Origin of the sequence: Specibacter sp. NPDC057265, from assembly GCF_042668835.1 — a bacterium.
Classification (GTDB): Bacteria; Actinomycetota; Actinomycetes; order Actinomycetales; family Micrococcaceae; genus Specibacter.
Map to the genome: position 1 here is coordinate 1 of NZ_JBHUYE010000013.1, position 57,671 is coordinate 57,671.

The 57,671-nt window shown below is 60.0% G+C and carries 43 protein-coding genes (1 of these 43 running past the window's edge); 17 read left to right on the top strand and 26 right to left on the bottom strand.

Going from position 1 to position 57,671, the window contains the following annotated elements; translation table 11 throughout:
* Window positions 1-513 precede the first annotated feature (513 nt).
* The 4 genes from ACFUCV_RS10375 to rfbB form a co-directional block, all read right to left on the bottom strand.
* On the bottom strand, window positions 514-2,577 hold the full coding sequence (locus ACFUCV_RS10375; protein ID WP_380815282.1) for an acyltransferase family protein: 2,064 nt from the start codon (window positions 2,575-2,577) through the stop codon (window positions 514-516).
* Window positions 2,578-2,784: 207 nt separating this feature from the next.
* The gene (gene galE, locus ACFUCV_RS10380; RefSeq protein WP_380815285.1) at window positions 2,785-3,798 is read right to left on the bottom strand and encodes a UDP-glucose 4-epimerase GalE; all 1,014 of its coding nucleotides are present in this window, start codon (window positions 3,796-3,798) and stop codon (window positions 2,785-2,787) included.
* A gap of 1 nt (window position 3,799) precedes the next feature.
* Window positions 3,800-5,221 carry a sugar nucleotide-binding protein gene (locus ACFUCV_RS10385; RefSeq protein ID WP_380815287.1) on the bottom strand — a complete coding sequence of 474 codons (1,422 nt, stop codon included), beginning with the start codon at window positions 5,219-5,221 and terminating at the stop codon, window positions 3,800-3,802.
* Between the two features lie 3 nt (window positions 5,222-5,224).
* Window positions 5,225-6,223, bottom strand: a complete 999-nt coding sequence (gene rfbB, locus ACFUCV_RS10390; protein ID WP_380815290.1) for a dTDP-glucose 4,6-dehydratase — start codon at window positions 6,221-6,223, stop codon at window positions 5,225-5,227.
* A gap of 638 nt (window positions 6,224-6,861) precedes the next feature.
* Here rfbB and ACFUCV_RS10395 point away from each other — a divergent pair.
* Window positions 6,862-8,223 carry a GH25 family lysozyme gene (locus ACFUCV_RS10395; RefSeq protein ID WP_380815292.1) on the top strand — a complete coding sequence of 454 codons (1,362 nt, stop codon included), beginning with the start codon at window positions 6,862-6,864 and terminating at the stop codon, window positions 8,221-8,223.
* Here the strand turns inward: ACFUCV_RS10395 and ACFUCV_RS10400 are convergent.
* Complete coding sequence (locus ACFUCV_RS10400) at window positions 8,220-8,978, bottom strand: glycosyltransferase (protein WP_380815294.1); 759 nt, start codon at window positions 8,976-8,978, stop codon at window positions 8,220-8,222. The two genes, ACFUCV_RS10395 and ACFUCV_RS10400, sit on opposite strands and share 4 nt — an antisense overlap.
* A 152-nt stretch (window positions 8,979-9,130) precedes the next feature.
* On the opposite strand from ACFUCV_RS10400, the gene ACFUCV_RS10405 reads away from it, so the two are divergent.
* From ACFUCV_RS10405 to ACFUCV_RS10435, 7 genes are all read left to right on the top strand, one after another.
* Complete coding sequence (locus tag ACFUCV_RS10405) at window positions 9,131-10,363, top strand: polysaccharide biosynthesis protein (RefSeq protein WP_380815296.1); 1,233 nt, start codon at window positions 9,131-9,133, stop codon at window positions 10,361-10,363.
* Window positions 10,356-11,282, top strand: coding sequence for a glycosyltransferase (locus tag ACFUCV_RS10410; RefSeq protein ID WP_380815298.1), 927 nt, complete (start codon window positions 10,356-10,358; stop codon window positions 11,280-11,282). The genes ACFUCV_RS10405 and ACFUCV_RS10410 overlap by 8 nt, the downstream gene beginning before the upstream one ends.
* A gap of 62 nt (window positions 11,283-11,344) precedes the next feature.
* Window positions 11,345-12,103 (top strand): glycosyltransferase family 2 protein, encoded by a 759-nt coding sequence (locus ACFUCV_RS10415; RefSeq protein WP_380815300.1) that lies wholly within the window; start codon window positions 11,345-11,347, stop codon window positions 12,101-12,103.
* Between the two features lie 3 nt (window positions 12,104-12,106).
* Entirely contained in the window at window positions 12,107-12,493 is a 387-nt protein-coding gene (locus tag ACFUCV_RS10420; protein WP_380815302.1) for a DUF2304 domain-containing protein, read from the top strand.
* Entirely contained in the window at window positions 12,493-13,380 is an 888-nt protein-coding gene (locus ACFUCV_RS10425) for a glycosyltransferase family 2 protein (RefSeq protein WP_380815304.1), read from the top strand. Before ACFUCV_RS10420 ends, ACFUCV_RS10425 begins: the two co-directional genes overlap by 1 nt.
* A 20-nt stretch (window positions 13,381-13,400) precedes the next feature.
* Window positions 13,401-14,495, top strand: a complete 1,095-nt coding sequence (locus tag ACFUCV_RS10430; RefSeq protein WP_380815306.1) for an NAD-dependent epimerase/dehydratase family protein — start codon at window positions 13,401-13,403, stop codon at window positions 14,493-14,495.
* A gap of 12 nt (window positions 14,496-14,507) precedes the next feature.
* Window positions 14,508-15,422: a glycosyltransferase gene (locus ACFUCV_RS10435; RefSeq protein ID WP_380815308.1), complete on the top strand. Its 915-nt coding sequence runs from the start codon at window positions 14,508-14,510 to the stop codon at window positions 15,420-15,422.
* Here the strand turns inward: ACFUCV_RS10435 and ACFUCV_RS10440 are convergent.
* Complete coding sequence (locus tag ACFUCV_RS10440; protein ID WP_380815310.1) at window positions 15,342-16,934, bottom strand: DUF2142 domain-containing protein; 1,593 nt, start codon at window positions 16,932-16,934, stop codon at window positions 15,342-15,344. The two genes, ACFUCV_RS10435 and ACFUCV_RS10440, sit on opposite strands and share 81 nt — an antisense overlap.
* 245 nt (window positions 16,935-17,179) lie before the next feature.
* Here ACFUCV_RS10440 and ACFUCV_RS10445 point away from each other — a divergent pair, with 245 nt between their 5' ends.
* Entirely contained in the window at window positions 17,180-17,587 is a 408-nt protein-coding gene (locus ACFUCV_RS10445; RefSeq protein ID WP_380815312.1) for a GtrA family protein, read from the top strand.
* Between the two features lie 28 nt (window positions 17,588-17,615).
* Here the strand turns inward: ACFUCV_RS10445 and ACFUCV_RS10450 are convergent, their stop codons facing one another.
* A complete protein-coding gene (locus tag ACFUCV_RS10450; protein WP_380815314.1) occupies window positions 17,616-18,728 on the bottom strand; it encodes an acyltransferase family protein in 1,113 nt (370 codons plus the stop codon).
* Between the two features lie 93 nt (window positions 18,729-18,821).
* On the opposite strand from ACFUCV_RS10450, the gene rfbA reads away from it, so the two are divergent.
* Window positions 18,822-19,685 (top strand): glucose-1-phosphate thymidylyltransferase RfbA, encoded by an 864-nt coding sequence (gene rfbA, locus ACFUCV_RS10455; RefSeq protein ID WP_380815418.1) that lies wholly within the window; start codon window positions 18,822-18,824, stop codon window positions 19,683-19,685.
* A gap of 99 nt (window positions 19,686-19,784) precedes the next feature.
* Here rfbA and ACFUCV_RS10460 read toward each other — a convergent pair whose 3' ends face one another.
* Both ACFUCV_RS10460 and ACFUCV_RS10465 read right to left on the bottom strand, forming a co-directional pair.
* Entirely contained in the window at window positions 19,785-21,419 is a 1,635-nt protein-coding gene (locus ACFUCV_RS10460) for a DUF2142 domain-containing protein (RefSeq protein WP_380815316.1), read from the bottom strand.
* Window positions 21,420-21,441: 22 nt separating this feature from the next.
* Window positions 21,442-22,512 (bottom strand): substrate-binding domain-containing protein, encoded by a 1,071-nt coding sequence (locus tag ACFUCV_RS10465; protein ID WP_380815318.1) that lies wholly within the window; start codon window positions 22,510-22,512, stop codon window positions 21,442-21,444.
* Window positions 22,513-22,724: 212 nt separating this feature from the next.
* On the opposite strand from ACFUCV_RS10465, the gene ACFUCV_RS10470 reads away from it, so the two are divergent.
* Together ACFUCV_RS10470 and ACFUCV_RS10475 are read left to right on the top strand one after the other, a co-directional pair.
* Window positions 22,725-24,695 (top strand): DUF6541 family protein, encoded by a 1,971-nt coding sequence (locus tag ACFUCV_RS10470; RefSeq protein ID WP_380815320.1) that lies wholly within the window; start codon window positions 22,725-22,727, stop codon window positions 24,693-24,695.
* 78 nt (window positions 24,696-24,773) lie between these two features.
* Window positions 24,774-26,096, top strand: a complete 1,323-nt coding sequence (locus ACFUCV_RS10475; protein ID WP_380815323.1) for a hypothetical protein — start codon at window positions 24,774-24,776, stop codon at window positions 26,094-26,096.
* 24 nt (window positions 26,097-26,120) lie between these two features.
* On the opposite strand, the gene ACFUCV_RS10480 is transcribed toward ACFUCV_RS10475, so the two are convergent.
* From ACFUCV_RS10480 to glf, 4 genes are read right to left on the bottom strand one after another with little or no spacing between them, the layout of a single operon-like run.
* The gene (locus ACFUCV_RS10480; RefSeq protein WP_380815326.1) at window positions 26,121-26,915 is read right to left on the bottom strand and encodes an ABC transporter ATP-binding protein; all 795 of its coding nucleotides are present in this window, start codon (window positions 26,913-26,915) and stop codon (window positions 26,121-26,123) included.
* Window position 26,916: 1 nt separating this feature from the next.
* Window positions 26,917-27,786: an ABC transporter permease gene (locus ACFUCV_RS10485; RefSeq protein ID WP_380815329.1), complete on the bottom strand. Its 870-nt coding sequence runs from the start codon at window positions 27,784-27,786 to the stop codon at window positions 26,917-26,919.
* Entirely contained in the window at window positions 27,787-29,805 is a 2,019-nt protein-coding gene (locus tag ACFUCV_RS10490) for a glycosyltransferase (RefSeq protein WP_380815331.1), read from the bottom strand. It lies immediately after the preceding gene.
* On the bottom strand, window positions 29,802-30,986 hold the full coding sequence (gene glf / locus ACFUCV_RS10495; RefSeq protein ID WP_380815333.1) for a UDP-galactopyranose mutase: 1,185 nt from the start codon (window positions 30,984-30,986) through the stop codon (window positions 29,802-29,804). Before glf ends, ACFUCV_RS10490 begins: the two co-directional genes overlap by 4 nt.
* 241 nt (window positions 30,987-31,227) lie before the next feature.
* Here glf and ACFUCV_RS10500 point away from each other — a divergent pair, with 241 nt between their 5' ends.
* A complete protein-coding gene (locus ACFUCV_RS10500; protein WP_380815335.1) occupies window positions 31,228-35,295 on the top strand; it encodes an FtsK/SpoIIIE domain-containing protein in 4,068 nt (1,355 codons plus the stop codon).
* A gap of 42 nt (window positions 35,296-35,337) precedes the next feature.
* Here the strand turns inward: ACFUCV_RS10500 and ACFUCV_RS10505 are convergent, their stop codons facing one another.
* Complete coding sequence (locus ACFUCV_RS10505) at window positions 35,338-35,796, bottom strand: hypothetical protein (protein WP_380815337.1); 459 nt, start codon at window positions 35,794-35,796, stop codon at window positions 35,338-35,340.
* A 235-nt stretch (window positions 35,797-36,031) separates the two neighbouring features.
* Between ACFUCV_RS10505 and ACFUCV_RS10510 the strand changes: the two genes are divergently transcribed.
* Window positions 36,032-36,280 (top strand): WhiB family transcriptional regulator, encoded by a 249-nt coding sequence (locus tag ACFUCV_RS10510; protein ID WP_038469266.1) that lies wholly within the window; start codon window positions 36,032-36,034, stop codon window positions 36,278-36,280.
* Between the two features lie 82 nt (window positions 36,281-36,362).
* Here ACFUCV_RS10510 and ACFUCV_RS10515 read toward each other — a convergent pair whose 3' ends face one another.
* The 4 genes from ACFUCV_RS10515 to ACFUCV_RS10530 all read right to left on the bottom strand — a co-directional run bounded on the left by ACFUCV_RS10515 (window position 36,363) and on the right by ACFUCV_RS10530 (window position 45,019).
* Window positions 36,363-37,838, bottom strand: a complete 1,476-nt coding sequence (locus ACFUCV_RS10515; RefSeq protein ID WP_380815339.1) for a sensor histidine kinase — start codon at window positions 37,836-37,838, stop codon at window positions 36,363-36,365.
* Window positions 37,839-37,909: 71 nt separating this feature from the next.
* Window positions 37,910-42,796 carry an NAD-glutamate dehydrogenase gene (locus ACFUCV_RS10520; RefSeq protein WP_380815341.1) on the bottom strand — a complete coding sequence of 1,629 codons (4,887 nt, stop codon included), beginning with the start codon at window positions 42,794-42,796 and terminating at the stop codon, window positions 37,910-37,912.
* Window positions 42,797-42,854: 58 nt separating this feature from the next.
* Complete coding sequence (locus ACFUCV_RS10525; RefSeq protein ID WP_380815343.1) at window positions 42,855-44,381, bottom strand: CpaE family protein; 1,527 nt, start codon at window positions 44,379-44,381, stop codon at window positions 42,855-42,857.
* A complete protein-coding gene (locus tag ACFUCV_RS10530; RefSeq protein ID WP_380815345.1) occupies window positions 44,378-45,019 on the bottom strand; it encodes a hypothetical protein in 642 nt (213 codons plus the stop codon). The genes ACFUCV_RS10525 and ACFUCV_RS10530 overlap by 4 nt, the downstream gene beginning before the upstream one ends.
* Window positions 45,020-45,276: 257 nt before the next feature.
* On the opposite strand from ACFUCV_RS10530, the gene ACFUCV_RS10535 reads away from it, so the two are divergent.
* Entirely contained in the window at window positions 45,277-45,495 is a 219-nt protein-coding gene (locus ACFUCV_RS10535) for a helix-turn-helix domain-containing protein (RefSeq protein ID WP_380815348.1), read from the top strand.
* 33 nt (window positions 45,496-45,528) lie between these two features.
* On the opposite strand, the gene ACFUCV_RS10540 is transcribed toward ACFUCV_RS10535, so the two are convergent.
* Window positions 45,529-46,089, bottom strand: a complete 561-nt coding sequence (locus ACFUCV_RS10540; protein ID WP_380815352.1) for a hypothetical protein — start codon at window positions 46,087-46,089, stop codon at window positions 45,529-45,531.
* 141 nt (window positions 46,090-46,230) lie between these two features.
* Here ACFUCV_RS10540 and ACFUCV_RS10545 point away from each other — a divergent pair, with 141 nt between their 5' ends.
* Window positions 46,231-47,010, top strand: coding sequence for a LysM peptidoglycan-binding domain-containing protein (locus ACFUCV_RS10545; protein WP_380815354.1), 780 nt, complete (start codon window positions 46,231-46,233; stop codon window positions 47,008-47,010).
* A gap of 71 nt (window positions 47,011-47,081) precedes the next feature.
* Window positions 47,082-47,663, top strand: coding sequence for an Rv3235 family protein (locus ACFUCV_RS10550; protein ID WP_380815356.1), 582 nt, complete (start codon window positions 47,082-47,084; stop codon window positions 47,661-47,663).
* 77 nt (window positions 47,664-47,740) lie between these two features.
* Here ACFUCV_RS10550 and secA read toward each other — a convergent pair whose 3' ends face one another.
* The 7 genes from secA to mtrA all read right to left on the bottom strand — a co-directional run.
* Window positions 47,741-50,518: a preprotein translocase subunit SecA gene (gene secA, locus ACFUCV_RS10555; RefSeq protein ID WP_380815358.1), complete on the bottom strand. Its 2,778-nt coding sequence runs from the start codon at window positions 50,516-50,518 to the stop codon at window positions 47,741-47,743.
* Between the two features lie 112 nt (window positions 50,519-50,630).
* The gene (locus ACFUCV_RS10560) at window positions 50,631-51,842 is read right to left on the bottom strand and encodes a winged helix-turn-helix domain-containing protein (RefSeq protein ID WP_380815360.1); all 1,212 of its coding nucleotides are present in this window, start codon (window positions 51,840-51,842) and stop codon (window positions 50,631-50,633) included.
* A 46-nt stretch (window positions 51,843-51,888) separates the two neighbouring features.
* Window positions 51,889-52,584, bottom strand: coding sequence for a ribosome hibernation-promoting factor, HPF/YfiA family (gene hpf / locus ACFUCV_RS10565; RefSeq protein WP_380815362.1), 696 nt, complete (start codon window positions 52,582-52,584; stop codon window positions 51,889-51,891).
* A 127-nt stretch (window positions 52,585-52,711) separates the two neighbouring features.
* Window positions 52,712-53,632, bottom strand: a complete 921-nt coding sequence (locus ACFUCV_RS10570) for a ComF family protein (protein WP_380815364.1) — start codon at window positions 53,630-53,632, stop codon at window positions 52,712-52,714.
* Window positions 53,633-53,738: 106 nt separating this feature from the next.
* A complete protein-coding gene (locus ACFUCV_RS10575; RefSeq protein WP_380815366.1) occupies window positions 53,739-55,502 on the bottom strand; it encodes an LpqB family beta-propeller domain-containing protein in 1,764 nt (587 codons plus the stop codon).
* Complete coding sequence (gene mtrB / locus ACFUCV_RS10580; protein WP_380815368.1) at window positions 55,499-57,463, bottom strand: MtrAB system histidine kinase MtrB; 1,965 nt, start codon at window positions 57,461-57,463, stop codon at window positions 55,499-55,501. The genes ACFUCV_RS10575 and mtrB overlap by 4 nt, the downstream gene beginning before the upstream one ends.
* A 34-nt stretch (window positions 57,464-57,497) precedes the next feature.
* Window positions 57,498-57,671 carry the 3' portion of an MtrAB system response regulator MtrA gene (gene mtrA, locus ACFUCV_RS10585; protein ID WP_380815371.1) on the bottom strand. 501 nt of this gene lie beyond the right edge of the window, so 174 of the gene's 675 nt are visible here — the last part of the coding sequence; its start codon lies beyond the right edge, outside the window; it ends in the stop codon at window positions 57,498-57,500.

Sequence of the window (57,671 nt, forward strand, 5' to 3'; positions counted from 1 at the left end):
GGAACGCTACGGGTGGCCCCTAAGGACAATAATCCCGCTTTCCCATGGTGGCCCCCAACCGCAATATTGCTGGCCCCCAAAAAGAAAAATATTCATGATGCTCATGAATGTTTTTACTTTGCATTCTGGAAATACGGGCGCACTTGGCTTGGAATCGCGTTTCAGTTGTAGGATCCAGCCAAAGATTTCAGAGTGGCCGAGAGCTTCATTAGTTTGCTTGGCCGCGTTGCTCAGCCCCTCCTCTTGTGGCCGCTCATGGCTGTGGCGACGGCATCGCTGCACTTCTTGCTGTGTCTGGCCCGCGGTACAAGTTTCGTTCGAAGTGGCGGGCTCCCCCGGGTGAGGACCACAGTCGCTGATATGCCTTGACGCGAGTCACGGTTCTTTGAATGCGCCCAAACAAGCCATCCCACTGGCGGTATGCCAGGACCTCACGGGATTTCAGATCCTTTAACATCCAAATCAAGGCAGTAAGAGTCCGTTCAAAAATTATGCCCAGTCAGATCCGCCCGCCTACCATCCCGTTGCTGCGAGGAATTCTCGTTCAAATATGGGTCGCAAAGTTTTCATGTAGGTCGCCGTGACGTGATTGTCGTCCTTGTAGACAACTACGTTCCCAATGACCGCAGGGCAGGAGGTTTCACTGCAAAAGCTGCTGGTCAAGTCAATGAATGAAGTCTTGCCGAGCACCGGCGGAGGCGGGTCTGTGGGAGAGACAGCGGGATATATTTCGTTCGTCGGGGTACTGCACTGAGCGTAATCATTTGGATTATTCTCCAAACATTCCGGTACCGACTGCATAAACCGGGGCGTGTCACGAAACGCCAAGACTTGGATGCCAGCAGCATTTAGGGCAGCCGCTTCCTCCACCCAGGAGGAATCCAGTTGTTCTGCCACCTCCGGCAAAGCGCTGGTTCGGGTACTCGTCGTGACCACCAGATCCGGCTTTAGATCAAGTACCTCCTTGAATTTTTCTTGGTTGAAAGCCACGCAGGCTTCCGTCAATCCAGCAGCTGGGTCTAGGCCCAAGGGACAGTAACCCATGGTCATGGATGTAACGTTCCAGTTGTAATCCTCAGCCATTTCAAGGATAGGCGTGTTGAGTACATGCGCGTGGGAACTCCCCAATATCACGACGCTTTTTTCACCCCCGTCATTGCCATTCGTGCACAGATTGATGTTCTCTTCCTCATCGGCAATACATGGTTCAGGAAAAACCGGCCAATCGGCGTGAATGTTAGCGAACAAGGGAAGCAAGGGGGCATCCGGGTTTGAATTGTCCACATATCCTGGCCACAGCGATGCAGCACCCGGATTATTTTTGCTGGCATTGGCCAAAAGAGATTCATTCAAATTATTTATGTGCGCCTGCCATGCCGTGACGGGAACCGCGACGCTGACAATGCATGCAAGAATAACAATCAGGGATCGACTCGACTTCTCCGCAAACCATGCATGGCGTCGCAACGGATCATCAACGTATTTAGTCAGCGCCCACGCCGCAATTATTGACAGCAGGATAATCGCCAGTCCTGCTTTAGGCCCTGCTTGATCCCTTCCGGAAGTAACCAAAAAAATCACTAAAACGGGCCAATGGAAAAGGTATAAGGCATAGGAGCTGTCACCCAGCTTGACCAGTGGTTTAGCACTCAAGAGCCGGTCTACACCAAATTTACTTCCGGTCTGTCCTGCGGCAATGACGCATGCCGCCGCGAGCGTGGGCCACAGGGCCATGTATCCAGGGAATTGTTGCCCTACCTGCAGGATGAGGCCGCAACTGATCATCGCGACGACGCCCAGCCAGCCTAGGAAAAGGCGTACCATCCGACCCAACCGCAAGGACGGCAATATAAGCGCGACAATTGAACCCAACGCGAATTCCCACAGCCTGGCTCGCGTATCAAAGTAAGCAAACAACTGGTTGTTTTGCGTAGTGATGATGGAAAAAACAAGCGAAATCAAAAAAATTCCACAAAACATCCAAATAAGCAGCCGCTTGGCCTTCAGTCTAAAAACTTGCGACAAAAACGCTGTCACCGCAAATATTATGGGCCACAGGATAAATATTTGTCCTTGTATTGACAAGGACCAAAAGTGTTGCAAAGGGCTTGCGGAGCTGTGGTCCGCAGCATAATAGTCTACAGCTTCTGCGGCAAGGTGCCAGTTTTGATAATAAAAAAGTGAAGCCCACGTCTGATCAAAGAGACTCATCCATGTGGATTCCGGGAGAAAAAAGTATGCGGCTCCCAATGTAATCAACAACGTAACAGCAATCATTGGGAGAAGGCGCTTAAACAGCCTGGTCCAATATTTTAGAAGTTCAAGAGGCCGGCCTGACTCCATTTTTCTGGCAAATTGGCCTGTGAGCAAGAATGCTGAAATCAACAGGAATACATCCACACCGCCAGAGATACGGCCGAACCAGACATGATAGCTAACCACCATAAGGACGGCCAAAGCCCGCAGACCCTGGACCTCCGAGCGGTACTTCCGCGGCTGCAGCGCATCACCCGCCCGTTTACTTGCCGTCGATCCTCTTCCCGCCTTGTTCGGCTGTTGGACAGTGACTTCAGTCATGGTTCGGTACCTCTAATAATATTTATGGCCTTTGCAACATTTACCCCCGCATTCAACCGTACCGCGTCATGCTGAGGTCTCCCTTTGAAAAGGGGCACCAGAGGCAAAGCTCACAACGCGCGCTGCACTGGTCGTTGGAGCCGGAGCGTGTTTTAGTCACGGGGAAGGGCTCCCACCTCCATAGGCGGGAACCCTTCCAGAAATAATTTAGCTGCCGTAGCCCGAAGGGTTATTCACTTGCCAGCGCCAGTGGTCCTCGCACATTTGACTCAAGCTCCGATGCACGGACCAACCGAGATCTGCCAATGCTGCGGAGGGGTCGGCATAGCTGACGGCAGTGTCACCCGGGCGACGTGGAGCAAACTCGAAAGGAACCGGCTTGCCGGCCGCTTCTCCGAACGCTTGGATAACCTCCAGAACCGACGAGCCCTTGCCAGAACCCAAGTTCCAACGGTAGACGCCTTGGTGAGAGGGCAAGTAATCGAGTGCAGCCAAGTGGCCAGCAGCAAGGTCCATTACATGAATGTAGTCGCGTATTCCCGTTCCATCGTGTGTTGGATAATCGTTGCCAAAGACCATCACTTTTTCACGACGGCCGACGGCCACTTGAGCTACGAAAGGAAGCAAGTTATTGGGCACACCCGTCGGGTCCTCCCCAATACGGCCCGATTCGTGGGCCCCCACAGGATTGAAGTATCTCAACAAAGCGATGCGCCAAGAGGGATCCGCTGCGCCCAAATCGGATAAAATATCCTCAATTTGTTCTTTCGTACGTCCATATGGGTTAGTTGCGTCCAGTGGCATTTTTTCCACCATCGGAACCTCTTCAGTAGCACCATAAACCGTCGCTGAAGAACTAAATACGAGTGTGCGCACACCATGGTTGTTCATGGAGGCAAGCAGATTTAACGTACCAACAACATTGTTCTGGTAGTAGCGGAGCGGCTCCACCACGGACTCCCCTACGGCTTTCAGGCCTGCAAAATGGATTACAGAATCAAATTCAGAGCTTGCGAACAGCTCATCCACGCTGGGCGCGTCAAGCAAATCCAGTTCCACGAATTGAGCTTTTTTCCCGGTCAACTCGTGGACCCGGCGCAAAGATTCGGCGGAGGAATTTGCCAAGTTGTCCAAAACAATCACTTCATGACCTGCCTCAAGTAGGCAGAGGACAGTGTGTGACCCAATATATCCGGCTCCGCCGGTGACAAGTACCTTCATGTTAAGCGTCTGCTCCTTTCTCCAAATAGTCAGCCAAGCGCTTGTCGGCAGTTGCTGGCTTGAAGCCTGTTGCTTTGATTTTGCCAAGCTCCAAGGTGCTTTCCAGAGGCCTGGGAGCTGCTTGTTTTCCCTCAAAGTACTTTGCCGTGCTCACACCTGTAACGGAGTCACGAGGGTGACCAGTGAGTTCGTACACATCAGCTGCAATGTCTGCCCAAGACTGGGGCTCCCCATCGTTGCTGAGGTTGTAAACACCGTACGCGACTTTAGAATCAAGAAGGTGCTTAATTCCTGCCGCGATGTCTTCCGCGAAGGACAAGCGACCTATTTGGTCATTTACCACTGCGGGAGCCACTCCACGAGCCGCCAATGACGCCATCGTCTTGACGAAGTTGTTGCCTTTCCCGATGACCCAGCTGGTCCGCACGATATAGTGCTTCGGAATCAGGGAAACCACTGCATCGCCTGCTGCCTTGCTTTGACCATAGACACCCAAAGGGGACAACGCCTCGTCTTCGCGGTGGGGCCCCATGGTGCCGTCGAAGACGTAGTCGCTGGAGACATGTACCAGAGTAATCCCATGGGCGGACGCCACTTTAGCCAGTTTGGCCACAGCTGTGACATTTATGGCCCAAGCAGCATTTCTGCCCGCAGGCTTTTCTGCGTCGTCGACGGCAGTGTAGGCCGCCGCATTAATGATGGACGAGTAATTCTTCCAATTCCGATCCGCATAGGCTGTATCGCTTCCGAGGTCAAAATCAGCACGGGCCGCAAATTCCACACTTGTATCATCGGAATAAATAGCACGCAGCGCCTTGCCCAGCTGTCCGTCGGCCCCCAAAATGAGAGTCTTTTTAGGAGGCATGGGACTTACCTCGGCGAGACGAGGATGCGTTTTGTCTTTGTCAGACAACTCGGCATCAGCCAAAGGAATCGGCCAAGCGATTGCAGCTGTTTCGTCTGCCAAGTTCAAGAACGTGTACTGTCCCTGCGCATCTGCGGACCAGTGGTCGTTGACCAAATATGTGTAGGCCGTGTCATTTTCAAGCGTCTGGAATGCGTTACCCACGCCCCGGGGAATGAATATGGCCTGCGAGGGATCCAACTCCGCGGTGAATACGGCGCCAAAAGATTCGCCCTCGCGCAGGTCCACCCAAGCACCAAAAATTCTGCCCGTAGCAACCGAGATGAACTTGTCCCACGGCTCGGCGTGGATACCCCGAGTGGTTCCTGCCTTCTCATTGAATGAGATGTTGTTCTGGACCGGGGAGAAGTCAGGCAGACCTAAGGCCATCATCTTTTCGCGCTGCCAGTTTTCCTTGAACCAGCCACGGTTATCGCCATGCACCGGAAGGTCATAGAGCACAACACCAGGAATGGGGGTTGTGGTCGTTTTGAGCCGTTTGGAGAACTCCATCATCATGATCTACTGGCCCTGTTCCCTGTACTTTGCTTCAGTGGCAGCCTTCTGCGGACGCCACCAGGACTCATTGTCCCGGTACCATTTGATGGTCTCTTCGATACCGGCGTCGAAATTGGCAAACGCAGGCGTCCAGCCGAGTTCGGTACGCAACTTCTCGGATTCAATGGCGTAGCGCAGGTCATGACCTGGGCGGTCGACGACGTGGTCATAGGCATCAGCGGGCAAGCCCATATGTGTGAGGATCTGCTCCACCACATCCTTGTTGTTCTTTTCCCCGTCAGCACCAATTAAGTACGTCTCACCAATCCGCCCCTTTTCAAGGATCGCCAACACGGCAGAGGAGTGGTCATCGGCATGGATCCAGTCGCGCACATTCTCGCCCTTGCCATACAACTTCGGGCGAATGCCATCAATGACATTTGTGATTTGACGCGGAATGAACTTTTCCACGTGCTGGAACGGACCATAGTTGTTGGAGCAATTACTGATGGTTGCCTGCAGACCGAAGGAACGCACCCAAGCGCGCACCAGCAGGTCCGAGCCAGCCTTCGTCGATGAGTACGGGCTGGAAGGAGCATAAGGCGTTTCTTCCGTGAACCGCTGCGGATCATCCAACTCCAGGTCTCCATACACCTCATCAGTGGAGATATGGTGAAAACGCTTGTTGTGCTGGCGCGCAGCCTCGATCAACGTATAGGTACCGATGATGTTGGTGTCCAAAAACGGACGTGGATCATGCAACGAGTTGTCGTTGTGGGACTCAGCCGCATAATGCACGACCGCATCGGCACCTGCCACCAAGGTGTCCACCAGCCCAGCATCACAGATATCACCCTGCACAAACGTGAACCGCTCCGGCGGCAGACCATCAAGAGAGGCCAAATTACCGGCGTAGGTCAACTTATCCAACACCGTGACGGACATATCGGTATTTTCCAAGACGTAGTGGACAAAGTTGGACCCAATGAAGCCGGCTCCGCCGGTCACAAGAAGATTTCGCATGAATCCAGCATACGGGAACGCCAGTCGTGACTTCCGGAACGTGGGGCCATGTGCTCGGCGCTAACAATGGCGCCTCGGCGTCACTATGTGAGGCCGCCCTAGTACCATTGAAATATGAGCTAACCCTCCATGCAGCTTCCACGTAAGGACTGCAACGCGATTTGGGTGAATTGTCCGCTGGCAGGAATCCGCCACATTAAGCACGCAAGGAAACTATGAAGATCCGCCCCCTAGCCACTCATGTGGCGACTCTGGCTATTGCTGCCCTTGCTCTGGGCGGGCTAGGTGCAGGTCCGAGCGCAGCCTCCCCCACAGCGGAAGCCACCGCTTCGCCGACCACGTCAGCCCCCACACCATCGCCAACGTCGGCCATCACCACTTCACCGGAGGCACCACCGAGTGCCACGCCTCAGCCCGCCGTGCCGGATCCGGTTCCGGTTCCGGTTCCGGTTCAATCGGAGCCAGCTACAGCGCTCGCTACGGTGGTCGCGCAACGCCCCAGCGACGGTGGCGCTGTCATGGGCCAAGCCGGGCAACAAGGGCCCTCGTCGGCAGCGCGCCCGCTCGCTGCGCGCGGCGCGGAACCATTTGTTAGGGATCAGCCTGCCGGGACGGAAGGCCAACCTCTAGGACTGGATGTGAGCGGTTGGCAGCAAAACGTCAATTGGACCGCCGTCAAGAACAATGGTGCCAAATTCGCCTACGTTAAAACGTCTGAGGGTCCTTGGACGCTCAATGACTACTTTTCCCAACAATACAATGGTGCCGCCAATGCCGGTCTGTTGCGCGGCGGATACCACTTCGCCCGCCCCAATGTATCGAGCGGATCTTCCCAGGCGCGCGTCATGTTGGCCTCGGGTGGAGGATGGACCGCTGACGGAAAAACGCTCCCACCAGCCCTCGACATAGAAGACAATCCATACGTCGCCAGTGACGGCACTAACAAATGCTACGGAATGACACCGTCGGCCTTGGTCGCCTGGGCAAAGGATTTCACCAGCACCATCAAATCCTCCACCGGTAAAGACGCCGTCATCTACAGCAGCTACTACTTCTGGCAAGAGTGCCTTGGCGGAAGCAACGCCTTTGCCAATTCGAACCCGTTATGGATTGCGGCCTACTACGCGTCCAGTCCGTGGATGCCCGGCAAATGGCCGGCGTACACTTTCTGGCAATACGCCAACAATTTTGCCGATGCCGGGCAAAGCATCCCTGCCACCTTCCCCGGTGACCAGAACGTCTTCAACGGCACCATGGACCAGTTGCGGACCTTGGCAGGGGTTAAAACTGTTGCCCCGAAACCTCCTGCTTCGCCGCAGGCGGTCGTTGGCCTCATCCCGGGTGCCAAAGTACTGAGTGGGAAATGGGCAGGGGACGGAAAGTCGTACGTCGGCTGGTACAAGGACTCTCAGTGGTGCCTAGAAATACCCGGAAATAAGCGCACATGCTTTTTCTTTGGCAGTCCAGGCGACAAACCCGTTGTCGGCGACTGGAACGGCGACGGGATAGATTCCATCGGCATCGTGCGTAATGGTTCATGGCAACTAAGCAATAGCGTGACCAAGAGAACCGTCGACATTGTGCAATCCTACGGCGTTGGTTCTGACACTCCCATCACGGGCGACTGGAACGGCGACGGTAAAACAACCATTGGTATTTTCCGCAATGGAAGCTGGCAGGTCACCAACTCACAGGGCCCAGGCCCCCGGGTGGACGTGGCGGCCAACTTTGGTGTTGCCTCCGACATCCCCGTGGTTGGGGACTGGAATGCTGACGGTTGGGACACCTTCGGTGTTTGGCGCAGGGGCAGCTACTGGCTGACCGACAGCCAACTGTTCCCGCCCGTTCACTACGCCTTCGGATTTGGCGTAGCCACCGACTCGCCGGCCATTGGCGACTGGAACGGTGACAACCGCACCACCGTCGGAATTGTTCGAGGGAACACTTGGCAGTTGACGAACAGCCTGTCGCTAAGAAAAGTTGACTCGGTTCGTTTCTAGGATGTGCGGGCTCTCGTTCGCTTGAAGGCCTCAATGAGTGCCCGCACAATCATCACCCGCGCCAGGACAATTGTCCGCAAGGAACGCCAACCCCGTGGAGTGACGTTTTCTTCGTGAAGCCGACGCCATAAAGTTGGCTCCGCTAGATGTGCCATTGACTTCGCTGTGTTGCCGCAAAGTGCCAGCCACAAGTCATGCGATTCCACCATAAAGTGCGGAATTGGGGCAAAAATGTTGGCCTGCTGACGTGTCATGGCCATGGCACAGCCATAGTAGGGACGATACCCGACAACAGCGCCAATAATATTTCTCACATAATGATCTGAATCGGCTGCCTTCAGTTCAGTGACTTTGCCGCGGGAGCCGCCGCCCAGGACGGCAAAGTTGGATGCCACCACGAAATGGCTTTGCAATTGTTCCAACATCAGCTCAAGTCGCCCGGGAATCCAGACATCGTCTTGATCCGCCAAGAAAACAAACTCACCGGCGCTGGCGAGGACTGCCTGCTCGAAAGACCTGACATATCCCTGGTTCTTAGTCCCCTCGATCAATCGCACTCGGGGGTCATTGAAGGCTTTGATGACAGCGACCGTGTCATCGGTCGAGGCGTCATCGACAATAACAACCTCGTCGTTGGCCCCCACTTGCGCCAGAATCGATTCAAGTTGCTCTGCCACGTAGCGCGCCCCGTGATAGGTGGCCATGCAGACGCTCACGCGGATGCCCTGCTGCCCCGGCGACGGATCATTTGACATGTTGTTCACTCTTCACTTTCAAAGCTCTGGTTTGGGTCACCACGAAAATTCCCTGAAGACCGCCACCGGTCAGTCTAGATGATTCGCCGTCCCAAGCTCCTCCAGTAAGATTGTCCAAATCACCCAACTGTTGCAAGGATTCCGCCGCCCATATGAAAACCGTTCTGCTGCGACTTTCGGGGTTTACGTTCTTGCCCCTGTTGTCCCTTGTGACCCCGTTGCTGCTTTTGCCCGTGATTGCGGGCTTTGTCGGCGCCGGTGGAATTTCCAGCGTCATCTCCGGGCAGGCCATTGGCACCTTCGGGGCCACAGTGTTGATGTGGGGTTGGAATATTGAGGGTCCGGTCTCCATTGCCCGTGCAGAAAATTCCCGGGACCGGGGCGCCATTTATCTGAGCAGTTTGCGGACCAGAATCATCTTGCTGGTTTTTGTTTTGCCCGTTGTGAGTATTGTCTCCGCTTGGGTGGCAGCTCCGGATTTCCGCTTTGACGCCGTCAGCATGGCCATGGCCTCCATGCTTGCGGGCATGTCTCCGGCATGGTTTTGCATCGGCATGGGCCAGCCCAGGCTGCTGGCATTTTTTGACACCATCCCGCGATTCATTGCCACCGCATTGTCGGTGCCTTTGCTGCTGCTCACCCACCAGCTGTGGAACTACACGCTGGTACTCGCAGCTGCAACGGTGCTCGCATTGATCTTGTTCCACCGACGCCTGGCCCCAACGGGCAGCTGGTTTCCCCGCAACATTGGCCAGGCCTTAGGTGACATTAAGGCGCAAAGCCACACGGCGGGAATCAACGTAGCGGCCAATGCCTACGCGTCCACACCCACGCCCATCGCCACAGCCACCACTCCTGCCGTCGCCTCCGGCTCCCTGGCTACAGCTGACACCTTGTACAGGTTTGGGATTTTCACCATTGTGGCCCTGGGGAACGCCTTCCAAAGTTGGACCATTGAACCAGGCATCCGCGAGCGGCGGCGCCGTCACCTGATCGCTATCTGGTCCCATGCCATTTTGGGTGTGGTCGGGGCGGCAATCCTGACAATCTTTGGTCCCTTCGCGAGCAAATTGCTCTTCGCAGGGCAAATCCAGGCCAGCACAGAGCTTTGTTTCTACTACGGCGTTTCCTTTGCGTTCCTCTCGGCCAGCACCCCCTTCATCCGCAATCTGCTCATCCCGGCGGGCAAAAAATCATTGGTCCTGCGCTGGACCCTGGTTTCCGCCGTGCTGGGGGTGGCCTTCATGCTCATTTCAGGTCTGGGGGGTAACGTCGTAGGAGTTGCCATGGGCATGGCCCTCAGTGAGGTCCTACTCTTTGCCACACTCCTATTCCCTGCTTTGCGATTCCTCAACCATGAAAGTAATTCACGCGACAATGGCTGACCATGACTCTTTGTACACAGTGGCTGCGGTCATTGCCGCTTATAAGCCTGCCGCGACCTTGGTGCACACCGTTCAAGCCCTGGCACGTCAAGTGGCCCACATTATAGTTGTGGACGACGGCTCGCCGGCGGCTTCGTCCCAAATTTTCGCGGACCTGGAACAAGCAGGTGCCATGGTGGTGCACCAAGCCACCAACCAAGGCATTGGCGCGGCCCTCAACGCCGGCGTGATGCGTGCTGAAGAATCCTTTTGCCCCGATTACCTCATCACTTTGGATCAAGATTCCGTTCTCGTTGATGACTACGTCCGCCGTGCCATGGAGACATTGACACGGGCGCGCACAGCCGGGCTTAAGGTCGGCTTCATTTGCGCCGCGAGTTACAGCGGCCATGCCAGCCCCGCATGGAAATCCGTGCAGGGTTTTAGCCAGGCCTTCGACCCCATGCAGTCGGGCTTTTTCATCCCCCGAGAAACCATTGAAACCGTAGGGTCCTTTGCCGCTGACTTCTTTATCGATGGCGTGGATTCGGATTTCACCATGCGCTGCCGAACCGCCGGGCTGGCCACCCTCATTGGCCCCCACTGCACGATTGAACATGACTTGGGGGAACGGGGCCAAGCAAAAATTTTGGGCCGCAAAGTGCGGGTGCTGGGTCGGGACATTGGATTCAACTATCACTCCCCCAGCCGGATTTACTACATTTGCCGCAATGGGACCATTTTGAGTAAACGGTACCTTCGCAGCAACCCGCAATGGGTTGCTCGGCGACTTATCGAGGAGTCCAAGGCTCATTTGCTCCGATTCTTGTTTAGCCCCAAAAAAGTGAAACTACTCACAGCCGCCGTCGCGGGATTGCGGGACGGATTAACCTCGAAATCCGGGCGCATTCCTTCAGCTTTGGAAAAACGGTTGAGCTAGTTAGCAGCCACTGTTGATGGCAAAAAAATCAATCATGGTCCACTTGATATAGTTTGGATGTTATGAATTCCTTGCCCAGCCAGCGCGTGCTCGTCATCATGCCCGCTTGGAACGAAGAAGAGGCTGTAGCTAATACAGTAACGGAAGTTTTGGCGACAGATCCCAGCTACGACGTCCTCGTGGTCAATGATGGATCCACTGACCGGACCGCCGTCGTGGCAGCCGCCGCCGGAGCAACTGTATTGAATCTGCCGTTCAATCTCGGTGTGGGGGGAGCCATGCGTGCCGGCTTTAAATATGCGCGCCGTTTTGGTTACGCCCAAGTGATTCAAGTCGATGCCGATGGTCAGCATGATCCGCGCAATATCGCCGAGGTTCTCGCGGGCCTGCAACACGCGGACATTTCCATTGGGGCCCGTTTTGCCGACCGCGGTGACTACACCGTCAGTGGCCCCCGCAAGTGGGCCATGTTGGTTCTGGCCAAAGTAATTTCTGTAGTCGCAAAGACCAAACTGACAGATGTCACCAGTGGGTTTCGGGCTGCCAATGACAGGGCCATCAGCCAATATTTGGACCATTATCCTGCCGAATACCTGGGCGACACGATTGATTCGCTGGTAGTTGCCCTTCGTTCAGGATGTACAGTCACCCAAGTGCCAGTTGAGATGCGTCCCCGCCAAGGGGGTACACCAAGCCACAATCCCCTGAAAGCTGCTATCTACTTGGGTCGGTCAATTTTTGCGCTCCTGTTTGCTTTTACTCGAAAGCGTTCGGTAGTCCCCTCCAATCAGCCGATAACCGCAGCGACAATTGGAGAGTAGTTCATGACAAATCTCGCAGCCCTACTACTTGCCATTGCCATTGTGGCCCTTGTATTGGAAATGCTCCGCCGCAAAAAATTCCGGGAGAAATACGCCACTCTGTGGCTGTTTGTCGGGATGTTGACAGTCATTTTGGCTGCCTTTCCACAGTTGTTGAACATCGCCTCGGAATTGGTGGGGGTCCAACTTCCGTCGAATCTGCTCTTCATTCTGAGCATTTTCCTGTTGTTGGGCGTGTGTCTTCATTTGTCGTTGGAATTGTCTGGGCTCGAAGATGAAACCCGGACGCTCGCTGAGGAAGTTGCCATCTTGCGCACCCAAATTGAAAGCCTCTCCACCGGCATGGCCGCAACAAACCGCGCCGAAACTAAAGAAAGAGATGGCCACTGATGCCGTTGGATATCTTCATCCCCTACTGGGGGGATCCGGGATACATGATTGCCACCGTCGACAGTGTCCTTGCCCAGGATAGTGACGACTGGGAGCTCACGATTGTGGATGATGCCTACCCGGACCGGAGTGTGGAAAGGCATCTTGCCGACTTGGCTCATCCCCGCATCAAGTACCTCCGCAAGGACGTCAATGAGGGCATCACAGCGAACTACCGCACGTGTGTTGCCTTGGCTAAGCAGGAAATGATGGTGATTTTGGGCTGTGATGATCTTTTGCTGCCTAATTATGTTTCCACCGTACTCAGCTGCCACGTACAATTCCCGGACGCGTCTATCATTCAGCCCGGGGTTGACGTCATTGACGAAAACGGAGGTTCAGTGCGGACACTGGCAGATACTGTAAAGCAGCAAATCATGCGACCACGCAGTCGAGGCCGGCAACTGCTGTCCGGCGAGGCTTTGGCGACAAATCTCATGCATGGGGTCTGGCTTTACTGGCCCTCGCTGGCATTTAGAACAGACAAAATACAACAAGTTGATTTCCGCGACGGATATCCGATCATTCAAGATGTGGCCCTGACCATGGACATGGTCTATCAAGGTGCACAGTTGCTGGTGGATCCAACCGTCTGCTTCGCCTACCGGCGCCACTCCGAAAGCGCCTCCTCCACGAAGTTGGTGGACGGTTCACGTTTTGCGGGCGAACGCGACTATTTCAATTTTGCTGCCAGCCAAGCCCGCGCGTTGGGCTGGAACCGCACCGACCGGGCCGCGAAGCTGCGGCTTATGTCCAGGGCTCACGCACTAGCTTTGCTCCCAAGAGCCATTCGCACCCGGCATTTCGTGGCCATGAAGGCACTTTTACGCCACGCTTTCGGCAATTAAATTTCTTTGAAAGGTCTATTGTGACTACAACATCCGCTGCCTCCCGCCAGGGTGGAACAGTACTTGTCACCGGTGGAGCCGGTTTTATTGGTTGCGCCATTTCCGCAGCCCTGGTTGAAGCCTTTGACCGTGTGGTGGTCGTTGACAATCTGCACCCCCAAATTCACGCCAATGGTCAACGCCCTGACGAGCTTGCTGCCGGTGCCGAACTCATCATTGGGGACGTGGCACAGGCCAAGACCTGGGATACCGTTTTGGCAGGCCTGACCCCCGACGTCGTCATCCACCTGGCGGCTGAAACAGGCACCGCCCAGTCATTGAACGAATCAACGCGGCACGCCCACGTAAATGTTGTGGGAACCACTCAAATGCTCGATGGGTTAAGCCGCCACGGCAAGCTTCCGCGGAGAATCGTTCTCTCCTCCAGCCGCGCGGTTTACGGCGAAGGCGCCTGGACCCGCACCGATGGCACGGTGCTGTACCCAGGTCAGCGCACCAGCGCCACCCTGGACGCCCAGCAATGGGATTTTACTGATGCAAGGCCTCTTCCCATGAAGGCCGCCAACACCTTTCCCGCACCGGTTAGTGTCTACGGTGGCACCAAATTGGCTCAGGAACACATTATTCAAGCATGGGCTAAATCCTTCGGCGTTGAGACGGTTATCCTGCGTCTGCAAAACGTGTACGGACCCGGGCAGTCGCTGATCAATCCCTATACAGGCATCATGAGCTTGTTCTGCAGGATGGCGATGGGTCAAAAATCCATTCCCTTGTACGAAGATGGCGAAGTGCGCCGCGATTTCATCTTGATTGACGATGTCGCCTCCGCCATCGTTGCCGGCGCGCTCTCACCCACTGTCCAAGACCAACCCATGGACATCGGGTCCGGGGAATTCCAAACCATTGGAACTGCAGCGGAACTAATTGCCAAGCATTACCAAGCTCCCGCACCCCATGTGACGGGTCAGTACCGTCAGGGCGATGTACGTCACGCCTGGGCTGATGTGTCCGACGCACAACGCGTCTTGGGTTGGACTCCACGCTACAACTTGGCCCAGGGCATTGATATTTTAGCAAACTGGATTGACGCCCAGCCTGACGTACAGCCGGCCTAGCCTTCCCTCACCATGGAAACAAATAGTTCCGTCGCCGCAGTATTGTCCCTTTACAACCCGAGTGACGACGTCGTGGGCAATTGCACTGCGCTTATTGGGCAGGTGGGGCATGTAGTGGCCGTCGACGACGGGAGCACCCAAGATGTCAGTGGCATCTTGGCCCAGCTGGAACACCTGGGTGTTACCGTTGTGCGCATGGGAAGCAATTCCGGCATTGCCAGTGCCCTAAATGCCGGAATTCATGCTGCCGTTGCGCACAGCAGCAATCCTCGGTTTATCATGACAATGGACCAGGATTCGCATCTTGAGCCTGAATACACCACTAAGCTCTTGAGCGCCTACGCCGACGCCATCGCGCACTCCATTCCTGTTGCCCTGGTGGCTCCAGGGATCATCAGTGGACTGTCAACGCGACACCGCGGACATGTGCAGGGCATTGTCCTGGGGGGCGAACCCATACAGTCAGGCTTATTGATACCCGTGGAGGTTCTGGACAAACTGGGACCGCTCATGGACGAGCTTTTCATTGACGGCGTGGACACTGAATATTATTTGCGTGCAAGGAACGCTGGAATGGAGTGCGTTCTGGCCCCGGACGCACGTCTGGGACATGCACTTGGTGCCATGGTCACGGCCTCATTGTTTCGCAGGCCGATTTCCATTGCAGGCCGTCCTTTGCGGATCCGCACGGCAGCAGACTTTCGTTACTATTACATTTTCCGAAATCGCCTCCTGCTGGTCAGGCGATACTGGCGCTCCCAACCTGCTTGGGCCGTGAAGGCTGTCTTGGCCGATTACCGCCACTTGGCCATCGTCACGGTTCTGGCACCGCAACGCATCAAACGGCTAGTGTCGGCGATCGCGGGCATCCGGGATGGAATCTCCAAGATCGGCGGACCCCGCCAGATTCTCAATAGTCACCGTTGATCTGGACAACAGCATCTTGTACGCCAGGACGCCACCCATGAGAAGAACAAGCAAATAAGCAAGAGCGAGAACCTGCCACGACAGCGGAGGTTGCCACACCGAGTCAAACATTTCAGTCCAGTTCGTCTGTTGCTGGATTCCCACTGTGTATCTACGAAGCGCATAGATGAACATGTAAATATGGGCGCCAATTGCACCGGCAATAAACCAACGTCCCACTGACTGTGCCCACTCACCCTGCGGCGCTGGACGCTCCCGGAGAATAATGCCACAGGTCAGCACAAGCAACACAAAGAGCGCCAGCAGGTAGCGCCCCTGCCAGATATAACCCAATTCCGTGATGACCTGGCTCTGCAGAATGGGTGGCAAAAGTATAACGGCAAGCAAAATCAGACACACGGCGATTCTGCCTCGTCCACGGCTCATTGACAGCCCGCCCAGAATCAATGTTGCAAACGCAAAGGACCAAAAGGTTATGACCGCGCCCGGAGCCGGGGTGTCGAGCCACCCTATGATTCCGATGTATCCGGAGGAGTAACTGAATGTTCGATCGAGCATGGTGAAGAAAGCCTGATCCGGTGTTACTTCGCTGGGTATTCCGCCCAGACTTTTAAAGCTGTTTGCAACTGCGAGCCAGGCGAGACTGGCTAAACATCCTAGGGCAATAAGGCCCATCATTGTCTGCCCGAGGCGATTTTTGACCACCGCAAGCAGCGGCTGAAAGCCGTAAATAATGACGGCTGCAACCACTGCTGCCGTCAACCAAATTAGGGACAGTGCTCGGGTATTAGCCAGTATGGCCCCGGATATACCCACCACCACCATTGCAAATCGCGCCGAAGACAGTTGTTTGTGATTTTCGAACACCAAACACATGCTGAGAAATAATGAGGCGGTGGTGACAATTTCCAAAGCATTGGGATTAATCGATGCATTTAGATAAAGAACCATCGGAGTTACTGCCACCAGGGCAGCAGTTGTGGGCCAAAACGGACGCCGCATACTGGCAGCAGCAGCTATCGCCAGCGAGAGAAAGCAGGCTCCGAGCAATGCACTTACTGCCCTCATTGCATAGATCGCTGACTCACCGCTGAGAAACCGAGAAGGGCTGCCAACAATCACATAATACACCGGGTTATAGTTGCCTGCGCTCGTGACGGCGTCGACTTTCTCACTGGCATCTCCATTGACAGGCGGCGCACAGTCCGCCGTGACAGTGGGCTTCATGCCCATGCATGCCTGCTGTCCAATGGCGGCAATATAATATGGAACCTGAACAAGAGTAAGGTCGCCTTGATTATTGCCTGTCGTTCCGCGCAGCTGCCCCTGCGCGACAGACACAGCCTTGATGGTGTGGGCCGGTTCGTCGGGCACAGACATGAGCGGCGAGGCAAAAGCCCACAGCAGTGAAAGTGCAGCAATAAAGGGAAAAATCATCATTGACCGGCGGAACATCGTTGTGCCAATTGGCGCGTGACGTAGTTGGCGGCGAGTACGCAGGAGAGTAGACATTATCCATCAGATTACCCTATGAACTATGCGCCTTTGAGGATGCAAGGGCCTGACTAACCACAGGTAGTTCGGCCGGCGTTCACATCCCAAGGTAGACTTTTTGCAATGTGATTCGATGTTGAATTACGGCCTAAACCGGTATTTCAGGCTACATATTTTCTAACTTTGGAGACTCACAGCGTATGCCACAGGCCAAACACGTTACAGGGCGGCTTTGGCTTAGACGGCTGTCCAGCAACCGCGTTATGAGGTTCCTGTTGGTGGGCGGACTTTCTTTCGCCATCGATCTTGGGTTGTTGGTCCTTCTGCATGAAGGATTTGCTGTCGACCTTTGGATAGCCACACCCATTGCATTCCTGAGCAGCCTCGTATTCAACTTCCTTGCACAGCGGTCTTTCACGTTCGAGTCGACCCGGGGCAGAGGATCAAGCATGATTCGCTACGGCGCTTTGGTGGTCTTTAATACATTCATGACGGACGTCATTGTCAATCTCTTTCACAACTTGGATTTGACCTACACTGTAGGCAAAATTGTAGCCACCGCGCTGACCATGATTTGGAACTTTTTCCTCTACAAACATTGGGTTTTCCACTCCACCGTGAGCACCGCCAATGAGAAGCCCAGCTCCGTCACGGTTCCGTCAGAAAGTTAACGCCCGCCCTCGTTGCATTCTGTCCCAGTTACACGCGTCGGCGAGCCAGCTTCATAATGGGTTGCTCAATGGCAAGCCAACTTGCAATGGCCAAGGGCATCGTGGCAATGAGTGCCGCAAGAGTGAACCACCAAACACCCCAATGGTAGGCACCAAATACTGCCAGCATCTGCTGCACGGGGAATGCGTAAATGTAGGCACCGTAGGAAACGTCGTTTGTCATTATGACCTTCGGGCTGGGCAACCAAGTGGACACCCACAGCACCACGTAAGCGAGGAAGGGTGCCGCCAACTGGTTGCCGAATCCGTCGAAGCCAAAGACAGTTACGACGGCGATCAACATTGCAATTGCGGCGCCCTGCCAGCTAAGCCCGATCTTTTTGGAAAACACCTTGACCACCGCGCCACCAAGGAAAAACGGCACCAGGCGGGCCAGCAAATTAAAGTCCAGACTGTTTTGCATGTAGGGAGCCAGCCGTTCCATGTTGGCCCACACCGCGACACTGAGCAGGAACGCCGCCACCATGGGCCACGGTGACTTCTTGACGAAGGCGAAGGTCCCCAACGCGGCAACCAGCAAATAGCACAGGAACTCGAAATAAAGTGTCCACAAGGAGCCGTTCCACGCCCCGGGGTACGGCACTTCGGCAGGGGTGCCGGCAATGTCATAGGTGTTGATCTTCAAGAACATGTTCGCGAAGATGGAGTTCAGCGGCGTGGTGGGCGTTTGAAAGAAGCCATGCATGGAAGCATGCTGCACGTAGTAGGCAATGGGCGCGAAGACGGCAGCCATGGCCACCAGGCACACCAGGAAGGCCGGGATGATTCTGGCTATTCGATGAATTAAATATGTGCCAAGACGGTTGTTGAACCGGCTCCCGGTGATGAGGTAGCCGCTGATGCCGAAGAATCCGGCCACCGCCCACCCGCCGAGGTTCTCCCCTTTGAACCCAGGGCCGTTGCCGGCCCCAACAAGGTGGAAGCTGTGGGCAAAAAGAACCATCAGCGCCAAGATCAGACGAATGAAATTTAAACTGTTATTACGCGGATCCAAGGCTTTGCCGAAACGGAGCCCCGGCGAGACCTTCGGACGGTGCAGTTTCCCGGTCACGACGGCGGAATCCGTTTCACGATTGAGCATTGTGCAATTCTATAGTAGCGGCACAAAACGTAGGCGCCCAAGTATCGACTCGTGAGTTTGCTGTCGTTTGCCATCTGCGACATGATCTATAGCATGCGAGGAATAATCTTGGCCGGCGGTACCGGTTCACGGCTTCATCCAATTACTTTGGGCATCAGTAAGCAGTTGGTCCCCGTCTACGACAAACCAATGATCTACTATCCCCTCTCGACGCTCATCCTGGCCGGTATCCAGGACATTCTCATCGTCACCACGCCGCACGATGCAGAACAATTTCAGCGTCTGCTTGGAGATGGTTCCCAATTTGGTGTCAACCTCACCTACGTGCAGCAGCCCTCCCCCGACGGTTTGGCGCAGGCGTTCGTTTTGGGCGCGGACCACATTGGCAACGACACTGTCGCTTTGGTGCTGGGGGACAATATCTTCTACGGCCCGGGCATGGGTTCGCAACTCCGTCGGCACACCAATATAGACGGCGGTGCGGTGTTTGGATACTGGGTCCGCGATCCCAAGTCTTATGGCGTAGTGGAATTCGACGAGGCTGGCAAGGCGCTGTCCCTGGAGGAGAAGCCCACGCACCCTAAGAGCCACTATGCGGTGCCTGGCCTGTATTTCTACGACAATGATGTTATTGAGATTGCCCGGAACCTCAAGCCATCGCCCCGCGGCGAGCTGGAAATCACTGATGTCAACAAGATGTACCTGCAGCGCGAAAAACTTCAAGTGGAAATTCTTCCGCGCGGGACCGCTTGGCTCGATACTGGAACGTTTAGCGACCTTAACGATGCGTCCAATTTTGTGCGAACCGTAGAAAACCGCCAAGATTTGAAAATTGGGGCACCTGAGGAAGTTGCCTGGCGCCAAGGTTTCCTCACCGATGAGCAGTTGCGCGAGCGCGCTGAACCGCTGGTAAAGAGCGGTTACGGCGCTTACTTGCTCCGACTTCTGGATCGATAGACCGCAACAGCCGCGCATATCAAAAAGCCTCTCCCGTCCTGCCCGGAAAGTCAGGACGGGAGAGGCTTTTTTCACCCTTTGAGCGGGCTGTTCACTACCTCAAACGAGCTCTTTGCGTTTTAGCCGTATTGCGGGCGCAACAAAAAGTTTGTGTCCCGGGAACAAAAATGCATAAAAGCGCTGGGCCACAAACAACATCACCACGGCGTAAATGAGTGTCAGGACAAACCAGCCAAGCGGAGGCTGCCATGATGGGTGGCTGATCATCGTTTGCCACGTACTGATGTCGATGATTCCGACGACGTAACGGCGCAGCACATATAGAAAACCAATGACATGCGCTGCAAGAGCAGCCCAGAACAATGCACGGGCTACGGAGCGGCGTCGCCGGCCCGTAGGGAAGCCGCGCGTCCTGAGCGCGAGCCCAGCAGCGACAAAGAGCGTTAGCACGAGAGGCATGGTGTAGCGGCCCTGCCAGAAAAACCCCACGGTGGTAATGAGCATTGCCTGCAGCAAAGCGGGCACCACTGCGACGGCCACGAGTGCCACAGCCATGGAAATGGCAAGCTTGCGGGGCCGTGCCAACAGTGACAAAAGCAGCAAGGCAATGAAGAGCATGCTCCAAAATGCCATCACCCCTTGAGGTACGGCGGTGTCGAGCCAGCCGACAATGCCAATATATTGCGGAATGAAATCAAACGTTCGATCAAGCATTGTCACGAAGGCCTGATAAGGCGCCACCCCCGGCGCCGGGTTCACAATACCCTCAGGAGCCGAGCCGCTGGAGGCTGGTGCGCGAGATGCCAAAACCATCCAGAGCAAGCCCAAGACTACACCGGCAGCAGCAATTCCCATGCCGATGAGCACGAGCCGGTTGCTCAGCACCCGCTTGGTGCTTTCCCATCTAAAGAATAGGCAGGCACCGACCACGGCGCACAGCAGCCAGACCAGTGACACCGAACGGGTATTAGCCAGGACTGCCGTTGACAGGACAACGGTGGCTATTGGCGCAACGACGCTTCTAAGATCCCCGGAACGGTCAAGCACGGCCAAGAAGGCGCAGAAGGCGGCTAATGTAGCTGAAATTTCAAGGGAATTGGGATTGATGCCCGATGACAAAAAAAGCACCATGGGCGTTACGGCAATGGTCGCCGTGACAAGCGGCCATTTGGCTTTACGGAGCCTATTAAGGGACATGAAGGCGGCTGCAAAAAAGACGGCGGAAAACAACACACTGACAATTCGCATGGCATACAGTGCGGGCGCGCCCGACATCACCAGACTGGGCAGGCCCACCACCGCGTAATACATGGGATTGTAGGCACCAGCGGACGTTACGCCGATCGCGTCAAAAGTGTCCTGCCCGGGAATGACCGGGGCACAGTCAGCAGTCCTATCTGCAAAAAACACAAAACATCTTTGACCTTCAAGATTGGCAATGTATGAGGGAACCAGCACATGCACTCCATTGCCAAAGGACTGGCCTTCCTGGGGCGTAACCTGACCGCGAACTACAGCGGCCGCTCGAATGGTGTGGGATGGCTCATCGGGATATGCCATCAAGGGAGTGGCCACAGACCAAATCCCACCCAGCACGGCAAAGGCCAGAAAAAGGCTCATAAAGAGGCGCTTGGGGCTGTTCACAGTTTTATCAATGGATATCTTGGGTGAGCCGCTTCGTGAGGTATCCGACATGCTGCTCCGTTTGCTTATTTTGTTTTTCACAGTGTCCACGGATAATGTTCCTTGTCCGCTGCTATCGATGGTCAATGCTTGCTACCAGCTCTTGGGCGGCATCTAGGGCTGCGCGGCTGGGAGAGTAGCTGTCTAGGGCAATCCAGGCCTTGGCTTGTCCTGGCTCGCTGATTACATAGGCGGCCCAAGATTCCACAAGCTTTGCTATTGGTTCATTGGGGTACTGGAAACAAAATGATTGATAGCGAACTGAAGCCAACTGATATCCAGCGCCCTGCTCGGAGGCCAAGTTGACGGCGACGCCGTAGTCGGCAGTCCATACCTGACTGGCGGCAATCGCCTTGTCAATGTTTTCAGTAGTGGGTAGGGAGAAACCATCGCTAAATTCAAGTGCCGCAGTGCTGAACCGGTTGCCAATGGCATTAACATTGAGAAAAGCAATGGCGCCAAATTGGTCGTCGACTTCTTTTGCCACGTCCCTGTCATGTTCAACTTGCTGACCGGCCGTTTCCTCTGGCCACGTCTGCGACGCATCAGCGGACCACATTTCAGCCGCGTTTTGCGCCAAGTAGCTGGTCCCAGCGAGAGTTATGGCTGATTCATCGGCGGAGGTTACCGGCCGGATCTCTTGGACTGGCATCTCCAGGGTCGGGTTTAGTGCCCGCAAGTAGGGATCGTCCCAAGAGGAAATCGTGCCGTTGAATATTTTTGCCAACGCTGAAGCATCAAGTTTAAGTCCGCGCAGACCGCTGAGGTTGTAAACCACACCGACAGGTGCAATTGACGTGGGCACGGAAAAGGCCCCGCCAGGTCCACAGGCGCCAACTGCTGCTGCGGATGCGCTCTCCGTGAGCGGGGTATCCGCAGTGGCAACATGGGTGTTGCCTGTTTGCAGTGCCGTTATCCCGACATCCTCGCCATCCGGCGAAAAATTAACGGATACACCGTTGTTATTGCCTTCAACCCAAGCATTACGCCAGAGTCCCACTTCACCTTCTTGGGTGCCGCTGCCCACCACGATAAGAGCACCTCTGACGGAGTCCACTGGCGGAGCACTTGCGCAGGCGCCCAAAAGAGCCACGGAACACAGTGCCACCGCGGCTTTAATAGGTCCGGACCGCTGACGGCTCACAGAATCTTCCCCTCAATAAGGTATTTCGGACCGACGCTTTTCGATCTACACACTTTCACTAGGATAGCGTTCCTTGCCCCGGCCCCGGAATCCACCCGCTCTAGCGGACAGGAGCGGCACGCTAGGATTGAAAGCTAGTCCGGTTGTGACTACCGACCGCCGTCACCTTGGTGCTGTGCCAGGCTCGGCTTGATCCCCGAATGGAATTTACAATGAGCTGGGCAGCTTTTATCCCTGTCGCCTTAACCGCTGTCGCCCTCCTTTTTGTACCCGGCGGCGTCGTGGCGTTCGCCCTGGGGTTGCGTGGGCTTCACGCCGCTGCAGTTGCCGCTCCACTGACTGTTGCTCTGAGCGCTGTCTGCGCAGTTGTCGCCGGCCAGCTGGGGTTGGCGTGGTCGATCCTGCCCCTCGTTATTGCCGCTCTGCTATTGGCAGCTGTTCTTTTGCTCGTTCGACGGCGTTTAGCCAGTGATGCGCCCGAGCCGCCACCGGGCTCGCAACAAACCATGTGGCCCTGGCTGGGCTTCTCCGTGGGGGCAGGCATGCTGGTGTGGCAACTTGTGCGAGTCTTTGGTGAACCGGAGAATATCTCACAGACATTTGACGGCATTTTTCACCTCAATGCCATTCAATACATCATTGACACCGGCGACGCCTCTTCACTGACGCTCTCCAACATGACCAACGGTGGCAATCCCCCGTACTTCTACCCTGCTGCGTGGCACGGCCTTGCGGCCGTGCTTGTCCAGCTCACAGGAGCTCCAGTTGCTGTTGCGGCCAATGCCTTCAATATGGGCATTGCCGCTTTTGTCTGGACACTGGGCTGCATGCTGCTGGTTCGCACAGTGGTCGGGGCGAAACCTTGGGTTGTGGGTTTTGGCGGCGCCTTGGCTGCCGGCTTTTCCGCCTTTCCGCTTTTGCTCTTGGACTTTGGTGTCCTTTACCCCAATTTCCTCTCCATCAGTCTGCTCCCGGCTGGGCTAAGCGCCGTCGCCATGTTCTTCCGGGTCGGACAGCTGCGTCCCGGCTCTGCCCTTGCCCGCTTCGCGCTCGCGCCGCTGCTTGCAGTGGGCATCGCCATAGCCCATCCCAACGGGGCCATGTCCCTGGTGGCCTTGAGCGTGCCTGTGGTGCTATTTGCCTATCTTTGCCGTTACATTTTTCCTGGTCATCCCAGGACACAACGGATGGAAGCGCGGTGGGTGGCTGGCCTGCTCGTGATCGCCCTGATGATTCTGGGCGTTGCCTGGAAATATATTCGTCCGCCTGCCGACGCGGCGTTCTGGCAAAGGTATCGCTCACCACTGGGGGGCGCATGGGAAGTTGCCACCAACTCAGCAATGGGACGGCCGGTGGCACTTGTTGTTTCCGTTCTGGTGGTTCTTGGGCTGTACAGCGCCCTGCGCAAGCGTCAGCACTGGTGGATCCTTGGGTGCTACGCCTTAATTGCATCACTGTTCGTCGTCATTGTGGGGTTTCCGGACAGCTACCTCCGCAACGCATTAACGGGGGTTTGGTACAACGACAGCTACCGGCTGGCCGCCGTGCTTCCGTTGACAGCCGTCCCGTTAGCCGCGTTGGGGTTCGAGCGTCTTGTGCTGCTGGGCCAGTCCCTGCTGCAAGGAATCCTTGGCAGGTCAGGGCGCACCACTGCATCCGCCGCGGGGTCGGCCAAATTCAACGCCGGCTTCGCCGTGGTGCTGGCTGCTTCGTTGGTGATTTGCATTCAGGGAAAGCCCATTAGCGTTGCCGTGGCCTCCGCTGCGCAAAACTACGTTGAGTCCCCGGACTCTGAGGTTGTGTCCTCTGATGAGATGGCACTTATAGAGCGGCTGGGTGTCTTGGTGCCACCGGAGGCCACTGTAGCCGTTAATCCGTGGACCGGGGCTGCCCTGGCCTACGCCTTGGCCGAGCGCTCCACCACATCACGGCATGTATTAAGTACCTACCCCGCGGATATTGAAATTATCAACAACTCCTTACGCAATGCGCTTAGCGACCCGAACGTATGCCCGGCCGTGAAGGCCACGGGCGTCCGTTATGTCTTAGACTTTGGCAGCAAAGAAATCCACGGTGGATCCCACAGTTTTCCGGGCCTGGAAAACCTGCAGGATTCCCCTGCCGCGGAATTAGTGGCGGAGGTTGGGGAAGCACGGCTGTTTCGCATTACTGCCTGCTCCTAGGTTCCTGCTTTACCGGGGCTTCTGTACTGGCACAACGTTGTGATTACCGCTTTATTACAGGACCAAAGGAATCAGCAATTGAATGGTGTGCACATGAAACCACGGTTTACGGTCTGGAGCCTTAAATCGGCGGTTGCCGTCGCTGCGGTGCTTGTAGCGGCAGCCTTGGCACTAGTGAGGATGCCCCCCACTTCCCGGGGTGTTGTCTGGGCAGAGGATGGCGGAATTTTCCTTCGTGATGCACTGCAGCGCGAGGGTGTGCTGGATATTTTCGCCCCTTACGAAGGTTACCTCCATGTGATTCCACGTTTTGCAGCCAAAAGCGTGGTCCGTTTTTTCCGTGTGGACGACTATGGCTTGGCCATGAACCTGCTAAGTTGCGTCGTGGTTGGAATCGTGGCGCTGCTTGTTTTTCATTGCAGTAAAGCCATCACCACCAATGTGTATGCGCGGCTGGGCTGGGCTTCCATCACCATTTTTGTGGCGCCGGCCCCCATTGAGACTTTGGGGAATTTTGCGAATATTCATTCGTATTTGCTGTGGCTTTCATTGTGGCTCCTGGTGAAACCAGCCAAGTCCCGGGCCGAGGGTGCAATGTTGTTTACGGTGGCTCTCTTGGTCTCGTTGACGGAGATAGTGGCGGTGCTCTTCGTGCCGATGTTTTTGTGGCGGTTCAAAGAACGCGGCTTGTGGCCTGCCAGGGCGGGGCTGGCACTGGGCTTGGCCATGCAGTTCACCACGACAATTTTGCACCCGAGGTCAGATAACTACACGTATCCTGTTGATTTGCTCTCTGTCATCGTGGGCTGGTTTGTCAATACCTCGTCGGCACTGCTTTACGGTGGTTCTGCCCAAATTGGTGTAAATATCCAAAACTACGGTTTTTGGCCACCGCTCATCGCCGCCTGGGCATTTGCAGCTGTGTGGATTTTCATTCTGGTGAAGGGCAATGCGCAACAAAGGATTTTGGGCATCGTGCTTGTGCTGGCCTCGGTTGCGGTGTGGGGATCAACCTTGATCTTGAACTTCACGCCGTACTTCGACTACGCCAATTTCACTCAGGCCCAGTGGTTCAGTCAATTCTTTGTCTCCCGCTACTCAACCGTGCCATCTATGTTTCTGCTCTCCCTGCTCCCACTCGCCGCCCTGTGTGGGGGATTGAAATCCCGACAGGCAGCCGCCGCGGCCCTGACAGCTCTCGTAGTCCTCCAAGGCGCCTATTTCTTCCCTTCGGGCAGCGCTCGAAGCGGCGGGCCGGATTGGAAACAGGGTGTGGAGCAGGCGCGCACGCAATGTGTTGAGAACCCGTCATTGGGCTCCTCGTCCGTGCCGATAGCCCCGGAGGGGTGGCTTAAGGGAGGGCTTCCCGTCTCTTGCATAGTCCTGCGCCCCACGCCTTAGAACTGGCAAGTTTTTAGGTCCTGTTCAAAGCGAAGGAGGCAGTTGCCGTTCTGCCGGGACGTCTTCGGACCGCCGCCGTAGTTCCTTTACGACCGCGTGGACGTCCCCATCCATGACGATTTTTCCATGTTCCAGGAGCACACCACGTTCGCACACGGTGGAAACCAAATCCAAGTCGTGGCTGACAACGAAGAGCGTCTTTCCCGCCGCGGCCAGCTCCTTGATTTTCTTGATGCATTTGCGCTGGAAGGGCTCGTCCCCCACAGCCAAAATTTCATCAATTAAAAACACTTCCGGATCGGTGTGCACGGCAATGGAGAAGGCAAGCTTCAGATACATTCCGGAGGAATAGAACTTGACCTCAGTGTCAATGAATTCGCCAATCTCAGAGAACTCCACAATAGAATCAAATTTCTCGTTGATCTGTTGTTCAGTCATGCCAAGGATGGCCCCGTTGAGGTAAACGTTGTCGCGGCCACTGAGGTCGTGGTGGAAACCTGCGCCCACCTCAATGAGGCCGGCCACACGGCCGCGCGTCTGCACGTTTCCCTCGTCGGGCTGCAGAACACCTGAAATGAGCTTCAGAAGAGTGGATTTGCCGGAGCCGTTGAGACCCAACAAGGCGACAGTCTCTCCCTGGGCGACGTCCAAGGAAACGTTTTTGAGCGCATCAAAGCGTTTGGAGAGATCGCCTTTGCGCCCCTTCACCAGCCAGACGATGGATTCCTTCATGGACCGGGTGTTGCGCAAAACAAAGACCTTGCGAAGGTTGCGGCAGGTAATGGCGATGTTGCCGGCGACGGTGTCAGCTGCGGTCATGCTAAAGCTCCTGAGCGAAATGGACTGCAAGGCGACGAAAAACGAGCTGCCCTATGAACAACACAGCCAGGGAGACAGCCAAGGACACCGGCAACCACAGTGACAGCAGTTGCGGAGGCAGTTCAACCATGGCAACTTGATCAGTCCCCAGAGTGGGGTACCAGAACGCCCAGTGAAAAATTTCGACGGCCACTGTCATGGGATTTGCTTGGTACAACGCAAACCATGGCCCCAGCGCATCCCGTGCCATGGTCCAGATGTACAACACCGGAGATGCCCACGTGACAACCATCAGAATCATGTCCACAATGTTCTCCGAGTCCCGGAAGTAGACATTGACGGCACCGAAAAGCAGGCCCAGCCCCGTGGCCAAAATGGCCACCACGATGAAGGCAGCGATGGCTGCCAACAGCTGGAGAACCGACGGCGTCCAGCCCACCAACAAGCTCGCCGCCAGCAGAATGACCACCTGCGGCAGAAAGTGCGCTGCGGAGACCAGCACCGTGGCCACGGGGAAGAGCTCCCGGGGCAGATAGATTTTCCGGATGAGATCGCGGTTGTCCACGATTGACCGGGTGGCATTGCCAAGGGTCTCGGTAAAGAAATTGACCAGGACAATGCCGGAAAACAAGTAGATGGCGTAGTTGGGTGTTGCCTGTTGCAGATTCAAAAAGATGCCCAGAGCCACGAAGTAAATCATGAACTGCATGAGTGGCTTTACATAGGACCACAGCAGGCCCAGCACGGAACCCCTGTAGCGGACCTTGATCTCTTTGCGTACCAGCAGTTTGAGCAGGAACCTGTTGGAATACACGCCCAGCAGGCCGCGCCCGGCACCCGGTGTGGTCAGTTTGTTGTCAACAGCTGGCATCTACTGACCGTCCACGGAATGCTTGTCGAAGGTTTCTTTCCATGCCGCCATGGACGTGACCTTTGGCAATGCGTTGCGGTAATTTTCGGCGAGCTCGTCCCACTCGCGTACCAGGCGTGCATGGAGCCGGGCGGATTCCATAAGCATGGAACGAAGCAGTTTGGGGTCACGGCGGTACCACGACATGCCTGTGCCCTCAGCATTGGTCACCACGACGGAATCGTAATGTGCCAGTCGGAACCAACGGCTGTCTCGATGAGCCAGGACTCCCTGCGGGCGAACCGCAGCATCCGGTACTGGCGACTTGATAAGTTGCCGGGCCACGGTCTTGATGCCCCACGCCACCAAGTCCTTTTTATGTGGCAACCCCATGGGCGTTCCACCGGTGGGTCCGCGTCCCAACACCGGCGCTGGGAAATCATCCACATTTTCCCTGAGTTGAGCATCGTCGTATTGAGCCTTCAGGGCGTTAATTTGCGGCAATTTGGTGACAAGTGTTGCGTGGAGCTGCTCCGGACCCTTGAAAATATCCTTCAAGGCTTCCAAACGGCCGTGTTCGGTGAAGTACTGCATGGACACCAAGTGCTTCACGTCCGCTTGAACGGATTCGCGCAGCACGCGTCCACCCTTGGGATAAGGGCTGTAAATGAGTGTGGTGATCAGGCGGTTGCGTTCGTGGAAGTAGGATTGCCAGCCCACCATGTCATCCTTGTCCAGCCACGACACATGCCATACGGCAGCACCGGGCAAGGATACAGTCGCGAATCCTGCTGACCTCGCACGCAGGCCATACTCGGCGTCATCCCATTTGATGAAAACAGGAAGGGAGAGGCCAATTTCCTTAATGACGGCGGTGGGGATCATGCACATCCACCAGCCGTTGTAGTCAACATCCACCCGACGGTGCAACCATGACGTTTGGCGCAGGTTTGCGACACTAAAATCGTGGCGCATTTCCATGTCAGCATGGGGGGCAGCCGGCACAATGCGGTGCGGGTCCACAATTTCGCCAAAGGTATGCAGGACGCTGCGGTTGTGCAGGTCAAACATGTGGCCACCCACAATCGTGGGCTTCTTGCAGCGGTCGGCAAACGCCAACATACGCAAAATGCTCTCGGGTTCCACCACAACATCGTCGTCAAGGAGCAATGCGTAGTCGCTGCCGTTTTCCACAGCCTCGTACATCCCGCGAGCAAAACCGCCGGAGCCGCCCAGATTTCCCTGATCAATGACCCGCAACTTGCCTTTGAGGGAGGCACTTACCTGCGCGAAACCTTCCTCGTCGCGGACCTTTTTGCTGCCTTGGTCAACAATAAGGACTTCTCTGACGTTTTCCAGGGCTTCCGGATTGGCTGCCAAAAGGCGGGCATTGTTCAAACAGAAATCCGGCTTGTTCATGGTGGTGATTTCCAACGTCACCTGGCCGGAAGTTCGGGGTGCCTCCAGCACTGTCCACTGGGCTCCCTCCAGGGTCATCCCCTCGTGGTCGGCCGCGAGGTCAAACCAGTACCAGCCGCCATCGCCAAAGGGCACCAATGACAGCTCGAATACCGTGGTGGCACTGCCACTGACACCGGCAGACTCGACGTGCTGGACGGATCCGCGGGCATTGGATTTGCTGACAGTGACGGTGCCACCACCTTTGGTGGTGACTTCCAGCTGGATGTTCCGCACATCGGTCCACCGCCGCCAGTAGCTGGCCGGGAAAGCATTGAAGTAGGTGCCGAAGGAAACCTGCTCACCGGCACGAACATTCATGGCCCTGCGGCTGAGAATGTCATCGAAGTGGACGCTTGGTCCTCCCGAGCTAAACAGCCGCAGCTTGTCTTCGGGCAACTTCGGCGACCGGGCCAGCTCGTCATTCTCGCTCAGGCGGATACCGCTGGCTGAGCCGGCATCCACGTACAGCGGAAGCGTATCCACCTGCCCTTCGCTAGGCAGAATAATCCGCTGCAGGGTGCTCCTGCGCTCAGGCTCAATCGTCGCCGTCGGACTCTCAAACACCTGCGTTACGTTCACGCGTCCACTCCTCCGCTTTGCAGCTTCGCTCCGCCGGTGAAGTGCGGCTTGATTTTGTTGTCATACATGTTCAGCGCCGAACCAATGGCCATGTGCATGTCCAGATATTTGTAGGTGCCCAGGCGGCCACCGAAGAGCACGTCCTGCTCCCCACGGGCCAGGTCGCGGTAGGCCAGCAGCTTGCTGCGGTCATCGGAAGTGTTCACCGGGTAGTACGGCTCATCGCCCTTCTCGGCGAAGCGGCTGAATTCACGCATGATCACCGTGGCGTCCTTGGTGTAGGTGCGTTCCGGGTGGAAGTGGCGGAACTCGTGGATGCGCGTGTACTTTTGCGCCTCATCCGGGTAGTTCATCACGGCGCAGCCCTGATAATCCTCGATCGGCAGCACTTCCTGCTCCAAATCAATGGTGCGCCAGGACAGATCGCCCTCGGCGTAGTCAAAGTACCTGTCCACGGCGCCCGTGTAGATGACCGGCACTTGGCCAATGACTGACTTGCGGGAGTACTCGCCGTCGTCAAAGAAGTCGGTGTTCAGCACCACTTCAATGTTCGGGTGGTCAGCCATCCGCTCAATCCAGGCGGTGTAGCCGTCCACGGGGAGACCCTCGTAGCTGTCGTTGAAGTAGCGGTTGTCGTAGTTGTAGCGCACGGGCAGACGGGAAATGATCGACGCCGGCAGGTCCTTGGGATCCGTCTGCCACTGCTTGCCCGTGTAGTGCTTGATGAACGCTTCATACAGGGGACGGCCAATGAGCTGAATGCCCTTGTCGTTCAAGTTGGCCGGATCCGTCCCAGCCAACTCTCCGGCCTGTTCCTGAATCAACGCACGCGCCTCACCCGGACCCATGGACGAACGGAAGAACTGGTTGATGGTGCCCAGGTTGATGGGCATTTGGTAGACCTCGCCATTGTGGGAGGTGTAGACCTTGTGCTGATAGTTGGTGAACTGTGTAAAACGGTTCACATACTCCCACACGCGCTCATTGGAGGTGTGGAACAGATGCGCGCCGTAACGGTGGACTTCAATGCCCGTCTGCGCTTCATTTTCACTGTAGGCATTGCCACCAATGTGGTGGCGGCGGTCAAGAACAGCCACCTTCAGTCCAAGCTCGGTGGCGGCACGTTCTGCAATGGTCAGGCCAAAGAAACCCGAACCAACGACGACCAGGTCAGCGTTCACAAACTCTCCTGCGGTGCTTGGTGGTGATTTCCGGGCACAGCGGAGCCACGGACTATCTCCCTAGGTTACCCGAACGTTATCCAAGGACCGTGCGCACGTGCCGGCGCTCACAAAGTCATCGCCGCTTCCCCCACAGCCTTGCCGCAGGGTCTCCTTGTGGACACGTGCCGTCTCCGGTGCCCCGCCCCGCCAGTGTTCCGCCTAGGCTCGTGGCAGGCGGCCCAGTCGCATTGGAGGTGCCATGCTGCTGGAATTGACGGTGGTGGCGGGCATTCATCCTGCGGCTGGCGGTGGACCGGTGAGCGAACTGAGCGTCACGTGGCCGGCGGAGACCGCTGTGGCGGATTGTTCGGGCACCTCCTTGGAAGCGGCGCTGGCTCCCCATTGGCCCGGGTGCTCGTTCACGGTTGCTGGCGAACCGCTGGGTCTGTTCCACGCAGGCCAGCTACCTTTAGTAAACGGTGCGGTGGTGGTGGCGTGGCCTCCCGCCGGTAACCTCAACTTGCCCGGTGCCGCCGGAGATGGCCCTCCTGCTGGACGTGGGGTTCCGGGTTCTGAAGCTTTGGGTGCTGCCGCCGTATTGGCCGTCGCGGCCGGCCCCGGAGCGGGGGCCCTTTTTGCTCTGCACCGGGGCGAGTACAGCATTGGCCGGGGCAACTGCCGCATCCAGATCGCCGACCCCGCCCTTTCCCGGCACCACGGCACCCTTGTGGTCAGTGAAGAAGCAGTGTTGCTGTCCGCAGCCGGAGGGTCCACCGGATTTACCATCCGTGGTGCCGGATCCGCCCCCACCGCTGCCGCCACCGCGCTCCACGGCAGAATGAAGATTGTGGAGGGGATGGCCATTGGCTGCGGCAGCAGCGTTTTGGAGCTTCGCTTCCCAGCCTCCCCCGCAGCGGGAAGGCAAACAGCTCCCGGCCAGCTGTTGAGCGCGGCCGCTCTGGAGCCCTTGATGGTGCCCCAGGCCGCCGGTTCCGCAAGCAGCCGCTGGGCCATGGTGCTGGCTGGCACCCTGCCCTTGATTTTGGGACTGGTCTTGGCCCTGACCTTGGGTTCCTGGATGTTTTTGGCGTTCTCCGCCGTCGGGGCCGTCACCATGGTCGGCCCAGTGATCAGCGGAACCACCCGGCGCAAGGTGTTTCGCAAGGCTGTCACCGCCGCCGTAATCCAGGATGTCAGCCGCCAGTCCAAGACTTTTCCGGACGCCGCCACCTTGGTTTTTGCCAGCCATGGGGCAGTCCCCCCGCCACCACGCCTGCCCCCGGCCGATATTGCTGGTGCTGTTGCCCTCAGACTGGGCAGTTCCCCACGGCGTGCCGCACTGGTGGTCTCCCCCCGTGACCCGGGGTTCACGCCGCCACGGGTGGCGATGCTGCCGTTCTGTGCCGCGCTGACGTCAACTCCCCTCGTTGTCAGTGGTGCTGCCAACGCCGTGGCGTCCCTGGTGCGTTTTATCCTGCTGCAGTTGGATGCCGCGGCAATGCCGGTGGTGGTGTTGGGGCCGGCGGAATTATTGCCGCTGTCCGCCCGGTTTCTGCCCCGCACGTCCTTGTCCACCACAGCCGCCGCTGCCCTGCGCGAACTCCAGCACCTCGACAGCGCGGCAGCACCAAGGGGCGGCGCACCCTGCATCCTGCTGTGTCTGCAAGTGCCCGTGCCGCCATGGGTGCCGGACTTTGAAAAGCTGCGGGTGGTGCATTTTGCGGACGAACCCGGCGGAGCAATCCATATCGCGGCGGCAGGCAACCGCATGATGGGATCCGCAGCTGCCCACGAGTTCGTGCCCGACGGCGTGCCGGCGGCGGTTTTCGACGGCTGCGCCCGTGCCAGGTCCAGGCAGGAGGCCACGGCCCATTGGGGCGCGCCTGCCTCAGCCGGGGCCGGTGGGATGTTCGCCCCAGCTGCGCCGCTGGGACCTTGCACCTTGCCCGCTCCCGAACTGTGCACACCGGAAGCCGTGATGCGTCAGTGGCAACAGTCGCTGGGCGGTCCTCTGCGCCCCGTGCCACTGGGACAGACGGGAAGGGGCTGGGCCATGCTGGATCTTGACCATGATGGCCCGCACCTCCTGGTGGCCGGCACCACTGGATCGGGAAAATCGGAATTTCTGCGCACGCTGGTGGGTGGCCTGGCAGCTGCCCACTCCCCCGCGGACCTGCACTTTGTGTTCATTGATTTCAAGGGTGGCGCCGGATTGGGTGTGCTGGGCAAGCTGCCGCACGCCAGCTCCCTGATAACGGATCTGGGCGGCCACGGCGTGGAGCGGACCCTGGCATCCCTGCGGGCCGAGCTGCGGACCCGTGAGACCGCCCTGGCCCAGGCCGAGGCAGCCGATGCGGCGCAGTACCGCGCCCTGGCACGTTTGGCTGCGCCCAACAACCCCGCACGCCACCCCATGGGCCACCTGGTGGTGGTCATTGACGAGTTCCGCGTCTTGGTGGACCAGTTCCCTGACGCACTTGCGGAACTGATGCGCCTGGCAGCTGTGGGACGATCCCTGGGCATCCATTTGGTCATGGCAACCCAACGGCCACAAGGTGCCATCAATGCCGACATCCGCGCGAACGTGACCAGTTCCATCTGCCTGCGCGTGCAGTCCGGCTTTGACTCCAGTGACGTCATTGGCAGCTCCGTGGCCGCCACCATCGGCGTGGACGACCCTGGCCGGGCCTTCATCAGCCGGGCAGGGGCGGCACCGGAGGAGTTTCACAGCGCAACTTTGGCCCTGCCCCCTGACCGGGGGAAGCAACTGCCGGTGATCCAGGAGACCGTGCAGCATTTGAACACCCCAAGGCCAACTGCAAGCTGCGGCGGAAACCGCCCGCCGGGCCGTGCCAGCGACGTCGATGGCGTGGCGGAGCTGATGCACCGGGGGTGGCGACTGTTGCAGGACAACACCGAACCACGGCCGCCGGCAGCGCCGGCCGTGGTGGCACCGGAGCTGCCGGCAAAGCTTGCAGCAATGCCGGGCGCTCGCGGCAGCAGCACGGAAGGGGTGTTCGCGGCACTGGTGGACGCGCCCGAGCAGCAAGCGCTGCATGAGCTGTGGTGGCGGCCGGAACTGCACTCCCATGTTGCCTGCTTTGGGACTGCTGCACAGTCCTCAGCAGTGGTTGCCCTGCTGGCCGGACAGCTCCTGGCCGCCAATGCAGCAGCCCCCGCAGGGGCCCGGATCCTGCTGTACCTGCTGGACGGCGACGGCTCCTTGGCGCCGTGGCACGCCAACCCGTGCGTGGGAAGCCATTTGCTGCCTTCCCAGCTGCGCACGGCGGCACATCTGCTGACCCGGCTCACGGAGGGCGCCGAAACCAGCGGGCGCACCATCGTTTTATGCGTCACTAATTGGGCGCGCTGGCTTGCCGGCCTGCGGGCCAGCCCGTGGCATGGCGCCGAGGAGACCATGGGCGAGCTCATCCGCTTTGGCAGCAGCAACTTCACGGTGGTCGTGGGCGGGGGCAGGGAGTTGCTGGGGTCCACTTTTTTGCCAGCCATGCCCAACAGGGTCTACATCCCCCACGGCAGCAGCAGTGAATCCACCCTGCTGTGGCCCACGCTGCCGCGGTTCGCCCCACTGCCTGGCCGGGCCGCCGTGTGTGGCCCCTTCGACCCCGCGGGGTCGAACGGCAACGGGCTGCACGTGGCGCAGTTCGCTCCAGCTTCAAAACCCACGCCTGCCCAACGCGAGGCATGGGAGATTGGCGGAGGCTGCGCTGCGGGGACGGTCCTGCAGGTGGTGCCCCTGCCCTCGGCGCTTGCCGTGGAGGAGTTGGCAGCGGCAAGACCGGCGGTTTCCGCGCCCACTTCCCCGCTTTTGACCCTGGGGCTGGGCGGGGACGGCAGGGACGCCATTGGCGTTGCTTTGCCCCCCGGTGCCGTGCTGCCGGTGGTGGGCGTGCCGGGGTCGGGGAAAAGCACCTTCCTGCAGGTCCTGGCCAAGTTCAATGGTGGTCTGTACGTTCGAGCTGGGCAGGCCCTCCCTTCCGGGGCACTTCCGGGCGGAAGCTTGTGGCTCGACGATGCCGCGCAGCTCACGGCGGCCCACTGTGCCGCGCTCGGCATTTGGCTGGCACAGGGCGGCCGTTTGGTGGCCGCGTTCAATTACCCGGGACCTGAACTCTCAGCCCTGCCGTTGGAATGGGGGCTGAGATCGGCACAACAGGGCGTGGTGCTCGCACCCCAACGTGCAGGTGATGCGGACTTGTTTGGTGTTCGCTTGCAGACCATGGGTGGCGAGCCGCCGGGACGTGCGGTGCTGGTGGAGCGCGGGTGCAGCAGCTGGTTCCAGTTCCCGCAGGACCTCCGGCGCTGACTTCAGGAGTTGGAAGCGGCACCCCTGGGTGCCGCGCCCACGCTACAGCACGGGGGGCTCGGAGTTGCTGCGCTGGGAAAACGCCACCACCGTGGGGGTGAAGAGAAAGTAGGCCGTGGCAATGGCCGGCACCACCATGACGCCACCGAGGAGGAAATTGCCCTCCAGCAGTGCGGGCACCCCAATGGCCAGCATGAGCAGTTGCCAAACAAACGCCGCCGAGCGGGTCCACCGCATGCCCCGGTAGGCATTGACAGCCACGGCCGCCAGTCCGGCCGCCAGGGCCAGGAGCAGGACAATAAAAAACACGCCGCTCGCCACCGAAGCCATGGGCGTGGTGAAGGCCGAGACAATGGACAGGACGGCAATGAATCCCACCGCCAGCGCCTGCAGCGCCAACACCACTGCAATGACGAACACACCCACGGGCCGGGCCGCCGCCGACTCCTGCGGACCGTTCGGGCTGGGCATCGGCGCGGGCGCAGGGGGATTGTTAGGCACATGAGCACCTTATCGGACAAAGGCAAAACATCGCAGGGAGGAGGTAGGACATTGTGATGCATCGCTCATGGCCGCGAGCCAATTAGTGGGCCGAAACCCCTTGTTTACACGGAGTTAACATGACACGCTTATGGCAATGACCTACAAGGCCCAGCACGGGCCTTTTCTTATGTGGCCTAAAGTGAATTTTTTCACAAGATGGTTTTCGTGTTTAAACAAGGAGTGAGTGATCAGCATGGACTGGCGTAGTCGCGCAGCCTGCCTCGACAAGGACCCGGAATTGTTTTTCCCCGTGGGAAACACCGGTCCAGCGTTGCTGCAAATCGAGGAAGCAAAGAGCGTGTGCCGACGCTGCCCCGTGATTGACACCTGCCTGAAATGGGCCATTGAATCCGGCCAGGATGCAGGCGTCTGGGGTGGCCTGAGCGAGGACGAGCGCCGCGCCATGAAGCGCCGCGCAGCCCGCGCCCGCCGCGCCAGCTAGGCACCCCTTGCCTTAGGGCCCTGACACTCCACCCCGGCGGCGGAGCGTCAGGGCCCTTTGCTTTTAATTGGCCGCCATTTCTTTACGCCCGGGAAATAAGCGCCATCTGCAGCTCCACCACGGTCCCGCCGCCCACACGGGTGGACCAGTCAATGGTCCCGCCAAGCTCACTGGTGACCAGGGTGCGCACAATCTGCAACCCCAGCCCCTCGGCAATGTTGCCTTCGGGCAGGCCCACGCCGTCGTCGGAAATCCGCACCGTCAGCGCGTCATCGCCCGAGGCGTTCTTATAGCGGTCGGCGGACAACCAGACCGTCCCGCCCTGATCCTGCAAACCGTGGTCGACGGCGTTGGTCACCAGTTCATTGATCACCAGCGCCAGCGGGGTGGCAAAGTCGCTGGGCAGTTCCCCAAACTCCCCCTCACGCTCCGTACGCACCCGCTGCAGCGGTGAGGCCACCTCGGCGGAGAGCCGGAACTGCCTGTCAATCAACTCATCAAAGTCCACGTTTTGCGCCAGGCCCTGCGAGAGGGTCTCATGCACCAGCGCAATGGTGGCCACCCGGCGCATGGCCTGCTCGAGCCCCTGTTTCGCTTCCTCGCTGTGCATCCGCCGCGACTGCATCCGCAGCAGGGCTGCCACCGTCTGCAGGTTGTTTTTGACCCGGTGGTGGATTTCACGGATGGTGGCGTCCTTGGTGACCAGTTCCTGTTCCCGGCGCCGCAGCTCGGAAACGTCACGGCACAGCACCAGGGCGCCGAAGCGTTCGGTGCCGTCCCGCAGCGGGATGGCGCGCAGGGACAGGCTCACGCCGCGGGATTCAATTTCAGTGCGCCACGGCATCCTCCCGGTCACCACCAGCGGCAGCGACTCATCCACCATGCGCCGGTCCTTGAGCAGACCTGTGGTGACCTCCGCCAGGGAGCGGCCCTCCAGCGAATCCCCGTCGCCCAGCCGCCGGAACGCGGAGACCCCGTTGGGACTGGCATACTGCACAATTCCGTCCACATCCAGGCGCAGCAGGCCATCACCCACCCGGGGGGCGCCGCGGCGTGAACCCGTCGGTGAGGCAAAATCCGGCCATAGCCCCAGTGTGCCCATTTTCAGCAGGTCATAGGCGCACTGGCGGTACGTCAGTTCCAGCCGTGAGGGCATGCGGGAGCTGGAGAGGTCCATGTGTGTGGTGATGACGGCCAGGGTGCGCCCGTTGCGCACCATGGGGATCGCCTCCACGCGCATGGCAGTGTCCGAGTTCCAAATCTTGGTCTCCTGCGAGCGCTCAATGTGCTGGCTCTTCCACACCGACTGCACCAGGTCCTCCAGCTCGGGCTGGATCCTGTCCCCCACAAAGTCCGCATGGAACATGGTGTGCGAGGTGGAGGGACGCACATGCGCCAGGGCCACGTAGCCGCCGTCATTGGAGGGAAACCACAGCACCAGATCGGCGAAGGACAAATCGGCGATCATCTGCCAGTCCCCCACCAGGAGGTGCAGCCATTCGGCGTCGCCCGGACCCAGGACCGAACTTTCCCTGATCATGTCGGCAAAAATTGCCATGCGGGCTCCTTAAAAGTCGTGTGGCGGGGACCGCCGTCTCCAACGGTCCCCGCCCTGAATGCCTGCCGCAGTTAGCGCCGAACGATGGAACGCAGGAGCCTCAATGCTACCGACAAGGACGCCATGTCGTCCTGTTCCAGCTCATCCACCTCCGCAAACATGCGCACGGCCCTCTCCAGCTGCTCCTGGTTTTGTGCCTCCCACGCCGCAATGCGTTCCATGGTGGGCATTTCGCTCCCGGTGCTGTCCATGACGTTGCGGGTCATGTCGGCGGCGGTGGCGTAGAGGTCATCACGCAGCGCAGCCCGCGCCAGGGCCTGCCAGCGGTCATTGCGGGGCAGCGCGGTGATCCGCTCCAGCAGAGAATCCACACCGTAGCGGTTGTACAGCGCGTAGTACACCGCGGCGACGGCCTCCTTGGGTTCGGCCAGCGTTTCACTGACCTTGGCCACGTCCAGCAGGGGGAAGGTCTCAAACATTTCCGCCCAGCGCCGGCCCAGCAGCTGTGGCATTTCATAGGCGGCGGCACGGTCGTACCATTGCGCCACCCGCTCCACGTCCACGCCCTGGAAGAAGTCGCCCATCCGGGGGCTGAGGGAGGAAACCACAGGCTTGAACCGTGCCACGACGTCGGCAATCCGGTGATCGCTAATGCCCTCATTGACCAGCCAGCGCACGGCCCGATCCAGGAGCCGGCGGATGTCCAGGTGCACGGTGCACCACTGTTCGGTGGGGAAGCTGGCTGGCAGTTCCCGCAAGGCGTCGGTCATGGTGCCAAAGTCAAAGATCTCATACAGGGCCACAAAGGCCTTGGCCAAGGTCACCTCGCTGGCCGAGGACTCCTCCAGCGCCCGGAAGGCGAAGGTGATGCCACCAAGGTTGACCATGTCATTGGCCACCACCGTGGCAATGATTTCCCGGCGCAGCGGGTGGCTGTCCAGTTCAGCATCAAAGCGTTCGGCCACCTGGTGGGGGAAGTACCGGCGCAGGGTCTGCTTGAACCACGGATCTTCGGCCAGGGTGCTGGCGCCCAGGGTCCTGGCCAGTTCCATCTTGGCGTAGGCCAAAAGCACTGCCAGTTCCGGTGAGGTCAGGCCCTGGCCGTTGGCCACGCGCTCATCCAGTTCGGCGTTGCCCGGCAGCGCCTCAAGCCCGCGGTCCAGGCCGGCATGTTCCTCCAGCCAATCCATGAAGCGCTGGTAGCTGGGTGTCCACTCCACCGCCCGCTGCCTGTCATTGAGCAGCAGGATGTTCTGCTCAATGTTGTCCTCCAGCACCAGCTGGCCAATTTCATCGGTCATGGACATGAGGAAGTCGGTGCGTTCGGCTGGATCAAGCTTGCCGGCTGCCACCATGCGGTCCACGAAGATTTTGATGTTGACCTCATGGTCGGAGCAGTCCACCCCTGCGGAGTTGTCAATGGCATCGGTATTGAGGATCACCCCGTGCAGTGCCGCCTCCACCCGGCCGCGCTGGGTCATGCCCAGGTTGCCGCCTTCACCAATGATCTTTACCCGCAGCGCCGAACCATCAACACGGATGGGATCGTTGGTCTTGTCCCCCACCTCCGCGTTGTTTTCGGTGCTGGCCTTGATGTAGGTGCCAATTCCGCCGTTGTAGAGCAGATCGGTCGGGGCCAGCAGCACCGCGCGCAGCAGTTCCGGTGGGCTCATTTTCACCGTGCCCCCGGGCAGGCCAAGGGCCTGGGACACCTCCGGCGAGATGGGAATGGACTTCAGCGAACGCGAATACACTCCGCCGCCGGCGCTGATGAGCTCCGTGTTGTAGTCCTGCCAGGATGACCGGGGCAGCTCATACAGGCGCTGGCGTTCGGCAAAGGACGCGGCAGCATCCGGGGTGGGGTCCAGGAAAATGTCGCGGTGGTCAAAGGCCGCCACCAAACGCACGTGCGGGGTGCGCAGCAAGCCGTTGCCAAACACGTCACCTGACATGTCCCCCACCCCCACTGCCGTGAACTCCTCACTCTGGGTGTCGACGTCGAACTCGCTGAAGTGCCGCTTGACGGACTCCCACGCACCGCGGGCGGTGATCCCCATTTCCTTGTGGTCGTAGCCCACCGAGCCGCCCGAGGCGAAGGCGTCCCCCAGCCAGAAGCCGTACTCGGCGGAAATGGCATTGGCCGTGTCCGAGAAGGACGCCGTGCCCTTGTCAGCGGCCACCACCAGGTAGCTGTCGTCATCGTCGTGGCGGACCACGTTCTCCGGCGGCACCACCACCTCGCCGCCGTCGCGCGCCAGCAGGTTGTCGGTGACATCCAGCAGGGCGCGGATGAAGGTCTTGTAACTTTCCCTGCCCTCTTCCATCCACGCGCCGCGGTCAACGGCGGGATCGGGCAGCGCCTTGGCGAAGAAGCCGCCCTTGGCGCCGGTGGGGACAATGACGGCGTTTTTCACCGTCTGGGCCTTGACCAGGCCCAGGACCTCGGTGCGGAAGTCCTCGCGGCGGTCGGACCAGCGCAGACCGCCACGTGCCACCTTGCCAAAGCGCAGGTGGGTGCCTTCCACGCGCGGGGAATAGACCCAAATTTCAAACATGGGCCGCGGCGCCGGCAGCCCCGCAATGTTGGCCGGATCCAGCTTGAAGCTCAGGTACTCCCGCTCGCGGTAAAAGTTGGTGCGCAGGGTGGAATCGATGAGGTTGGCAAAGGTGCGCAGCACCCTGTCCGCATCCAGGGTTGACACGCTTTCCAGGGCGGCATCGAGGCGCTCATGGACTTCGCGCTGCAACTGCTCCCGGCCGTCCGGATCCACCGCAGGGTTGAAGCGGGCGTCAAAGAGGTCAATGAGGGCGCCGGTGACGTCCACATTGCGCAGCAGTGCCTCGGCCATGAAGCCAAAGGAGTTGGTGTTGCCCATTTGGCGCATGTATTTCGCATACGCCCGCAGGATCACCACCTGCCGGGCGCGCATGCCCTCACTGAGCACCAGCCTGTCAAAGCTGTCCGATTCGCTGCGTCCGGTGACGGCTGCGCCAAACGCCTCCGCCAACAGCTCCGCCGTCGCCAGGGGGTCCACCCCCGCCGGGTACTTCAAACCCAGGTCGTACAGGAAGAAGTCGCGTTTGTCGGCGGTGGCAATTTCAAAGGGCCGCTCATCGAGCACTTCGATGCCCAGGTTGTGGAAGTACGGCAGGATCCGGCTCAAACTCTGCGGGTTCGCCATGTACAGCTTGACGCGGGCGTCCTCGGCCAGCTCGGTGCCCACCCGGGCAGGCACATAGACGTGCAGGCCGGGGGCGCACTTTGCCGGAGCCATCCCGGCAGCCATGGCGTCCTTGTAGCGGGCGTCAAAGTCCTCAAAACGCGCAATGTCCTCCAGCGCGTCCTCGACCTCAAAGTCCACGCGGTATCCGGGCGGGAACGCCTCGCTCCATTTGGCCACAAGCCGATCGGCCTGGCCGGGGCCATGGGAGTCCTGCAGCACCTGGGCAATGCCCTCGGGCCAGGAACGCGCGGCCCGCACCAGGCGCTGTTCCAGTTCCGCCGTGGGCAGTTCGGCAGGAACAATGTAGTCCTTGGGCAGGCGGATGCGGAAAAAGAGCCGCGCCAGTGCCGACTCGCTCATGCGTGCTTCAAAGTCAATGGACACGGCACCGAAGGTGCGCGTGAGCTCGTCCTCAATGCGGTGGCGCACGGCTGTGGTGTAGCGGTCGCGGGGGATGAACACCATCGCTGACATGAAGCGGCCGTAAATGTCCGGGCGCAGGAACAAGCGCGTCCGGCGGCGTTCGGCGAGGCGGAGGATGCCGTCGGCAATCTCAATCAGGTCCTCGACCTCAATTTGGAACAGTTCGTCGCGCGGGTAGGTCTCCAGGACGGCAAACAGGTCCTTGCCGGAGTGGGAGTTGGGCGGGAAGCCAAAGTGCCGCAGCACGGCCGCGACCTTTTCACGCACCACGGGAATGTTGCGCACGCTGCCGGTGTAGACGGCCGAGGAGAACAGGCCGATGAAGCGCTGCTCACCGTTGACGTTGCCTTGGGAGTCAAAGGACTTCACGCCAATGTAATCCAGGTACGCACCACGGTGCACGGTGGAGCGGGAGTTGGCCTTGGTGATGACCAGGACCCGCTTTTCACGGGCCTTGCGCTGGCCGGTGCGGGTCAGGTGCTGGATCGTGGGGTGGCCGGAGCCGTCCCGCAGCAGGCCCAGGCCGCTGCCTTCCCGGTGGACCAGCACGTCCTCGCCCTCACGCTTGTCCAGGTCATACTCGCGGTAGCCCAGGAAGGTGAAGTTGTCCGCCTCCATCCAGTGCAGCAGATCCTCGGCCTCCGTCAGGTCCACCAGGGATTCGCCCTCAAGCTGCGTGGCAAGGATTGCCGCCCGGCTCAACGCCTTCTCCCGCATGGCCGGCCAGTCCTCCACGGCTGCCCGGACATTGTTGAGCACGTGCTCAAGGCCGTCCTGCAGCTCCTGCCTGGCCTCGGCGTCGATCTTGGGGATCTCAATGGCCAGCCATGATTCCAGGAAGGAACTGTTCTCCTGGTCGCCCAGCAGGTGCGCAATATTGGGCATGGTGGAGGTGTCGCCGCTGGCCACGCCGGCATGGGAGGGCACCTTGGTCAGGGACTTGAGCTGATGGCTGGACTTGTCGCGGGAGACCACAAACACCGGGTGGGTGACCAGGTGGATGGCAAGGTTTTGCCGCACCAGCTCGGCGCTGACGGAGTCCACCAAAAAGGGCATGTCATCGGTGATGATGAAGACAACACTGGCGCCGTCTTCTTCTTGAATGTGCACCTGGGCCCGGCCCGGGGTGCGCACCGCAGCCAGCTCCTGGTGGACGCGCGCCCGGGCGTGCAGGACTTCGGGCTCGTACCTGGCTGCATCCTCTGGGGACAACTGCACGAAATAGTCGTCAAGGAAGGTGGCCCCGCCAAAAAGTGGCTGGCCGGATTGTTCGCTGGTGGGGTGCTGTTCGCCGGATGTGTGCGATGACATAAAAGTAAAGCCTCCGTCAAAAAGAAAAGAGCGCTTCGTTGCGGTCCTGTCTTCGAGCCTAGCCCGGAACCGGGGGACTTGCTGTGGACCTTGACCCAGCAATGTCAATCTTCCGCTGGTCATCTGCACAACTCATGGCACAAATGGCGCGGCGAAGCCCGGAGTCCGCCGCGACCTCCAAAAGCAGCCTGCCCGACAGCAATGCCTTGTCCGTGAGCTCCGGGTCCCACGGCAAAAAATGACTGATGGCAATGTTGGGGCCAAACCGCTGCCAGGCCTGCTCCAAGGCCTTCTCGGGTCCCGCACCCACGGCCTTCCGCCGCACCTTGTTGACCACCACGCGCACCTGGCCGTGATGGGGCAGCCGATCAAGTTCCGCCAGTGCGCGAATGAGCCGCGGAATGCCAATGGCGTCGCCACTGCCCACGGCAAGGATGACGTCCGCTTGTTCCAGGACACTTAAGGTGGCGGCGTTGCGGCGTGGAGCCACGGTGTCATAGCTAAGCTCCTCATCGCTTTCCAGCGAAAATCCGCAATCCACAATGACCAGCTCGGCCAGGTCCCTGGCCGTGGCCAAGACCCGTTCCACGGCGGCAGCCCGCAGTTCCGGCCAACGGTCCGGACGGGTCAGCCCCGTCAGGAGGGAAAAGGTGCCACCGGTGAAAACCACCCCCGTGCTGGTCTTGGCCAAAGCGGCCACGCTCAAGGTGCCCTGGTCCGCGGCACGGCACGCTTGGGCAAAGGAAGCTGATTCATCCAGCAGGCCCAATGCCGCAGCAATGCTGGCTCCGTAACTGTCGGCATCAATGAGCAGGACCTGCCGGCCCTGGGTGGCGTATTCCGCGGCAAGATTCATGGCCACTGTGGTGCGTCCCGGCGAACCGATGGGGCCCCAAACCGCCACGAGCGTGCCGGGAGCGGTGGCGGGTGGCGAGGCAGGCAACACCGCACCGGGCAGCCGCACTTTGCCCCGGCGCCGGGGCGCAAACCAGCTGCTGCGCCGTTTGCCCGGTGCCGCCGCTGCTGTCTGCGGCCCCGCGTCGGGCTGGAATCCGGCGGCCTTCCCCATGCTGACGGACCCTGGCGGAGCCGGGGAGGGGGCCTGCGCCCCGGAGCGCTGTGCTGCGCCAGGGGCGCTGGCTGCTTGCTCGCCGGAGGCGGCGCCGGAAGAGGCCTCCCCCTCATCCAGCTCATCCGGGGCGGCCGGGACGGCGAAACCGGTGCTCGGTGAGTGCCTCCGGGCGTCCAGGGCGGCAAGGATGCTTTGCGTCAGAAGCGCTGCGCCGGCGTCCTCGGGGAAGGGTGTGGCTCCAATGCTGTAAAGACGCCGCGTCTGCTCGGCCGTGGCGGAGACGGCAATGACGCATACGCCTACGGCCCTGAGGCGGTCTATCAAGGTGGCCGTCAATTGCTGTGCCGGCGTGGCAATGACAGCTGCCTGGGCAATTCCGCTTTGGCACGCTGCCAGCAGTTCAGTCAGTTCACTGCAGCGGCGCACAATCCTTACCGGGCCGTCCTGGGCCGCCATGCCGGCAATGACGCCGGTGGGTGTGTCCCCCACCGAGACAACCCTGAACTGGCTCACGAACCCGCCCCCGGGTTCCACACCACCGAGACCTTGGCCCTATTGGCCACCGCCCCCAAAAAATTGGGCATTTGGCTGTCTGTCACCAACACCAGAAGCTGGGTGTTGCGGCCTGCGCCCAGGGAACCTGTGGCCACGTTCAGGGCTGCCACCTCCACTCCCGGCAGCATCAGCTGCGGCGGATCAAAGCCATTGCGTTCATCGGGCAGGGACACCCACACGTCCACCCGTGATCCCACCACAATGTCCTGCGGCAGCGGCTCGTCAATGGTGAAGGAGGCGGGCTTGCGGTTAAGGGCGTCGGCGGCGCCAATGCTTGATCGGGACACCAGTTCACCCTTGGGCACCATCCGGATGGCCACGGCGTTCTCCGCCAGCGCATCAGCCGGGGCCAGGTACTTGCCGTCGACAGCCCCCAGCTGCACCTGAACAATGGTGAAGTCCGCCGCTGACACTTTTTGCCCCACCGTCAAGGCGTCCTTGGCCGCATACATCGGTACAGTCCTGCTGGCGCCCTCCACCAGCGCCACCACTGCAGCCACGGAGGCCAGCACCAGCAGGATGCCAATCAACAGCCGCGGATCCTTCCATGACGGTTTGGCAAGACGGGGCGCCTGGTTTTGTCCGTCCATGGCCATGGGTCCTCCCCCAGGATCGCCGCAGGCCCCAAAATCTGGGAACCGGCCGCTGTTTGATGTCTTTGACGAATGTGGCCCGCTGCCGTCTACCCTTTGTACCGCCGATCGGGCAAGGGTGAAAGGGTTCCAGCAAAATATGTCCAAAACTGTGGACAAGGCATCCATCCGTGGCCCGGGAGCGGCGGCTTTTTCTTCCCCGCACCAGTTTTTGCACAGGAAAGCTCGTCAAAGGTGTCCAAAGGGGCAATAATGGGCGTATGCCCCGATTCCTCACGCTGGCTGATGTTGCCGAGCAGCTGCAGATTTCAGCCGCCGCCTGCTACGCCCTGGTGCACAGTGGTGAGCTGCCCGCCTTCCAAATTGGTGGGCGTGGACAATGGCGCGTGGACGAGACCCGTTTTGAACAGTTCATTGAAGACCGGCACGCCGCGGCCCGGGCCATGCTTTCCGGCGGGCAGGACGCCAAGGGCAGCTGATGGCCCAGGCAGTGCGGACGCCTTGCCGGCTCCTTAGAATTCATTGTCCGGCGAAGAAGCAATGGACGCCACATGCACCAAAGGAATCACTACGGCGCCCTGCAGGTTCTCCGGGTTGCGGCTAACGCCGTCCGCCAGCTGCATCAGGCGGACATAATCGGCACCCACGTGATCCAGCACCCCGCGGAGGGTTCCCTGCCGCGCGGAATCCAGCTCCACCACCACTGCCGAGCGGTTTTTGGCCAGCAACCGCAGCGCTGCCGTGAGGGTATAGGGAATTTTTGACTGCGCACAGACCCTGCCACCCCCCAAGCCACGGACAGTGAGGATTTTGTCCAGTGGGAGCAGGACCTGCCGCGCGCCTTCATCCAAAAGCAGCCACTCCTGTTCCACCCGCACCACTGTTCCATGGAACGCCGCGCCCGTCACGCACACCAGGGACAATTGTGCCTCCAGTGCGCCGCGTACGGCCTGGTTCAGGCTGGCCTGGGCGGTTTCCACGCGGGCCAGTTCATTGATTTGACGCTCCAACTCCTGGGCGGATGACTCGTGCAGCTGCGCTTCAAGATCGCCAAAGAGCAATTCCCATCGCATGGCTTCACGCTAGGCCGCCCCTGCATGGTTGTCCACAACCGCCGCAAAAGTCTGGACACATCCCGGCCAGGAGGCACAGAATGGGTCTAAGACAAGCAAAATGAAGCAAACGGTGTCAAATGATGCTGAAGGGCTACTAGCATGGAACGGCAAACCCGGGCCGATCTGGCCATGACGATCGCTACCTTGATGTTGGCTTCCTCCCTGATGTTCAGCGGTGCCTCACTGTTACGCCTCCACGAGGGAACCTTGGGCGCCCCGGCCCATTTCGGACTCGCGGAACTCCTGGGCATTGTGGCAGCCGCCGTGGGTTTGGCGCTGCTGTGCTGGTGGGCCCTGGCGCTGATCTGCGCGTTCCTGGGCGCATGGGCGCAATCCAAGGGGTCGGTGCGGGCAACAGCAGTTTCTGAAAGCCTGTCGCCGGCGTTCATGCGGCGTTTGGTGGTGGCTGTGCTGGGCTTGAACCTGCTGGCCGCCCCGCTGGCCAATGCAGTGACCACGCCAGGGCCGGATCCGCGGTGGCACGCGGAGACGGTGGCCACCGCGCCGGCGGCCACTGCCCCCGCGCCATCCGGCGGCACCGAAGCCGTGCTGCCGCACTGGGTGCCCCACACGGTCCAAACCAATCCCGGCCCGCTGCTGAGCCCGGCGAGGCGTCCTGCCACTGAACCACCGCAAGGGCAGGCTGCCGCGCAGGACCAGCGGGCAGGCCGGTCCGCCCCCGCCGCTGCCGCGGAAGTGGTGGTGCAGCGCGGGGACAGCCTGTGGAGCATTGTTGCCACGGCGCTGGGGCCCTTCTGCACCGAAGTGGATGTGGCGCAGGCTTGGCCTGCCTGGTACCAGGCAAACCGGGCAACCATCGGCCCCAATCCGCATTTGATCCTCCCCGGGCAGGTCCTCCATGCACCTTCGGGACCGTGACGCCCCCAGCCAACCGTTGGAGGGGATTCAAGTCATGGGGATTCAATCAGTGCCACGCAAAGGAGCGCACCATGAACACCGCAGCCGTCTCCGGGGACACAGCTCCCCCGCTTCTGGTCGTGACCAGGGCACCCCAGACGGGGAGTCCACCGGCCGTTGACAACCGGCAGCCGGCCGAACCAGGCCTGGCGGCGAATGTTGTGCAGTTGCCGGACCGGGAAAGGCAGCCGGACCAGCCAGGCCGCACAAACGCCACGGTGGATGCCTTGAACCCGCAGGCTGCGGAACGGACAGTGGTGTGCGCCATGTCCTGCAAGGTGGCACAGGCATCCTTGGAAGTGCTTAGCGGGGTGCGCTCGGTGCAGCAGCTTTCACGCTGGTTGAGCAGTAAAAGCATGGACGCCCTCACCGCCCGGGCCCGTCTGCATGCCGAGGCGGCCCGGAGCGAATTGCGGCGGCGCAGCCAGGACCAGCAGAATGTCCACCCGCTGTACCACCAAGCTGTCATCCACTCGGTGCATTGCAGCGCCGTGGCACCGGGGATTTACGAAGCCTCGGTGGTGGTGGCGGATAAAACCCGTTTCCGCGCCATTGCGATGCGTCTTGAACGCTCCCGGGGACTGTGGAAGGTCACGGCGCTGCAAATTGGTTAGCAGTTAAAAAACGCCGCCTGCCAAGGCCGGCCGCGAAATGCATTTGCGGCCGGCCTTGGCAGGCGGTGGAGGCGGTACTAGCGCTTCTTCTTCTTTTTGGCGCCCTTGCTGGCCGGACGCTTGGCCGAGGGCGGGAGCCCGCCGGAGCTGCGGCGCTCAACATGGGTCTCGGCGTCACCCTGCTCATCGGGGGCCGAGAACTGCAACTGGGCCGGCGGGGCCGGCGCCTCCAGCCCGGGGGCAACAATCTGCGGGGCACCTTCAGCGCCCTGGGCCCCGTCAGCGGCTCCGGCAACCCGGTCCATCAATGCCGAGGGCTGTTCCTGCACAGCGCCCACCGCCGCGGCCGGCTTGTTTTCCACCTGCACCTCAAGGTTGAATAGGAAGCCAACGCTCTCTTCACGGATGCCGGCCATCATGGACATGAACATTTCATAGCCCTCGCGCTGGTATTCAACCAAGGGGTCGCGCTGGGCCATGGCCCGCAGGCCAATGCCTTCCTTGAGGTAGTCCATCTCGTAGAGGTGCTCCTGCCATTTGCGGCCCAGCACCGAGAGCACCACGCGGCGCTCCAACTCGCGCATGGTCTCCGCACCCAGGGCGGCTTCACGCTCCTGGTAGGCCACGCGCGCGTCGGAAAGCAATTCCGTCTTCAGCAGTTCGGCAGTGATGCGGCCCTCACCCCCGGCCTCCTCGGCAATTTCCTCCAAGGTCACTGACACCGGGTAAATGGTCCGCAGGTTGGTCCACAAAACATTGAAGTCATATTCACCTGCATGACCGGAGCTCACCGCGGCCTCAATGATTTCATTGACCGTGTCCTCCAGGAAGTGCTGGACCTTCTCGTGCAGGTCCCCGCCTTCGAGGATGCGGCGGCGGTCACTGTAAATTGCTTCGCGCTGGCGGTTCAGCACATCGTCGTACTTCAGGACGTTCTTGCGCTGCTCGGCGTTGCGGCCCTCCACCTGGCCTTGGGCCGAGGCAATGGCTTTGGAGACCAGCTTGGATTCCAGGGCCACATCTTCAGGCATGGAGGAGCGTGACATGAGGCGTTCGGCCGCACCGGAGTTGAACAGGCGCATCAAGTCATCGGTCAGTGAAAGGTAGAAGCGGGACTCGCCCGGGTCACCCTGACGTCCGGAACGGCCGCGGAGCTGATTGTCGATGCGGCGGGACTCGTGCCGTTCGGTGCCCAGCACATACAGTCCGCCAGCTTCCAGGACCGCTTCATGTTCCGCCGCCACTGCCTCCTTGGCAGCTTCAAAGGCGTCATGCCAGGCGGCCTCGTATTCTTCCGGAGTCTCCTCCGGGTTCAGCCCGCGCGCGGCGAGCTCCGCCACGGCATTGAACTCGGCGTTGCCGCCGAGCATTATGTCAGTGCCTCGACCAGCCATGTTGGTGGCCACCGTGACGGCTCCGCGGCGGCCTGCCTGGGCCACAATGGCCGCTTCCCGGGCGTGGTTTTTGGCGTTGAGCACCTCGTGCCTGACGCCGGCCTCGGCCAACTTTTTGGACAGGTACTCACTCTTCTCCACACTGGTGGTACCCACCAGCACCGGCTGCCCGGTTTCGTGGCGCTGGGCAATGTCGGCCACCACGGCGTCGAACTTCACCACCTCGTTTTTGTAGACAAGGTCAGCCTGGTCCACGCGCCGCATGGGCTTGTTGGTGGGGATTGGCACCACTCCCAGCGAGTACGTGCCCATGAATTCGCTGGCTTCGGTCTCGGCAGTACCGGTCATGCCGGAGAGCTTCTCATACAGGCGGAAGTAGTTCTGCAAGGTCACGGTGGCCAAGGTCTGGTTCTCGGCCTTGATCTCCACCCCTTCCTTGGCTTCAATGGCCTGGTGCATGCCCTCGTTGTAGCGGCGGCCGGCCAGGATGCGCCCGGTGTGCTCATCCACGATCAGCACCTCGCCGTCCATGATGACGTAGTCCTTGTCGCGCTTGAACAGCTCCTTGGCCTTGATGGCGTTGTTCAGGAAGCCAATCAGCGGGGTGTTGGCGGATTCGTAGAGATTGCTGATGCCCAGGTAGTCCTCGACCTTTTCAATGCCGCTCTCCAGCACACCCACTGTGCGCTTTTTCTCATCCACCTCATAGTCCTCATCGGCACTGAGGCGCAGCACCACCTTGGCGAACTCGCCGTACCAGCGGTTGGCGTCCCCGGAGGCGGGACCGGAGATGATCAGCGGTGTGCGGGCCTCGTCAATGAGGATCGAGTCAACTTCATCGACAATGGCAAAGTTGTGGCCGCGCTGGACCAGTTCGTCCTTGCTCCAGGCCATGTTGTCGCGCAGGTAGTCAAAACCAAATTCATTATTGGTTCCGTAGGTGATGTCTGCACTGTACTGGGCGCGGCGCAGTGCCGGATCCTGATTGGCCACAATGCAGCCGCTGCTCTGGCCCAGAAAACGGAACACCCGTCCCATGAGTTCCGACTGGTACTGCGCCAGGTAATCGTTCACCGTCACCACGTGAACGCCCTTGCCGGAGAGGGAATTCAAATACGCCGGGGCGGTGGCCACCAGGGTCTTGCCTTCACCTGTCTTCATTTCGGCGATATTGCCCAAATGCAGGGCGGCCCCGCCCATGAGCTGCACCCGGAAATGGCGCAGGCCCAGGGTGCGTGAGGACGCCTCACGCACGGCAGCAAATGCTTCGGGCAGCAAATCATCCAGCGATTCGCCGTCGTGGTGGCGGGCCTTGAGCTTGTCGGTCTCCTCGCGCAGTTCAGCATCGGTGAAGGTCTGAAATGAATCCTCCAGCGAATCAATGGCATCGGCGAGGACGTTGAGTCGTTTAAGCGTCTTGCGATCGCCTGTGCGAAGGACCCGCTCAAGAAGTGATGGCACGAAATTGCTCCCAATCTATTGCTGCCTAAAAGTGGCGTGTTCAGTCTACGTGAGAAGAGGCACGGCTATTGCGCCGCCCCCTGACATGTCAACCCGTTCCAGCTGGCCCAGGTCAGCCCAGGGCCGCGTGCAGTGCCGGCGCCAAATCTCCCCGCGGCTGGACCTGGACCTGTCCCAGTCCCAGCCACTGCGCCATGAGTTGCAGTTCGGCGGCAAGTTCCACTGATGTATGCGCCGGCGCATGGGGTTCAGCATATGCGCCGCGCACCAGCAGCGTGCGTGCCTGCCGGTCGGCTTTAAGGTCCACGCGGGCCACCATGTTCTCGCCCAGCAGAAACGGCAACACGTAATATCCGTACCGGCGCTTTGCCTCCGGTGTGTAGATCTCCAGCCGGTAGTGGAAGTTGAAAAGCTGCTCCAGGCGGCGGCGTTCAAAAACCAGCGAATCAAAGGGGCTCAGCAGGGCACGTGCCCGTGCCGCCCGGGGCAGGGACGCCTCATGGTGGAGAAAAACCCGCCCGTCCCAGCCATCCACGGCAACGGGGAGCAGCACTCCTTGCCGCACCAGGGTTTCCACGGCCGCGGCGCTCTCACGCACCGGCAGGCGAAAGTAATCGGCGAAACAACGCACGGTTCCCACACCATGGGCGGCGGCGGCGGCGGTGATCAGCCGCAGCAGTGCCTGGGACTTTTCCGGCGCCGCATCCACGGTCCGGCTGACGGCGGCGGGAAGGACCGAGGAGGTCAGGGCATACTGGCGCTCAAACTGTTCATTGCGGCCGGCTGCGCTGATCAGCCCACGTTCAAAAAGCCCTTCCAGGATGCGTTTGACCGCGCTCCAGTTCCAACCCCACGCGTCACGGGGGTTGTTTTCCTCATGCCCGGTCAACGCGGTCATTTCCCGCGCGGTCAAAAAGCGGTGGTTCTCCAGCAGCGCCATGATCCTGCCTTCGAGGCTGTGCCGCAGGCTTGGCTCCAGCTTCGCAGCCCCCATCCATGTCCGGTTCTGCCAGACCCGGAGGTCGTGAAAATGCAGGGGCCTGATGAAACTGGCCTCATGGGCCCAGTACTCCATCATTTTTCGTGGCGCCACCTGGGCCATGGTGGTGAGGATATTGGTCTCGTAGTTGCCCAGGCGGGAGAAAAACGGCAATAGGTGGCTGCGTGAAAGCACATTCACGGAATCTATTTGAACCAGCTGCAGACGTGAAAAGGTCCGGTCCACGGCCCGTGCGGTAACGGGTGTCGCGGACCGGACCTTGGCAAGCCCCTGGGCCAGCAAAGCAATGCGGCGGGCCTGTGGCAGGCTCAGCTTTCCAGTCATCACCATGATTTTTTATAAAAGGCGTGGCCGCTGCTTGCCCTGCAGCCTAGACAGTGGCCGGTTCATCCTCGGAACGGTAGGCGGAGATTTCCTCACGGACTTCGGCGTTCTCCTCCAAGGAGATGACGCCGTAGGTCCAACCCTTGCGGCGGTACACCACCGAGGGGATGCCGCTTGCTGCGTCAATGAACAAGTAAAAATCGTGTCCGACCATCTCCATGTTGTCCACGGCGTCGTCCAGACTCAGCGCCGTTGCGGGGAAGACCTTGCGGCGGATCAACACGGGGGAATCGCCGGCAGGAATGTCGTTTTCAATTTCGTACGGCGACTTTTCCTCGGGAGCCTCCTGTGCCTTTTGGGCGTAGATGGGCTCGGAGGAGGAAACGGGAGGCAGTGTGCTCGTGGCCTCGTTGACGGCGACGGGGGCGTGCCTGCCGTGGTGGACCTTGGTCTTGTCCTTGGCCCGGCGGAGCCGCTCCAGCAGCTTGCCGTGTGCCAGGTCGAATGCAGCGAACTTGTCCGCCGCAGCGGCCTCGGCGCGGATGACCGGGCCCCTTCCGACAACCGTCAATTCCACAATGAGTGGTGTCTCGGCTGTGCGGGACTTGCTGTCCTTGGACACTTTCACATCGACGCGCTGAACCTTGTTGGCCAGCTGCTCGATCTTGGTCAGCTTTTCGCCAGCATACTCGCGAAAGCGATCCGAAACGCTCAAGTTGCGACCGGTGATCATGAACTCCATGGTGCCCTCCAAATATCTTCGGTGACACGGCGGCCTGGGTGACGACTTTCAATGTCATCCTGACCGCCGACGGGCGGTTTCCCCTTCAAGGGGTACCCGTTCATTTACGTTAGTTCACTGGCACGCTTTATTCATCCTTCACCCCATATTGATTTTGCCGCGTCCTGTGGGTTTTTCCTCCTGTACCGCCTGGCTGAGGTGCCTGGGTGGCGGCCAAAACCACTGCCCCCATCGGCGCGAATCCCCGGTTTCCAAGGGTTTTACCGGCTTCCCGAAGAGTGGAACCAGTGGTGAGGACGTCATCGATGAGCACTGCGCAATAGCCGGATGGCTTCGCTGTGAGCAAAAATTTACGTGCCGTCCGGGGACGGAATTTCAGTGAACCCTGGACATTGGAGCGTCTGGCGGAACGGCCCAGCGCTTTTTGGCGGCGGCGCTGCCACGGCAGGGTTGCCCGGCTTCCCAGCAGCGGGACAATGACCACCCCGGGCGGCAGCCTGCCCTCCCGGACCATGATTCCAAGCAGTGTGGCCACTGGATCAAATCCGCGACGCCGCCACCCGGCTCCGCTGCTGGGAATGGGAATCAGCACAACGGCCTTGCTCCCGCCATTCCGGGCCCCCGCCGGCGCAGGGGGCAGATCCACAAGCATCTGCTGCAGCCCCCGCGCCAGGCACCGGGCCAGCGGCGCACCCAAGTCGGTGCGGCCATGATTCTTGAACGCCAAAATGGCGGCGGCCAAGGCGTCCCGGTAGCTGCCGGCAGCCATGACCGGCAGCTGGACTTCACCGGCCACCCCCATCAACGCGTCAGCGGCGCCTTCAGCCCTGAAGGGCGCTGCCACCGCGCGGCGCAGCTGCGCCGCGCAGGGAAGGCACAGCCCTTGATCCTCAGCACCGCACAGCGCACATTCACTTGGCATCACCAAATAGCCCACCTCACGCAGGGCAGCGGCGCACCAAGCCCACAGCCGCCACGCGCGGGAGGCCGGGGCCGCCCTGTGTGCCCGGCCACCCGGTGCGGCGGGGACCGGCGTGCCTGCATCCATGCTTCAGTCTGGACCAACCGCCGCACAGGAGCAGGCAGGACCCGCACCCTGGGGACTCCCGGGCCCGGTGCTGCGGGCTGTGGAGGAAACCGCCGGCCAAGGGCATCTAGCCGGCGAAAGCACCCTGGCTGAGCCCCTTGGCAAGCAGTTCCCAGTTGTTGCCCACATTGGTGTAGAACTCGGTGGCCGTCTGCGCCTGCACATTTTGCACGCCGGAACCGGCAGTGAGCCATTGCAGGCCCGGCAAACCCTCCAGCTGGGATGAGGGGCCTGCCAAGTCCAAAATTTCAATGTCCACGGGCTCGGACGCGGACGGTGCCATGACTGCCACGCTTGACTCCCCCGTCCACACACCCACGGTGGGGGCGCCCGTATGGTTCATGGCCAGGGGGTCGGTGAGTTCCTTGGGCACTTCCCCGGCTTTGAAAATGCCCGTGATGCTGACCCGGCTCACACCACTGGCCGCTGAAATGACCAGTGCCCTGGTGCCGTCCCGGGAAATGCGGAAAGTGCTTACGCTTTGTCCCACCAGCCAGGGCACGGTGAGGATGACGGGGTTGCCCGGCCGGCCTGCGGCGTCCGGCTTGATGGCCAGAACCATGCCGGAGCCGTCTCCGGCGGCGGAGTACAACCAGCCGTTGGGGGCAAAGGAGGGCGGGGTCATGGCCACCCCCGCCAAAACCACCACGGGCTGTTGGCCCGGGGCCACGGCATAAATTTGATTCCCCACCGCCGAGCGGAATGCAAAGCGCTGCCCATCATAGGAAATGGCCGGAACTTCCGGTTCCAGGGACGCCACCGAAGGCATGCCGGGGATGGGCGCGAAGTTGCGTCCGTCAAAGGCCCCCAGTTCCTGCTCCACCAATGCCACCTGCGTCGGTGGCACGGAATTGTCAATGACCATGGGGGTGATGGCATCCACGGGCCCACCCATGTCCACCTCACGGTCGTCGGCGGTGAACTGCACCTCAATGACGGTGCTCAGCGCCTTTTGCAAGGTGACCAGCAGTTGGGCGTGCATTTGTTGGCGCTGCTTGACACTGGTGTCCAGCAGCGGCTGGGCCGTCAGGCCCACCTTGGCCAGGCCGTTGTTGACGGGGACGGAATCACGTTCCAAGGTGATGCCGCTGGGGAACGCACTGACCACCGCGCCTTGCAGATACGGGGCAGGTCCGGCCAGCATGGCCTGCACAATGGCTGTGGGGGTGCGTGCACTGCGTGCCGCCAGCCACCGCACGTCCGGCACCCCATAAGTGAAGGTGGTGTCATAGAAATACAGTGAAAAGGGGCTGTACAGGGTTTGGAAGGTCGCTTCGGTCAGCACCAGGCCATCGGGTGCGGCGCTGATGCGCCACTGCCCGTCCACTTGAATCAACTTCATTTCCAGACTCTGGGAGCTTGTTTCCTTTTCCGGAGTCAGCACGCCTGTGGAGTCCACGGTGGACACGGTGTCGAAGGTGAGCACAAAGCTGTCGGCGCCCGCGCCGGCCTCAATGCTGAAGGTGTCCCGATACACCAGCGTCCGCTGGGCCGGGGACCAGCTTTGCGCCAGCCCCGGCGCGAGGAACTGCCGCGCCACTTGGAAGTCGTCGCTGAGACCCGTTCCGGCTTCAATGAAACCACGGATGATGCCCTCCGGTGAGGCTCCCTCCACGGGGGCGAACTGCTGAAAATTAACGTTGACCGAGTTGTTGCGCGGCGTCAACGGATCGCTCTTGCCCACGGGCCCGCCGGTGGGAATGGCGGCGCATCCGGCCACGGCCAGAAGGACGACGACGGCCATCACCCACGTCCGCAGCGCCCGGGACAGCCCGGGGTGCCGGTGCCGCATGCCGGGGCGTCCCGGCGCCAAATGGCTGTTGCCTGTCATGACCGTTCCACCTTTTCCGAAGCCGCGTCGCCGGCTCCTGCGGGGGGCGGGCCAAGCTGCCCGGCATGCTTCTGGCCCAGTGCCTGTTCCGCAACGCTGCCGGCGTTCCCGGCAGCACCGGCAGCACCGGTGGGATCCTGCAGCGGCGGGTGCTTGAGCTTGCCCAAGGCACCCACCACGCCCATGGCTCCGGTATTGGTCAACAACGGCCCGGTGGTCAGGGCCGGGGCGTGGCCGGCCTGGCCGCCGTCGGGAGGCAGCGGCACGGGCGAATGCGTCAATACGCCGCCGCGCCGCCGCGGCAGGGTCAGCCGGAAACATGAGCCCCCGCCGGGGATGCCCCAGGCCTCGAGCCAGCCGTCATGCAGCCTGGCGTCCTCCATGGCAATGGACAGGCCCAGGCCACTGCCCCCGGTGGTGCGCGCACGGGCGGCGTCCGCGCGCCAGAACCTGTCAAAAACGTGTTCAAGGGCGGAGGGGGACATGCCGATGCCGTAGTCCCGCACAGCCACGGCCACCGCGGTTTCATCGGCGGAGACATAAATTTTCACTGGTTTGCCCTCACTGTGCTCCACGGCATTAAGCACCAGGTTGCGCAGAATCCTGTCTATGCGGCGGGAGTCCATTTCCACCACGCACTGGTGGTTGCGCAGCCGCGTCACCACCGACAGCTCGCAGTGGTTGGCTTCGGCGACGGGGGTTGCGCCGTCGATCACTGAATGAATGACCGAAAAAATGTCCAGGGATTCCGCATCCAGATCGGCCACCCCGGCATCGAAGCGGGAAATTTCCAGCAGGTCCGCCAGCAACAGCTCAAAGCGCTCCACCTGGTGGAACAGCAGTTCGGAGGAGCGCTTGTTAATGGGGTCGAAGTCCTCACGGGCGTCAAACAACACCTCCGCGGCCATGCGCACGGTGGTCAGCGGGGTGCGCAGCTCATGGGAGACGTCGGAGACAAAGCGCTGCTGCATCTCCGAGAGCGTGGCCAGGGCGGTGATCTGGTCCTGCAGGGAGGTGGCCATCTTGTTGAAGGAGGTGGCCAGCCTGGCCATCTCATCCTCGCCCTTGACCACCAGGCGTTCCTCCAGTCCGCCGGCGGCGAGTTTCTCGGACACGGCCGCCGCCTGGCTCACCGGGTTCACCACAGTGCGGGTCACGTACCAGGCAATGGCACCAATGAGCAGCAGCAGGATCCCGCCGGCGAGCCACAGCACCGACTGGATGTAGTCCAGGGTTTCCTGGGCACCCCGGAGGTCATAAATCATGTACAGCTCGTAATTGGTTTTCAACAATTCCACTTGGCTGCCCACCACCACGGCCGGGTGCAGACCGGCAGTGCCGGTGGGCATGGCGATGGGTTGCCAGAACTGCCCGTCCGGATCCGCCTGCACGGCGCGGCGCAGCTCATCCGGAATGATGGCGGTGGTGACGCCTCCGGAGTCCGATGAGCTGACAGCCAACCTGCTGTTCTGGCCGGGAATTTTGACCATGAGGTACTTGCGGTTGTCATCGGCGCCGCTGGCTTCCAAAAGCTTCAACGTGTCCACCACGTAGGTGGACACGCGCGTCTGGTCACTGAGGCTGGCGTTGGAGAAACTCTCCTGAACCTGCATGACGCCGCGGGCAGACTCCTGCTGGGCCTGCGCCAGGCGTTCCTTGAACAAGCCATTGGAGATCTGGCCGGCCAGGTACCCGCCAACCCCCACCACTGCCACGGCGGCAATGACCAAGGTGGTGACCACCGTGCGGAACTGCAGGGAGGTGCGCCACCGCCGGGACCAGACGGCGTGCAGGCGCCGGATGATCCGCACTGCAACCCTGCCCAGGAACTTCAGCCCAAGCACAGCCTTGGCCAGCACGGCCGCTGTGGGGGAATCCCTTGGCGGATCCGCCTCGGCGACGGGTGGAATGGCCAGGGGAGCTGCGGGGCGCGTGGGGTTCCCGGAATGTTCCTCAGTCATGGCCATCTCACCACCGCAGCACCATGTCCACTGTTTATGAGCCGGCCTTGTAGCCGACGCCGCGAACTGTCAGCACAACCTCGGGAGCTTCCGGGTCGCGCTCAATCTTGGAACGAAGCCGCTGGACATGCACGTTCACCAGGCGCGTGTCGGCGGCGTGGCGATACCCCCACACTTGTTCCAACAGCAGTTCACGGGAGAAAACCTG

Excerpts from the sequence above, each read along its gene's own strand:
- ACFUCV_RS10405 (WP_380815296.1), top strand. The coding sequence starts at position 9,131 with ATGAAAACCGTTCTGCTGCGACTTTCGGGGTTTACGTTCTTGCCCCTG.
- rfbA (WP_380815418.1), top strand. The coding sequence starts at position 18,822 with ATGCGAGGAATAATCTTGGCCGGCGGTACCGGTTCACGGCTTCATCCA.
- galE (WP_380815285.1), bottom strand. The coding sequence starts at position 3,798 with ATGAAGGTACTTGTCACCGGCGGAGCCGGATATATTGGGTCACACACT.
- ACFUCV_RS10445 (WP_380815312.1), top strand. The coding sequence starts at position 17,180 with ATGAGGTTCCTGTTGGTGGGCGGACTTTCTTTCGCCATCGATCTTGGG.
- ACFUCV_RS10575 (WP_380815366.1), bottom strand. The coding sequence starts at position 55,502 with ATGACAGGCAACAGCCATTTGGCGCCGGGACGCCCCGGCATGCGGCAC.
- ACFUCV_RS10420 (WP_380815302.1), top strand. The coding sequence starts at position 12,107 with ATGACAAATCTCGCAGCCCTACTACTTGCCATTGCCATTGTGGCCCTT.
- ACFUCV_RS10520 (WP_380815341.1), bottom strand. The coding sequence starts at position 42,796 with ATGTCATCGCACACATCCGGCGAACAGCACCCCACCAGCGAACAATCC.
- ACFUCV_RS10470 (WP_380815320.1), top strand. The coding sequence starts at position 22,725 with ATGAGCTGGGCAGCTTTTATCCCTGTCGCCTTAACCGCTGTCGCCCTC.
- ACFUCV_RS10375 (WP_380815282.1), bottom strand. The coding sequence starts at position 2,577 with ATGACTGAAGTCACTGTCCAACAGCCGAACAAGGCGGGAAGAGGATCG.
- ACFUCV_RS10415 (WP_380815300.1), top strand. The coding sequence starts at position 11,345 with ATGAATTCCTTGCCCAGCCAGCGCGTGCTCGTCATCATGCCCGCTTGG.
- ACFUCV_RS10540 (WP_380815352.1), bottom strand. The coding sequence starts at position 46,089 with ATGCGATGGGAATTGCTCTTTGGCGATCTTGAAGCGCAGCTGCACGAG.
- ACFUCV_RS10500 (WP_380815335.1), top strand. The coding sequence starts at position 31,228 with ATGCTGCTGGAATTGACGGTGGTGGCGGGCATTCATCCTGCGGCTGGC.
- ACFUCV_RS10530 (WP_380815345.1), bottom strand. The coding sequence starts at position 45,019 with ATGGCCATGGACGGACAAAACCAGGCGCCCCGTCTTGCCAAACCGTCA.
- hpf (WP_380815362.1), bottom strand. The coding sequence starts at position 52,584 with ATGGAGTTCATGATCACCGGTCGCAACTTGAGCGTTTCGGATCGCTTT.
- ACFUCV_RS10560 (WP_380815360.1), bottom strand. The coding sequence starts at position 51,842 with ATGACTGGAAAGCTGAGCCTGCCACAGGCCCGCCGCATTGCTTTGCTG.
- mtrB (WP_380815368.1), bottom strand. The coding sequence starts at position 57,463 with ATGACTGAGGAACATTCCGGGAACCCCACGCGCCCCGCAGCTCCCCTG.
- ACFUCV_RS10515 (WP_380815339.1), bottom strand. The coding sequence starts at position 37,838 with ATGGCAATTTTTGCCGACATGATCAGGGAAAGTTCGGTCCTGGGTCCG.
- ACFUCV_RS10485 (WP_380815329.1), bottom strand. The coding sequence starts at position 27,786 with ATGCCAGCTGTTGACAACAAACTGACCACACCGGGTGCCGGGCGCGGC.
- ACFUCV_RS10385 (WP_380815287.1), bottom strand. The coding sequence starts at position 5,221 with ATGATGATGGAGTTCTCCAAACGGCTCAAAACGACCACAACCCCCATT.
- ACFUCV_RS10510 (WP_038469266.1), top strand. The coding sequence starts at position 36,032 with ATGGACTGGCGTAGTCGCGCAGCCTGCCTCGACAAGGACCCGGAATTG.
- ACFUCV_RS10410 (WP_380815298.1), top strand. The coding sequence starts at position 10,356 with ATGGCTGACCATGACTCTTTGTACACAGTGGCTGCGGTCATTGCCGCT.
- ACFUCV_RS10400 (WP_380815294.1), bottom strand. The coding sequence starts at position 8,978 with ATGTCAAATGATCCGTCGCCGGGGCAGCAGGGCATCCGCGTGAGCGTC.
- ACFUCV_RS10450 (WP_380815314.1), bottom strand. The coding sequence starts at position 18,728 with ATGCTCAATCGTGAAACGGATTCCGCCGTCGTGACCGGGAAACTGCAC.
- ACFUCV_RS10535 (WP_380815348.1), top strand. The coding sequence starts at position 45,277 with ATGCCCCGATTCCTCACGCTGGCTGATGTTGCCGAGCAGCTGCAGATT.
- ACFUCV_RS10435 (WP_380815308.1), top strand. The coding sequence starts at position 14,508 with ATGGAAACAAATAGTTCCGTCGCCGCAGTATTGTCCCTTTACAACCCG.
- ACFUCV_RS10480 (WP_380815326.1), bottom strand. The coding sequence starts at position 26,915 with ATGACCGCAGCTGACACCGTCGCCGGCAACATCGCCATTACCTGCCGC.
- ACFUCV_RS10550 (WP_380815356.1), top strand. The coding sequence starts at position 47,082 with ATGAACACCGCAGCCGTCTCCGGGGACACAGCTCCCCCGCTTCTGGTC.
- ACFUCV_RS10545 (WP_380815354.1), top strand. The coding sequence starts at position 46,231 with ATGGAACGGCAAACCCGGGCCGATCTGGCCATGACGATCGCTACCTTG.
- ACFUCV_RS10570 (WP_380815364.1), bottom strand. The coding sequence starts at position 53,632 with ATGGATGCAGGCACGCCGGTCCCCGCCGCACCGGGTGGCCGGGCACAC.
- rfbB (WP_380815290.1), bottom strand. The coding sequence starts at position 6,223 with ATGCGAAATCTTCTTGTGACCGGCGGAGCCGGCTTCATTGGGTCCAAC.
- ACFUCV_RS10425 (WP_380815304.1), top strand. The coding sequence starts at position 12,493 with ATGCCGTTGGATATCTTCATCCCCTACTGGGGGGATCCGGGATACATG.
- ACFUCV_RS10440 (WP_380815310.1), bottom strand. The coding sequence starts at position 16,934 with ATGTCTACTCTCCTGCGTACTCGCCGCCAACTACGTCACGCGCCAATT.